The 53,410-nt window shown below is 65.1% G+C and carries 58 protein-coding genes (2 of these 58 running past the window's edge); 23 read left to right on the top strand and 35 right to left on the bottom strand.

The window, feature by feature from the left end; genetic code table 11:
• The 3 genes from AC1DGP_RS05875 to AC1DGP_RS05865 all read left to right on the top strand — a co-directional run.
• On the top strand, positions 1-557 hold the 3' portion of the coding sequence (locus tag AC1DGP_RS05875) for a TetR/AcrR family transcriptional regulator (RefSeq protein WP_441505186.1). Its footprint begins 115 nt before the window's first position; the window shows 557 of its 672 coding nt (coding positions 116-672); its start codon lies beyond the left edge, outside the window; it ends in the stop codon at positions 555-557.
• A gap of 104 nt (positions 558-661) precedes the next feature.
• Positions 662-2,641 carry a methyl-accepting chemotaxis protein gene (locus tag AC1DGP_RS05870; protein ID WP_441505187.1) on the top strand — a complete coding sequence of 660 codons (1,980 nt, stop codon included), beginning with the start codon at positions 662-664 and terminating at the stop codon, positions 2,639-2,641.
• A complete protein-coding gene (locus AC1DGP_RS05865; protein WP_441505188.1) occupies positions 2,638-2,997 on the top strand; it encodes a tRNA-binding protein in 360 nt (119 codons plus the stop codon). The genes AC1DGP_RS05870 and AC1DGP_RS05865 overlap by 4 nt, the downstream gene beginning before the upstream one ends.
• 7 nt (positions 2,998-3,004) lie before the next feature.
• On the opposite strand, the gene AC1DGP_RS05860 is transcribed toward AC1DGP_RS05865, so the two are convergent.
• Both AC1DGP_RS05860 and AC1DGP_RS05855 read right to left on the bottom strand, forming a co-directional pair.
• The gene (locus AC1DGP_RS05860; RefSeq protein WP_476775203.1) at positions 3,005-3,937 is read right to left on the bottom strand and encodes a pyridoxamine 5'-phosphate oxidase family protein; all 933 of its coding nucleotides are present in this window, start codon (positions 3,935-3,937) and stop codon (positions 3,005-3,007) included.
• Positions 3,938-3,943: 6 nt separating this feature from the next.
• Positions 3,944-4,567, bottom strand: coding sequence for a glutathione S-transferase (locus tag AC1DGP_RS05855; protein ID WP_476831823.1), 624 nt, complete (start codon positions 4,565-4,567; stop codon positions 3,944-3,946).
• A 99-nt stretch (positions 4,568-4,666) separates the two neighbouring features.
• Between AC1DGP_RS05855 and AC1DGP_RS05850 the strand changes: the two genes are divergently transcribed.
• The gene (locus AC1DGP_RS05850; RefSeq protein WP_476769485.1) at positions 4,667-5,575 is read left to right on the top strand and encodes a LysR family transcriptional regulator; all 909 of its coding nucleotides are present in this window, start codon (positions 4,667-4,669) and stop codon (positions 5,573-5,575) included.
• Between the two features lie 73 nt (positions 5,576-5,648).
• On the opposite strand, the gene AC1DGP_RS05845 is transcribed toward AC1DGP_RS05850, so the two are convergent.
• The 3 genes from AC1DGP_RS05845 to AC1DGP_RS05835 all read right to left on the bottom strand — a co-directional run bounded on the left by AC1DGP_RS05845 (position 5,649) and on the right by AC1DGP_RS05835 (position 8,459).
• Positions 5,649-6,995 carry an ATP-binding protein gene (locus tag AC1DGP_RS05845; RefSeq protein ID WP_441489652.1) on the bottom strand — a complete coding sequence of 449 codons (1,347 nt, stop codon included), beginning with the start codon at positions 6,993-6,995 and terminating at the stop codon, positions 5,649-5,651.
• 106 nt (positions 6,996-7,101) lie between these two features.
• Positions 7,102-7,830 carry a response regulator gene (locus AC1DGP_RS05840; RefSeq protein ID WP_069879638.1) on the bottom strand — a complete coding sequence of 243 codons (729 nt, stop codon included), beginning with the start codon at positions 7,828-7,830 and terminating at the stop codon, positions 7,102-7,104.
• 110 nt (positions 7,831-7,940) lie between these two features.
• Positions 7,941-8,459: a MarR family winged helix-turn-helix transcriptional regulator gene (locus AC1DGP_RS05835; RefSeq protein ID WP_069879639.1), complete on the bottom strand. Its 519-nt coding sequence runs from the start codon at positions 8,457-8,459 to the stop codon at positions 7,941-7,943.
• Between the two features lie 172 nt (positions 8,460-8,631).
• Between AC1DGP_RS05835 and AC1DGP_RS05830 the strand changes: the two genes are divergently transcribed.
• Positions 8,632-9,519 (top strand): branched-chain amino acid aminotransferase, encoded by an 888-nt coding sequence (locus AC1DGP_RS05830; protein WP_441505194.1) that lies wholly within the window; start codon positions 8,632-8,634, stop codon positions 9,517-9,519.
• A 40-nt stretch (positions 9,520-9,559) separates the two neighbouring features.
• Here AC1DGP_RS05830 and AC1DGP_RS05825 read toward each other — a convergent pair whose 3' ends face one another.
• The 5 genes from AC1DGP_RS05825 to uvrC form a co-directional block, all read right to left on the bottom strand.
• A complete protein-coding gene (locus AC1DGP_RS05825; protein WP_476775199.1) occupies positions 9,560-10,648 on the bottom strand; it encodes a DUF1176 domain-containing protein in 1,089 nt (362 codons plus the stop codon).
• Positions 10,649-10,652: 4 nt separating this feature from the next.
• Entirely contained in the window at positions 10,653-11,108 is a 456-nt protein-coding gene (locus tag AC1DGP_RS05820; RefSeq protein ID WP_441489493.1) for a molybdenum cofactor biosynthesis protein MoaE, read from the bottom strand.
• A 19-nt stretch (positions 11,109-11,127) separates the two neighbouring features.
• Positions 11,128-11,379 (bottom strand): molybdopterin converting factor subunit 1, encoded by a 252-nt coding sequence (moaD, locus tag AC1DGP_RS05815; RefSeq protein ID WP_113512320.1) that lies wholly within the window; start codon positions 11,377-11,379, stop codon positions 11,128-11,130.
• 26 nt (positions 11,380-11,405) lie between these two features.
• Entirely contained in the window at positions 11,406-12,017 is a 612-nt protein-coding gene (gene pgsA, locus AC1DGP_RS05810; protein ID WP_043232683.1) for a CDP-diacylglycerol--glycerol-3-phosphate 3-phosphatidyltransferase, read from the bottom strand.
• A gap of 66 nt (positions 12,018-12,083) precedes the next feature.
• A complete protein-coding gene (gene uvrC / locus AC1DGP_RS05805) occupies positions 12,084-14,105 on the bottom strand; it encodes an excinuclease ABC subunit UvrC (protein WP_476831822.1) in 2,022 nt (673 codons plus the stop codon).
• 154 nt (positions 14,106-14,259) lie between these two features.
• Between uvrC and AC1DGP_RS05800 the strand changes: the two genes are divergently transcribed.
• From AC1DGP_RS05800 to AC1DGP_RS05780, 5 genes are all read left to right on the top strand, one after another.
• Positions 14,260-15,276: an NADP-dependent oxidoreductase gene (locus AC1DGP_RS05800; RefSeq protein ID WP_476775197.1), complete on the top strand. Its 1,017-nt coding sequence runs from the start codon at positions 14,260-14,262 to the stop codon at positions 15,274-15,276.
• A 188-nt stretch (positions 15,277-15,464) separates the two neighbouring features.
• Complete coding sequence (lgt, locus tag AC1DGP_RS05795; protein WP_441505198.1) at positions 15,465-16,304, top strand: prolipoprotein diacylglyceryl transferase; 840 nt, start codon at positions 15,465-15,467, stop codon at positions 16,302-16,304.
• Positions 16,301-17,395 (top strand): class I SAM-dependent methyltransferase, encoded by a 1,095-nt coding sequence (locus AC1DGP_RS05790; RefSeq protein WP_476775196.1) that lies wholly within the window; start codon positions 16,301-16,303, stop codon positions 17,393-17,395. The genes lgt and AC1DGP_RS05790 overlap by 4 nt, the downstream gene beginning before the upstream one ends.
• A gap of 20 nt (positions 17,396-17,415) precedes the next feature.
• A complete protein-coding gene (gene pgeF / locus AC1DGP_RS05785) occupies positions 17,416-18,189 on the top strand; it encodes a peptidoglycan editing factor PgeF (RefSeq protein WP_441505200.1) in 774 nt (257 codons plus the stop codon).
• Between the two features lie 90 nt (positions 18,190-18,279).
• Positions 18,280-18,567, top strand: a complete 288-nt coding sequence (locus AC1DGP_RS05780; RefSeq protein WP_069879647.1) for a hypothetical protein — start codon at positions 18,280-18,282, stop codon at positions 18,565-18,567.
• Positions 18,568-18,676: 109 nt separating this feature from the next.
• Here AC1DGP_RS05780 and AC1DGP_RS05775 read toward each other — a convergent pair whose 3' ends face one another.
• Both AC1DGP_RS05775 and AC1DGP_RS05770 read right to left on the bottom strand, forming a co-directional pair.
• Positions 18,677-19,423 (bottom strand): SDR family oxidoreductase, encoded by a 747-nt coding sequence (locus AC1DGP_RS05775; protein WP_441505202.1) that lies wholly within the window; start codon positions 19,421-19,423, stop codon positions 18,677-18,679.
• Positions 19,416-20,204, bottom strand: a complete 789-nt coding sequence (locus tag AC1DGP_RS05770) for a glycosyltransferase family 2 protein (RefSeq protein ID WP_476831821.1) — start codon at positions 20,202-20,204, stop codon at positions 19,416-19,418. Before AC1DGP_RS05770 ends, AC1DGP_RS05775 begins: the two co-directional genes overlap by 8 nt.
• 375 nt (positions 20,205-20,579) lie before the next feature.
• Between AC1DGP_RS05770 and AC1DGP_RS05765 the strand changes: the two genes are divergently transcribed.
• Positions 20,580-21,275, top strand: coding sequence for an outer membrane protein (locus AC1DGP_RS05765; RefSeq protein WP_441489485.1), 696 nt, complete (start codon positions 20,580-20,582; stop codon positions 21,273-21,275).
• A 184-nt stretch (positions 21,276-21,459) separates the two neighbouring features.
• Here the strand turns inward: AC1DGP_RS05765 and AC1DGP_RS05760 are convergent, their stop codons facing one another.
• The 6 genes from AC1DGP_RS05760 to AC1DGP_RS05735 all read right to left on the bottom strand — a co-directional run bounded on the left by AC1DGP_RS05760 (position 21,460) and on the right by AC1DGP_RS05735 (position 26,466).
• Positions 21,460-22,062 (bottom strand): glutathione S-transferase, encoded by a 603-nt coding sequence (locus AC1DGP_RS05760; RefSeq protein WP_476775194.1) that lies wholly within the window; start codon positions 22,060-22,062, stop codon positions 21,460-21,462.
• 29 nt (positions 22,063-22,091) lie between these two features.
• A complete protein-coding gene (locus AC1DGP_RS05755) occupies positions 22,092-22,943 on the bottom strand; it encodes a 23S rRNA (adenine(2030)-N(6))-methyltransferase RlmJ (RefSeq protein ID WP_476831820.1) in 852 nt (283 codons plus the stop codon).
• A 31-nt stretch (positions 22,944-22,974) separates the two neighbouring features.
• The gene (locus AC1DGP_RS05750; protein WP_476775192.1) at positions 22,975-23,619 is read right to left on the bottom strand and encodes a ribonuclease T2 family protein; all 645 of its coding nucleotides are present in this window, start codon (positions 23,617-23,619) and stop codon (positions 22,975-22,977) included.
• A 36-nt stretch (positions 23,620-23,655) separates the two neighbouring features.
• Positions 23,656-24,129, bottom strand: a complete 474-nt coding sequence (locus AC1DGP_RS05745) for a hypothetical protein (protein ID WP_476831819.1) — start codon at positions 24,127-24,129, stop codon at positions 23,656-23,658.
• A 146-nt stretch (positions 24,130-24,275) separates the two neighbouring features.
• Positions 24,276-25,406, bottom strand: a complete 1,131-nt coding sequence (locus tag AC1DGP_RS05740; protein WP_476775191.1) for an iron-containing alcohol dehydrogenase — start codon at positions 25,404-25,406, stop codon at positions 24,276-24,278.
• Between the two features lie 172 nt (positions 25,407-25,578).
• Positions 25,579-26,466, bottom strand: a complete 888-nt coding sequence (locus tag AC1DGP_RS05735) for a DMT family transporter (protein ID WP_441505209.1) — start codon at positions 26,464-26,466, stop codon at positions 25,579-25,581.
• Between the two features lie 155 nt (positions 26,467-26,621).
• Here AC1DGP_RS05735 and AC1DGP_RS05730 point away from each other — a divergent pair, with 155 nt between their 5' ends.
• Together AC1DGP_RS05730 and AC1DGP_RS05725 are read left to right on the top strand one after the other, a co-directional pair.
• Complete coding sequence (locus AC1DGP_RS05730; RefSeq protein ID WP_476775190.1) at positions 26,622-26,948, top strand: ArsR/SmtB family transcription factor; 327 nt, start codon at positions 26,622-26,624, stop codon at positions 26,946-26,948.
• Positions 26,941-27,483: an SRPBCC family protein gene (locus AC1DGP_RS05725; RefSeq protein ID WP_441505210.1), complete on the top strand. Its 543-nt coding sequence runs from the start codon at positions 26,941-26,943 to the stop codon at positions 27,481-27,483. The genes AC1DGP_RS05730 and AC1DGP_RS05725 overlap by 8 nt, the downstream gene beginning before the upstream one ends.
• A gap of 313 nt (positions 27,484-27,796) precedes the next feature.
• On the opposite strand, the gene AC1DGP_RS05720 is transcribed toward AC1DGP_RS05725, so the two are convergent.
• Positions 27,797-28,447, bottom strand: a complete 651-nt coding sequence (locus tag AC1DGP_RS05720) for a TetR/AcrR family transcriptional regulator (protein ID WP_476775189.1) — start codon at positions 28,445-28,447, stop codon at positions 27,797-27,799.
• 79 nt (positions 28,448-28,526) lie between these two features.
• Here AC1DGP_RS05720 and AC1DGP_RS05715 point away from each other — a divergent pair, with 79 nt between their 5' ends.
• Positions 28,527-29,147 (top strand): NAD(P)H-dependent oxidoreductase, encoded by a 621-nt coding sequence (locus AC1DGP_RS05715; RefSeq protein ID WP_476775188.1) that lies wholly within the window; start codon positions 28,527-28,529, stop codon positions 29,145-29,147.
• 98 nt (positions 29,148-29,245) lie between these two features.
• On the opposite strand, the gene AC1DGP_RS05710 is transcribed toward AC1DGP_RS05715, so the two are convergent.
• The 4 genes from AC1DGP_RS05710 to AC1DGP_RS05695 all read right to left on the bottom strand — a co-directional run bounded on the left by AC1DGP_RS05710 (position 29,246) and on the right by AC1DGP_RS05695 (position 32,790).
• A complete protein-coding gene (locus AC1DGP_RS05710; protein WP_441489475.1) occupies positions 29,246-29,803 on the bottom strand; it encodes a winged helix DNA-binding protein in 558 nt (185 codons plus the stop codon).
• A 96-nt stretch (positions 29,804-29,899) separates the two neighbouring features.
• Positions 29,900-30,895 (bottom strand): TRAP transporter substrate-binding protein, encoded by a 996-nt coding sequence (locus AC1DGP_RS05705; RefSeq protein WP_476775187.1) that lies wholly within the window; start codon positions 30,893-30,895, stop codon positions 29,900-29,902.
• A 35-nt stretch (positions 30,896-30,930) separates the two neighbouring features.
• Complete coding sequence (locus AC1DGP_RS05700) at positions 30,931-32,238, bottom strand: TRAP transporter large permease (protein ID WP_069879665.1); 1,308 nt, start codon at positions 32,236-32,238, stop codon at positions 30,931-30,933.
• 3 nt (positions 32,239-32,241) lie between these two features.
• The gene (locus AC1DGP_RS05695) at positions 32,242-32,790 is read right to left on the bottom strand and encodes a TRAP transporter small permease (RefSeq protein ID WP_476775186.1); all 549 of its coding nucleotides are present in this window, start codon (positions 32,788-32,790) and stop codon (positions 32,242-32,244) included.
• Between the two features lie 240 nt (positions 32,791-33,030).
• Between AC1DGP_RS05695 and AC1DGP_RS05690 the strand changes: the two genes are divergently transcribed.
• Together AC1DGP_RS05690 and AC1DGP_RS05685 are read left to right on the top strand one after the other, a co-directional pair.
• Positions 33,031-36,630, top strand: coding sequence for a hydantoinase B/oxoprolinase family protein (locus AC1DGP_RS05690; RefSeq protein ID WP_476775185.1), 3,600 nt, complete (start codon positions 33,031-33,033; stop codon positions 36,628-36,630).
• 33 nt (positions 36,631-36,663) lie between these two features.
• A complete protein-coding gene (locus AC1DGP_RS05685; RefSeq protein WP_441505217.1) occupies positions 36,664-37,359 on the top strand; it encodes an SDR family oxidoreductase in 696 nt (231 codons plus the stop codon).
• A gap of 16 nt (positions 37,360-37,375) precedes the next feature.
• Here the strand turns inward: AC1DGP_RS05685 and AC1DGP_RS05680 are convergent, their stop codons facing one another.
• A complete protein-coding gene (locus AC1DGP_RS05680) occupies positions 37,376-37,990 on the bottom strand; it encodes a LysE family translocator (RefSeq protein WP_476775184.1) in 615 nt (204 codons plus the stop codon).
• A gap of 91 nt (positions 37,991-38,081) precedes the next feature.
• Here AC1DGP_RS05680 and AC1DGP_RS05675 point away from each other — a divergent pair, with 91 nt between their 5' ends.
• The gene (locus tag AC1DGP_RS05675) at positions 38,082-38,666 is read left to right on the top strand and encodes a GNAT family N-acetyltransferase (RefSeq protein WP_476775183.1); all 585 of its coding nucleotides are present in this window, start codon (positions 38,082-38,084) and stop codon (positions 38,664-38,666) included.
• A gap of 6 nt (positions 38,667-38,672) precedes the next feature.
• Here the strand turns inward: AC1DGP_RS05675 and AC1DGP_RS05670 are convergent, their stop codons facing one another.
• The gene (locus AC1DGP_RS05670; RefSeq protein WP_476831818.1) at positions 38,673-39,533 is read right to left on the bottom strand and encodes an alpha/beta fold hydrolase; all 861 of its coding nucleotides are present in this window, start codon (positions 39,531-39,533) and stop codon (positions 38,673-38,675) included.
• 92 nt (positions 39,534-39,625) lie between these two features.
• Between AC1DGP_RS05670 and dapB the strand changes: the two genes are divergently transcribed.
• The 3 genes from dapB (at position 39,626) to AC1DGP_RS05655 (ending at position 43,440) form a co-directional block, all read left to right on the top strand.
• Positions 39,626-40,429 carry a 4-hydroxy-tetrahydrodipicolinate reductase gene (gene dapB / locus AC1DGP_RS05665; protein ID WP_476775181.1) on the top strand — a complete coding sequence of 268 codons (804 nt, stop codon included), beginning with the start codon at positions 39,626-39,628 and terminating at the stop codon, positions 40,427-40,429.
• Between the two features lie 195 nt (positions 40,430-40,624).
• Positions 40,625-42,268, top strand: a complete 1,644-nt coding sequence (locus tag AC1DGP_RS05660; RefSeq protein ID WP_476775180.1) for a methyl-accepting chemotaxis protein — start codon at positions 40,625-40,627, stop codon at positions 42,266-42,268.
• A gap of 80 nt (positions 42,269-42,348) precedes the next feature.
• Complete coding sequence (locus AC1DGP_RS05655) at positions 42,349-43,440, top strand: ATP-dependent DNA helicase (RefSeq protein WP_441489465.1); 1,092 nt, start codon at positions 42,349-42,351, stop codon at positions 43,438-43,440.
• An 18-nt stretch (positions 43,441-43,458) separates the two neighbouring features.
• Here AC1DGP_RS05655 and AC1DGP_RS05650 read toward each other — a convergent pair whose 3' ends face one another.
• Both AC1DGP_RS05650 and AC1DGP_RS05645 read right to left on the bottom strand, forming a co-directional pair.
• Positions 43,459-44,235: an anti-sigma factor gene (locus AC1DGP_RS05650; RefSeq protein ID WP_476775178.1), complete on the bottom strand. Its 777-nt coding sequence runs from the start codon at positions 44,233-44,235 to the stop codon at positions 43,459-43,461.
• Positions 44,232-44,795 (bottom strand): sigma-70 family RNA polymerase sigma factor, encoded by a 564-nt coding sequence (locus AC1DGP_RS05645; RefSeq protein ID WP_441489463.1) that lies wholly within the window; start codon positions 44,793-44,795, stop codon positions 44,232-44,234. Before AC1DGP_RS05645 ends, AC1DGP_RS05650 begins: the two co-directional genes overlap by 4 nt.
• A 201-nt stretch (positions 44,796-44,996) precedes the next feature.
• On the opposite strand from AC1DGP_RS05645, the gene AC1DGP_RS05640 reads away from it, so the two are divergent.
• The 3 genes from AC1DGP_RS05640 (at position 44,997) to AC1DGP_RS05630 (ending at position 48,655) form a co-directional block, all read left to right on the top strand.
• Complete coding sequence (locus AC1DGP_RS05640; RefSeq protein ID WP_441489462.1) at positions 44,997-45,800, top strand: DUF4394 domain-containing protein; 804 nt, start codon at positions 44,997-44,999, stop codon at positions 45,798-45,800.
• A 156-nt stretch (positions 45,801-45,956) separates the two neighbouring features.
• Entirely contained in the window at positions 45,957-47,387 is a 1,431-nt protein-coding gene (locus AC1DGP_RS05635; protein ID WP_476831817.1) for a DUF1800 domain-containing protein, read from the top strand.
• Positions 47,388-47,392: 5 nt separating this feature from the next.
• The gene (locus AC1DGP_RS05630) at positions 47,393-48,655 is read left to right on the top strand and encodes a DUF1501 domain-containing protein (RefSeq protein ID WP_476769948.1); all 1,263 of its coding nucleotides are present in this window, start codon (positions 47,393-47,395) and stop codon (positions 48,653-48,655) included.
• A 6-nt stretch (positions 48,656-48,661) separates the two neighbouring features.
• Here AC1DGP_RS05630 and leuD read toward each other — a convergent pair whose 3' ends face one another.
• The 8 genes from leuD to AC1DGP_RS05590 form a co-directional block, all read right to left on the bottom strand.
• Complete coding sequence (leuD, locus tag AC1DGP_RS05625) at positions 48,662-49,264, bottom strand: 3-isopropylmalate dehydratase small subunit (RefSeq protein ID WP_043233564.1); 603 nt, start codon at positions 49,262-49,264, stop codon at positions 48,662-48,664.
• 59 nt (positions 49,265-49,323) lie between these two features.
• Complete coding sequence (locus AC1DGP_RS05620) at positions 49,324-49,956, bottom strand: LysE family translocator (RefSeq protein ID WP_476775176.1); 633 nt, start codon at positions 49,954-49,956, stop codon at positions 49,324-49,326.
• 3 nt (positions 49,957-49,959) lie between these two features.
• A complete protein-coding gene (locus AC1DGP_RS05615) occupies positions 49,960-50,433 on the bottom strand; it encodes a metallopeptidase family protein (RefSeq protein ID WP_441489458.1) in 474 nt (157 codons plus the stop codon).
• A complete protein-coding gene (locus AC1DGP_RS05610) occupies positions 50,433-50,678 on the bottom strand; it encodes a hypothetical protein (RefSeq protein WP_113512190.1) in 246 nt (81 codons plus the stop codon). Before AC1DGP_RS05610 ends, AC1DGP_RS05615 begins: the two co-directional genes overlap by 1 nt.
• Before the next feature lie 22 nt (positions 50,679-50,700).
• Positions 50,701-52,119 (bottom strand): 3-isopropylmalate dehydratase large subunit, encoded by a 1,419-nt coding sequence (leuC, locus tag AC1DGP_RS05605; protein WP_441489457.1) that lies wholly within the window; start codon positions 52,117-52,119, stop codon positions 50,701-50,703.
• Between the two features lie 93 nt (positions 52,120-52,212).
• Complete coding sequence (locus AC1DGP_RS05600) at positions 52,213-52,389, bottom strand: hypothetical protein (RefSeq protein WP_162531536.1); 177 nt, start codon at positions 52,387-52,389, stop codon at positions 52,213-52,215.
• A gap of 115 nt (positions 52,390-52,504) precedes the next feature.
• A complete protein-coding gene (rplS, locus tag AC1DGP_RS05595) occupies positions 52,505-52,900 on the bottom strand; it encodes a 50S ribosomal protein L19 (RefSeq protein ID WP_043233560.1) in 396 nt (131 codons plus the stop codon).
• Positions 52,901-53,027: 127 nt separating this feature from the next.
• On the bottom strand, positions 53,028-53,410 hold the 3' portion of the coding sequence (locus tag AC1DGP_RS05590; RefSeq protein WP_476775174.1) for a hypothetical protein. It continues 4 nt past the right edge of the window; 383 of the gene's 387 nt are visible here — the last part of the coding sequence; the start codon falls outside the window, past its right edge; it ends in the stop codon at positions 53,028-53,030.

The raw sequence follows: 53,410 nt of genomic DNA, 5'->3' as shown, positions 1-53,410 counted from the left end.
AGCTCGCCATTCTCGGCGGGCTGACCCGTATCGTCGACGATGCGGTGCTCGCCGGCCAGTCCGATGACCTCGCAGACGAATCCTACCGCGAGCGGATGTTCGACCTGGTCATGCGCCGCCTCGATGCTCTTGCCCCTTACAAGGCCGGCCTGCGGCGCGTGATGCCGGCGCTGCGGCGCGATCCCCTGGCTCTCGCGGCTCTCAATCGCGGTGCGGTCAATTCCTGGCGCTACATGCTCGCCTCGGCGGGGATCCCGACGGAGGACGCGCTGGGAGGGGTGCGCGTGCAGGGCGCGGTGCTGCTGATGGCACGTGTCGCCGATGTCTGGCTCGACGATGACGAGCCCGAACTCTCCCGGACCATGGCCCGTCTCGATCGCGAACTGAAGACTGCGAGCTGGGTGATGTCGCGGGCCGAGGATATCCATCGGCTCACGGCTCCGTTGCGCGGACTCGCCCGTGCCTTCTGCGGAGCCCGTCCGCGGGTTCGCCGCCGGGAGCGTGGCGAGGATGGCCGCCGGGGCGAGGATAACGAGGATTTCGCTCCGGCCATCTAGCATCGCCGCGCGCCAGCAAAATGAGGCGAAAACGGGGCAGAATTAACAAGGCCTTAGTTGTTGCCCGGGGAGTGTGAAGAATCACACCTCGCGAGGCTTACTCGATGCCGTTTCTGAAGAAGCTTGCTGCCTTGTCCATCGGCCGTTCGTTCGGTCTCATCGCCATTCTCGCGGCCGTCCTCGCCATCGGTGGGGTGAGCTTCACGCTCGTCCAGGCCCGCAGCGAGATGATCGCCCTCAAGCGCGCCGAGATGAAGAACGCCGTCGAGGCGGCTGCATCGACGGTCAACAGCTATCTGGCGCGGGCTGATAAGGGTGAACTGAAGGAAGCCGAGGCGAAGAAGATGGCGCTCGATGCCATTTCCGCAGCGCGCTTCGACAACGGAAACTACTATTTCGTCGTCAATTTCGACGGCATCAGCGTTCTGCATGCCAATAAGAAGATCGAGACGACGGACATGATGCCGTTGAAGGATGCGACCGGAAAGTTCTTCGTCAAGGAGATGGTCGAACTCGCCAAGGCAAAGGGCACCGGATTTCTTGACTATTTCTGGCTGAGGACGGGCGACAAGGAGCCTTCTCTCAAGATTTCCTATGTCGTCTCCGTTCCGAAATGGAACTGGGTCGTCGGTTCCGGGCTGCATGTCGACGATGTCGACGCGGCCTTCCGTGGCATGATGCTCGACGTGGCCAAGGTCCTGGTTCCGCTTGGTCTGCTCATGCTTGGTCTGGTCGTGTTCCTGAGCCGCCGCTCGTCGAGCATGCTGACCTCGCTCGCGGATACGATGAACGAACTTGCGACCGGCAAGCTGCAAAACCCGATCGCGCATCAGGAGCGTGGAGACGAGATCGGCAGCATGGCGCGTGCTCTCGTCGTCTTCCGCGATGCGGCTCTGGCGAAGGAGGAGATCGAGGCCGACAAGCAGCGCGTCGAGGCGCAGGCGAGCGCGCATCGCGATGCCGCCGACCTGGATCGTCGCCGCAACGAAACCGAGCGGGCCCAGAGTTCCGCCCAGCAGGAAACGGTTGTCCGTGCGCTCGGGGCGGGTCTTGAACATCTCGCCGAGGGGGACCTGACCTACCGGATCGCGGATGTCTTTGCCGCCGACTACGTCAAGCTCAAGGACGACTTCAATGGCGCGATCGCCCGGCTGCAGGAGACGATGCGCCAGATTGCGACCAACACCGAAAGCATGAAGGCAGGCTCGGGCGAGATCAGCCAGGCGGCCGATGACCTCGCCAGCCGGACCGAGCAGCAGGCCTCATCGGTGGAGGAGACGGCAACCGCGCTCGACGAACTCACCGCCACCGTACGGCAGACCGCCGAAAGTGCGCGCCTCGCAAGCCAGGCGACCACTCAGGTCAAGACGGAGGCCGAGCAGTCGACCCAGATCGTGCGCGACGCAGTGTCGGCCATGGGCGGCATCGAGAAGTCTGCGGACGAGATCTCGCAGATCGTGGGTGTCATCGACGAGATTGCCTTCCAGACCAATCTGCTGGCACTGAATGCCAGCGTCGAGGCGGCGCGCGCGGGCGATGCCGGCAAGGGTTTTGCCGTCGTCGCGTCCGAGGTCCGGGCACTGGCGCAGCGTTCTGCCGAAGCGGCCAAGGAGATCAAGGGACTGATCACCGCTTCGACCGTCGAGGTCGACAAGGGCGTCGCACTGGTCGGCCAGACCGGCAATGCCCTGCAGCGGATGGCCGGCGAGATCACCCGCGTCACCGCGCTGGTTGCCGAGATTGCGTCGGCAGCCCAGGAGCAGGCTGCTGGACTCCAGGAGGTCAACAGCGCCGTCAACGAGATGGACCAGGCGACGCAGCAGAATGCCGCCATGGCGGAAGAGTCGACGGCCGCGGCGCATGCGCTGTCGCAGGAGGCTGATCGCCTCGCGGCTCAGGTCGCGCGCTTCAGGCTTGGCGGAGACGTTGCCGGCTTGCAGGATATGGCACGCAAGATGGCGAGCGTCGTCCCGCCCGCTCCTCGCGCAGCCGCCCCGAGCCGCAAGCCTGCCGCCCAGCACAGGGCGGCGCCCGTCCGCAAACTCGAGCCGAGCGCACATGATCGCGCCTGGGAGGAATTTTGAGTACGACGTCCGAACCGCCGGAGACGATCAGCTTCGACGATTTCCTCAAGGTCGACATTCGTGTCGGCACCATCGTCGAGGCACTGCCCTATCCCGAGGCACGCAAGCCGGCGTTCAAGCTGGTGATCGATTTCGGCGGTGAGATTGGTCTCAAGAAATCGTCGGCGCAGATCACCACGCACTATCGCTGCGAGGATCTTCCGGGCCGGCAGGTCCTCGCGGTGGTCAATTTCCCGCCGCGCCAGATCGGAAAATTCATGTCAGAGGTCCTGACGCTCGGCATGCCTGACGGTAACGGCGAGGTGGTGCTGATCGGGCCCAGCCTCGCTGTCCCTAATGGTGGCCGGCTCTTCTGACGAGGGCTCAGGCAGCGGATCGGTCTCGCTGCCACGTCCCGGTTTCCAGTGTGGTCGGCGCCGGTTCGGCTGCCGACCAGTTGAAGGGCAGTGCGCGCTTGCGCCGCCAGGCGCGTGCGATGCGAAAGCGCCAGAGCCGCTGCGAGCCGCTTAAGGTTCCGAGCTCCGGGCCGCTCCAGACGATCTCCGTTTCGCCCTGAAGCTGAATGATGTCGCCCATCGCGAAGTCGGGAATGAGCAGCGCGGCGCGCGGCTCCAGCAGCAGATTGCCGAGTGTGTTGAAGTAGCTGTTGCCGGTGAAATCCGGGATCGTCAGGACGTCGCCGTCGATCCGGACAAAGCCCGGCCGGCCGCCGCGATGCGAAATGTCGACACTCGTGGCTGATCCGCCCTGCGGCCCGGACGAACTGGCGATGAACAGGGTATCCACGGCTCCGATCACGGTCCGGGCAGCCGCGTCCAAACGGGTCAGTGGCTCCGCCACCTCCGGCGAGCGGGCAATAGCTGTCGGGACGCGGGTCTGGATGTACTTCGCACAGTTCCCGAAGCTCTGTGAGACCTCGAACGACAGACCGTCGGGATCGCGTGCGGCAATGATGCCGTTGGCGCGGTTACGTCGCCTCGTCGTGAAGTCGAGGCCAAGCAGACCGACGGGACGGTCCGTTTCCAGCGCTGCGGCCGCCGGATCGGCTGCCGAGGGCAGCGCAGCGATGCGCAGGCGGGTTGGTGCGGGGCTTTGCACGAAGCCGGCTTCTCCGCTCAGCACGGTTGCGATCGGCCAGCCATCGCGACCGAGCCCGCCGATGAAGAGATAGGGCAGGAGCGGGAAGAAGGTCCTGTGCTGATCCGGCATGAGGCTGCGGATGCCGGCTCCGCGCGAGAACTGGCCTGCGCGGGCCTGCGCTTCGCGTTCACCTCGATGGAAGGGGGACACGTCCATGGCGCATCATCCCTTGGCGGGAAGCGGGGAGGGCGGAATCGGCTTGAAGAAGGGCAGAGCCTCGATCCGCGCGGTCCAGGCTCTCACTGCCGGGTAGGGCTCGAGCGAGATGCCGCCTTCCGGAGCGTGCGCCACATATGAATAGCAGGCAAGGTCGGCCAGTGTCGGCTGTTCCGCCGCGAGGAAGGCGCGCTCCGCCAGGTGACTTTCCATGAAGGTGAGCAGCCGCGAGGAGATCTGTTCGGCGCGGGCGGCATCGTCCTTCAGTCCAAACTGGGTGATCAATCGCGCAGTCGAGGGACCATGCATGACCTCTCCGGCGGCGATCGAGAGCCAGCGCTGGACCTGGGCCGCGGCGAGCGGCTCGCTTGGCAGCCAGGCGCTGTCCGGAGCATAGCGCTTCACCAGATAGACCATGATCGCGTTGCTGTCGGCCAGCGTCAGCGCCCCGTCCTGAAGCACCGGGATCTGGCCGAGCGGATTGAGCGCGAGAAAGGCTTCGCTCCTGCGCACATCAGCCGGAGCCGAAGCGAAGCGATAATCGAGTCCGAGAGCCAGCAGCAGCAGCTCGACGCGATGGCCATGGCCAGAGAGCGGCGTGCTGTGAAGGGTGATGCCGGTTTGTGACATGGGGTGACCTCCCGAGATGAGGTCGCAGTCTGTTTGTTTCAGTTCCTGAGCGAAACACGCTATCTTTGAAAGTCAGAATTCCATGGATAGGAACATTGATTGGACCGCCTCGACGAATTGGCGATCTTCGTCGCCATCCTTGATACCGGCAGCCTCGCGGGTGCGGGCCGGCAGCTGCGCCGTTCGCGCCCGGCGGTGACGCGGGCTCTTGCCGGGCTCGAGGAACGCGTCGGCGCACGCTTGATTGCCCGTACCACGCGCCAACTCACTCCGACGGATGCCGGGCGTGCGCTCGCGACCTCCGCGAGGCGGATGCTGGCCGACTACGAGGCGTCGATGTCGGGTGTCTCCGCGGCCCCGGTTCGTGGCCTGCTGCGCGTCACTGCCCCGTTGGCCTTCGGCCGGCGCCATGTCACGCCCTTGGTGACGGAGTTCCTGGACCTGCATCCCGAGGTACAGGTCGAGCTCGTTCTGGCCGACCGCAATCTCGACATGATCGATGAAGGGCTCGACGTCGCAATCCGGATCGGTCCATTGCCGGATTCGCGGCTGGTCATACGCAAAGTCGGCGAGGTCAGACGCCTCCTGGTCGCGGCTCCATCCTATCTCGCAAGCCGTGGCATGCCGTCGCGCCCCTCGGACCTGCTGCAGCATGACACCATTGCCAGCGTGGCAGCAGGGCAGGGCATGCTCTGGCGTTTTGGCGGATCGGCACGCGGGTCGAGCGTGGCCGTCGCGCCCCGGTTCATCGTCAACGAGATTGAATCGGGCCTGATTGCGGCCCGCGCCGGTCGCGGGCTGGCACGGCCGCTGTCCTACCAGGTGGCAGACGACATTGCCGCGGGAACATTGGTGCGGCTGCTGCGCGATTTCGAGCCGGCCCCGCTGCCTGTGCATCTCGTTGTTCCGAGCGGGCAGCATCTGGCGGCGAAGGTAAGGGCCTTCCTTGATCAGGCGGCCGCGTATTTCCAGCGCCTCGGCGCGATCCGGCCCGAAGGCGTGTCGTGAGGTCCAGCAAAGCCCGCGATGGCCGAGACGACAGCGCTTCCCCGCGGGTCCGCGGGGCGTGATGTCGCGCAGATCAGACCGGAAGTCGGACGGTGGCGCGCAGGCCGCCCAGCGGCGAGTCCGCCAGGATGATGTCGCCGCCATGGGCCCGGGCGATGTCTCGGGCAATGGCAAGACCGAGGCCTGTGCCGCCGCTGTCGACATTGCGGGCCTCATCCAGCCGGAAGAACGGACGGAAAACATCCTCCCGCAAGCCGGCGGGGATGCCTGGGCCGTCATCGTCGATCATCACGATCAGATAGCGGGCGTCGTGGGTAGCACGAATGGCGATGCGATCGCCGAAGCGCGCTGCGTTGGAGACGAGATTCGTCAGCAGGCGGCGGATCGCGTCCGGTCGAATCACGACCAGCGGGTCGCCGACGACTTCGAGCTCGGTCTGATGGCCTTGCCGTTCGGCATTGACCTTCAGATCTTCCAGAAGGGCGCGGATATCGGTCTCGACCGCAGCCTCGCCGACGTCGCCGCGGGCGAAGGCGAGATAGTCCTCGAGCATACGGCTCATCTCGTCGACATCCTTCTCCAGCGCGTCGATCTCCGAGGAGCGTTCGAGAAGTGCGAGTGAAAGCTTGAAGCGAGTCAGGATCGTGCGCAGGTCGTGGCTGACGCCGTTGAGCATGGTCGTGCGCTCGCCGACCGAGCGTTCCACGCGGCGCTTCATTTCTATGAAGGCGTTGCCGGCACGCCGGACCTCGCGCGCGCCGCGCGGCCGGAAATCGGAGTCGCGTCCCTTGCCAAATGCCTCCGCAGCGTCGGCCAGGCGCAGGATCGGCCTGATCTGGTTACGCAGGAACAGCACGGCGATGGTCAGCAGGATCAGCGATGTGCCGATCATCCAGATCAGGAAGATATGGCTGTTCGAGGCATAGGCCTGACTGCGCCGCGTCAGTACCCGCATCACGTTCGGCCCGAGCTTCACCCTGATCTCGATCAGGCTGGAGCGGCCGACCGTATCGAGCCAGAAGGGCCGTGCGACCTGCTGGCTCAGTTCCGTCGAGAGCGCACTGTCGAGCAGCGAGAAGAACGGGCGGGGGCCCGGTGGCGGCAGATCGGCGTCCGGGATGATGTCGACATCCAGGCCGAGGCGCTCCAGTGCGATGCGACTGAGCACGCTTGCCTGCGCATCCTGCGGATAGCTCTCATAGACGTCAATCAGCGCCGCGATGTCGGCCGAGACGGCCGAGGACAGGCGTTGCGTCACCGTCTGCCAGTGCCGCTCCATGAAGACATAGGCGATGACCGACTGCAGCAGCACGACCGGCGCAATGACGATGACGAGGGCGCGCGGATAGAGGCCCTTCGGCATGTAGCGACCGATCATCCGCAGCGGCCGGCCGCCGAGCTTGAGCACGGGCCTGAGCATGCGTGCGAGCCCGACCCGCACATGTCCCATCGCGGCCCCGACCCGCCGAAGGCCGAGGCCGACTGCCTGAGCCAAGCGCATGCCACGCGCGCCGACTTGCATCGATTCAGCCCCGATCCGTGACCAGCCGGTAGCCGACACCCCGAACGGTCTGGAGATAGAGCGGGTCTGCCGGGTCGCGCTCGATCTTGCGGCGCAGCCGGTTGATCTGGACGTCGATGGTGCGGTCATTGGCCGCCGAGCCCTGCGCCGCGAGCTGTTCGCGCGGGACATGCTCACCCGCGCGCTCGGCCAGGGCCGTCAGGATCTCGCGCTCGCGCTCGGTGAGCCGGATCGTTTCCTCGCCATGGCGCAATTCGCCGCGGGCGAGACCATAGATGAAGGGGCCGAAGCGGACGAAATCAGGGTGGCTGCCCGATTGCGGGGCATCCACGACGATGGTTCGCTTGAGGATGTTGCCAAGCCTCAGGATGAGCTCGCGCGGCTCGAAAGGCTTGGTGAGATAGTCATCGACGCCGATTTCCAGCCCATTGATGCGGTCGGCGCTGTCGGCACGCGCGGTCAGCATCAGGATCGGGGCGTTGGAACCTCCGCGGAAACGACGGGCAAAGTCGAAGCCGTTCTCGCCGGGCATCATGATGTCGAGCACGATGGCGTCGAACACGAGATGGGCAAGGCGCGAATCGGCCTCGGCCGCATTGGCGGCCGTGGTGACACGGTAGCCGTGATCGCCGAGAAAGCGCGCCAGCAGGTCGCGCAGGCGGCGGTCGTCGTCGACCACGAGGATATGCGGGGCCTCGTCTGGGACCGGCTTCAGGGCCTTGGCTGCGGTCATCGGGCTTGGTCCTCTTCGTAGCCGGAGCGCGATCCCCGCCGCCGGGAGACCAGGATCCCCCGGTTTGGCGACGGTGCCATGTCCGGCTTGGATGCTCTTCGCCGCGCAGCTCACACCGGCGTAGCGAGAAAGCCCAGTACCTTCTTGCGTTCGGCGGGATCGATCAACCCCGCGAGATAGCGCGCCACCTGCTCGCCTGCCTCGGGGCCGACGGCGCTGAGCGCCGCATTGATCCGTTTGCCCTGGAGACGCGCCAGCCTCACGGCCAGCTCCTTGCCGGTATCCGTCGGATAGAGGTTGCGCTGGCGCTTGTCCTGCGTGCCCATGCGGGACTCGACGAAGCCGGTCTCGACAAGCTCCTTCAGCACGCGGTTAAGGCTCTGCTTGGTGATCTGCAGGATGTCGAGCAGTTCGGCGATCGTCAGGCCCGGGCGCCTCTGCACGAAATGCAGCACGCGGTGATGCGCCCGGCCGAAGTCGTAATCCGCCAGGATGCGGTCGGGGTCGCTGACGAAATCGCGATAGGCGAAGAAGAAGAGCTCGATCAGGTCGTAGGGTACGTCCTCGGCGGGCGCGGGCCGGGGCGCATCGGTCGATCGGACTTGCGTGTCAGTCACGAGGCGCTCCATATTTTACGTCAGCCATGTTGACATATCTCAGACGGAAGATTACCGGTCAAGCATCCGGGGCGACTGATTATGTCGCTTTCGGTTGCTGCAGCGCAGTAATTGTTCAGTGCTTGCGCGCCCTACGCCCTTGTGGCCCAGTTCGGCGCATGAAGACTCGCAGAGGAGTTGCCCCATGTCTGTCATTCCTTTCGACCAGCGCGACGGCGTGATCTGGTTCGACGGCAAGCTCGTGCCGTGGAAGGACGCCAAGGTGCACGTACTGACCCACGGGTTGCATTACGGCTCCTGTGTCTTCGAGGGCGAACGCTCCTATGACGGCGTCATCTACAAGTGCACCGAGCATTCGCAGCGCTTCCACAAGTCGGCCGAGATCATGGATTTCGCGATCCCCTATTCGGTCGCCGAGATCGACGCAGCCAAATATCTCTGCCTCAAGGAGAACGGCCTCAAGGATGCCTATCTCCGCCCGGTCGCCTGGCGCGGCTCGGAGATGATGGCTGTGTCCGGCATGAACAACAGCATCCATACCGCGATCGCGGTCTGGGAGTGGCCGAGCATGTTCGACATGGCCCAGAAACTGAAGGGCGTGCGTCTCGACGTTGCCGATTATCGCCGTCCCGACCCGGCCTGCGCGCCGGTCCATGCCAAGGCTGCCGGACTCTACATGATCTGCTCGCTCTCCAAGCACAAGGCGGAGCGGGCCGGCTATGCCGACGCGATGATGCTCGACTGGGAAGGCAATGTCGCCGAATGCACCGGCGCCAATATCTTCTTCATAAGGGATGGCGTGGTTCACACCCCGACCGCCGACAGGTTCCTGAATGGCATTACCCGCCAGTCCGTGATCGATCTGTGCCGGGCACGCGGTTTCGAAGTGGTCGAGCGGCGCATCCGCCCGGAGGAGCTCGAGGGCTTCTCGGAATGCTTTATCACCGGCTCGGCCGCCGAGGTGACGCTGGTCTCCGAAATCGGGCCCTACAAGTTCATCACCGGCAATATGGGCAAGGTGATCATGGAAGATTATTCCGCTGCGGTGAGGCCAGCCTCCAAGGCAGCGTGAGCGATCGAACAAAGGCCCGGTCGAGAGACCGGGCCTTTTGCTATTTGGCGAGCTTCACGTCGCTTCGATAGAGCGTCGGCCAGTCCTCCGGATCCACGCCGCGGCATTCCGGCATCTCGCTCAAGGCGGTCAGAACGAAGCCCGAGCCGGTCCAGGCATAGTTGCCGGCACTGCCGCAATCCCCGATGCCGCGCGCCTTGCCGAAGAAGCCGACCTGTCCGGTCGCTGGGTCGAAGCTGGCATTGATCAGGAGATTGTCGCTGTTGGCGCCGGGCTGAGGGAAAGCGACCTTCCTGGCCTTCGCGACATCAGTGCCGGTCACGCTCCAGAAGCCGGTCGTGACATTGTAGGGGCCGCGCGAGCAGAGCAGGCCAACCAGCTTCGTGGAGGCGTCAAGCGACCAGACGCTGTCGGAATCCGAGTCCGCGTCGCCGCCGTCGTCGCAAAGGTCGGGGTCGCGCTGCTTGAGGTACTTGCGCAGCGCAACCACCATGGCGTTCGTCGCCTTGGCGTCGGGCGCAGGAAACCCGGCAGTCGCCCGCGCGGCGATTACAGGCAGGGCCGGCGCCGCAGGCACGGTTGTGGCCGGGCCCTTGCGGATCAGTGCACTCGTGCCGCCAAGCCTGCCCTGTTGTTCGTCGATCCAGAGCATGGCGGCGACCGAACCCGCGAGCGAGATGTCATAGCTCTTGCCGGCAAGTTTGGCCGTCAGCCGGGTCGCCTTTCGCGCTGCGGCGATGAGGGCCTCGGTATCGGCGTCGGACAGCAGAAGGGTTGCGCTGTCCTCACCGTCGCGACGGGCGGGCAGGCTCTTGCCTGCGGCGGGGAAGGGGGCGCCATCCAGAAGCAATTGTACGGAGAGCGGCGCCTTGAGCTGCTCGCCTCTGAGACGGAGGGAGAGCGAGGCTGCACCGGCCGGTCCGGCCGAGCGCTCGAGCTTCAGGAAGCCGATATCGCTCGCTGCTTCCGCGGGCAGCGACAAGGCCGTGCAGCCCTTGAGATTGTCGCATCCGGCGATCCAGTCACGGAAGGTCTTGATGCCGGTTTCGGCGGCTTGGGCGTGGCCCAGGCCGAGCAGAGTGGCTACGCCGACTGCGGAGATCAGCGGGCTCTTCTGTTGGCCAGACATTCATTCAGTTCCAGCGTGCTGCGGCGGTATCATCGTCGGCCTTGGCTTCGACCCATCCGCCGATGGTGCCGTCGCTCAGGTGCTCGCGCTTCCAGAAGGGAGCCCGGGTCTTGAGATAGTCCATCAGGAATTCGGCTGCCTCGAAGGCGGCGCGGCGATGGCGTGATGCGGCGACCACCAGCACGATCTGTCCGCCCGGCCTGATCAGCCCGTAACGATGGATGGCGACCAGACCATTGAGCGGCCAGCGCTCGACTGCCTCCGCTGCCACGCGCCCGATCTCGGCCTCGGCCATGCCGGGATAATGCTCGAGCTCGAGCGCTGCCAGTTGGCCACCTTCATCGCGACAAAGCCCGGCGAAGGTGACGACGGCGCCGATATCGGTCCGGTCGCGGGTCAGCGCCGCGACCTCGGCGTTGAGGTCGAAATCCTCGCGCTGGATGCGGACGACCGGAGTCATGGCGTGGGCCCGGCTTGCCTCAGCCGCCCGTCATCGGCGGGAAGAAGGCGATCTCCCTGGCGCCTGCGAGGGAGGCTTCCGGCTTGACATGGACATGGTCGATGGCGGCGCGCACGATCGCGGCATTCTCGAAGGCCATCTCGTAGCCTTCGTCGCGCCCTCTCAGCCAATCCACCAAGTCAGCCACGGTCCGTGCCTCGTGGGGCACCTCCACAGTTTCTTCCGCAACGCCGATGCGTTCGCGGACCCAGGCGAAATAGACGAGCTTCAGGGTTCGGGTCTCGGCCAGACTGTCGATCATGATGCGCGCTCATCCTCATCCACCAGATGGCGGATTCCGGAGTTAAGATAATCCCACCCGGTATAGATGGTCAGGATTGCCGCCAGCCACAGCATGACGATGCCGATCTGCGTATTATACGGCAGAACCTTGTCGCCGGCGGGGCCGGCAACGAGGAAGCCGAGCGCCAGGAGTTGCGCCGTAGTCTTCCATTTCGCCACCTTGCTGACGGGAACGCTGACCTGCAGCTCGGCCAGGAACTCGCGCAAGCCCGATACCAGGATCTCGCGGCAGAGGATGACGATGGCCGCCCAGAGCGACCAGCCATAGATCGTGCCGTCTGCGACAAGCATCAGCAGCAGGGCACAGACCAGAAGCTTGTCGGCGATCGGATCGAGCATCCGGCCGATCGCCGAATGCTGGCTCCACGCCCGGGCGATCCACCCGTCGAGATAATCCGTCACAGCCGCCGCGACATAGATCGCCAACGCGATCCAGCGCATCCAGTCGTCGCGCGGCCAGAATAGCAGCGCCACCAGCGCCGGAATCGCTGCGATCCGGCCGTAGGTCAGCAAATTTGGCAGGGACCAAGGGCCCCGCCGCCTGATGGCATCTGGAAGAATCGTCACGGGAAACACCAAAGCAGCGCGCTTGTGACAGCGTCAACACGCAATCCCGCGAGGCATGTCCGAGCCCTACGCATCGTGAAAGAAATCGTGCACCGCCTTGGCGGTGGCGGCATTGACGCCGGGCGTGCGCATCAGGTCGTCGAGCTTGGCGCGCTGGATCGCCTTGACCGTGCCGAAATGCAGCAGAAGCGCCCGCTTTCGCGAAGGGCCAATGCCCGCAATCTCGTCGAGCGGGTTCTTGGTGATGTCGCGCTTGCGTCTGGCGCGATGCGTGCCGATGGCGAAACGATGCGCCTCGTCGCGCAGGCGCTGGATGAAATAGAGGCCGGGGTCGCGCGGTGGCAGCTTGAACGGCTCCTTGCCGGCCATGAAGAACGTCTCGCGCATGGCGTTGCGGTCGGCGCCCTTGGCAATGGCCACAAGTGGAATATCGGTGACACCACATTCGGCCATGATCAGGCGCGCGGCCTCGAACTGGCCCTTGCCACCATCGACGATGACGAGATCGGGGCGCGAGGGAAAGGCGGTTTCGTCCTGAGCCGCGGGGGGCGGGGCAGGAGATTCGGCCGCTGCGAGATCGACGGCGTCGCCGCCCTCCGCTGCCACGCTCTCCTTCGCCAATCGCGAGAACCGCCGCTTCAGCACCTCCCGCATCATGCCGAAATCGTCGCCGGCGATGGTGTCGGAGGAGATGTTGAAGGTGCGGTAATGGCTCTTCATGAAACCGTCCGGGCCGGCGACGATCATGCCGCCGACCGCATTCGTCCCCATGATGTGGGAGTTGTCGTAGACTTCGACGCGGCGCGGCGGCCTTGGCAGCCCGAAGGCTTCGCCGAGCGCGACAAGCAGACTCTGCTGCCCGGCATTGTCGGCGAGCTTGCGGGAGAGTGCCTCATGCGCGTTCTTCCGGGCGTGGGCGACGAGATCGAATTTCTCGCCACGCTTGGGCGCCGCGATCTCGACCTTGCGGCCGGCGCGAGCCGAGAGCGCTTCGCCGATCAGTTCGATCTCCTCGACCTCATGCGAGAGCAGCACGAGGCGTGGCGGCGGCTTGTCGTCGTAAAACTGGGTGACGACGGAGGCCAGGACTTCGGCGGGCGTGAGGCTTTTGTCGGCGCGAGGGAAGAGCGCCCGATTGCCCCAGTTCTGGTGGTTGCGGAAGAAGAAGATCTCGACGCAGAAATGCCCGGCCTGCTCATCGATGGCGAACACATCCGCCTCCTCGACGCCCTGGGTGTTGATGTCCTGGCCGGCCTGGACCGCAGAGAGCGCCGCCAGCCGGTCGCGGTAGCGCGCCGCCTGCTCGAACTCGAGAGCCTCCGCTGCCGCCTGCATCCGCTCCGACAGCGTCCGCTTCACGGTCGAGGAGCGGCCTGACAGGAAATCGCGCGCCTGATCAGCCAGTGCCTGGTAATCGGCATGCGAGATTTCGCCCGTGCAAGGCGCGGCACAGCGCTTGATCTGGAAGAGCAGGCAGGGCCGCGTGCGGTTCTCGTAATAGCTGTCGGAGCAGGAGCGCAGCAGGAACGCCTTCTGCAGTGCGTCGATGGTGCGCTTCACCGCCTGGACCGATGCGAACGGCCCAAAATAATCGCCCTTGCGTTGGCGCGAGCCGCGATGCTTGGCGATCTGCGGGGCAGGGTGGTCGCCCGTCAGCAGGATATAGGGAAAGGATTTGTCGTCGCGAAGCAGGACATTGTAGCGCGGCCTGAGCTGCTTGATCAGGTTGGATTCGAGCAGCAGCGCCTCGGTTTCCGTCCCCGTGGTGACGAATTCCATGTTCGCCGTCTCGGAGATCATCCGGGCGACGGCGTTGGTATGGGCAAGCCCGCGCGCATAGGCCGTGACGCGATTCTTCAGACTCTTGGCCTTGCCGACATAGAGCACCTCGCCGGCCCGATCGAACATACGGTAGACGCCGGGCTTGTTCGGCAGGTGCTTGGCGAACCCGGCGATGACCTCGATGCCGTGCTTCAGTTCGGAGGGGGCTGTCTCGCCGGCATCGACGGTTGCGTCGGGGAGCGGGAGGCTGTCCTCCTCGTCCTCGATCTCGTCTTCCGGCAGGTCGTCGGTGCGCTGGCGATTCATGAGCCCGATGTAAGATGCCCGAGGCGTTTCGTCATGTCAGGAGCGTGCTCCGCCCTGTGGCAAAATGCACGGGTGAGGTGGTGCTCCCGGAGCAACGTTGCTCCCATATGAATTGACCAATCCAAACGACGCGCTCGAGGGAGGACGAAACCCCATGCCCCAACAGGATAATCTCAGGATCGTTCTGGCCGCTCGCCCGGTCGGCCGGCCCCGCCCCAGCGATTTCAGGCTCGAGCACGCTGCGGTTCCGGAGGCTTCCGACGGCCAGGTGGTTCTGCGCATCCTCTATCTCTCGCTCGACCCCTATATGCGGGGGCGCATGAGCGATGAGAAATCCTATTCCGCTCCGGTGGCGATCGGTCAGGTGATGGAAGGCGGCACCGTTGCGGAGGTTCTGGAGAGCCGCCACCCCGACTTCAGGCCAGGCGATATCGTGCTTTCACATTCCGGCTGGCAGTCCTACGCGGTGGCCGACGGGGCCCATCTGCGCAAGATCGATCCGGCCGCCGCGCCAATCACGACCGCGCTGGGCGTGCTCGGGATGCCAGGCTTCACCGCTTATGCCGGCCTGTTGACGATCGGCCAACCCAAGGCGGGGGAGACCGTGGTCGTGGCAGCCGCCAGCGGGCCTGTGGGATCGGCGGTGGGGCAGATCGCGCGGATCAAGGGCGCGCGCGCCGTCGGGATCGCGGGTGGCGAGACGAAATGCGCCTTCATCCGCGAGACCTTCGGATTCGATGCCGTCGTCGATCACAGCGCTCCCGATTTCGCCGACCAACTGGCGGCGGCCTGTCCGAATGGCATCGACGTCTATTTCGAGAATGTCGGCGGCAAGGTCTGGGATGCGGTGTTTCCGCTGCTGAACGGCTTTGCCCGGATTCCTGTCTGCGGGCTGATTGCGCAGTATAACAGCACGGGCGATTTCGAGGGCCCGGACCGGCTGCCCATCGTCATGCGCCAGGTCCTGACCAAGAGTCTGACGATCCGTGGTTTCATCCAGCGTGAGTTCGTCGCGCAGCGCCCGGCCTTCGAACGGGAGGCGTCCGGCTGGATCGCCGGAGGCGCCTTGAAATACAAGGAGGACATCGTGGAGGGCCTCGCCCAGGCGCCTGAGGCGTTCATCGGCCTGCTCGACGGGAAGAATTTCGGCAAGCTCATCATCAAGGTCTGAGCAGGGCAGGCGGGGTGCATACCGGCGCCCTTTTTGCTTGACCACTTCGCCTCCAGCCGGCCATGTCGCGGCAGGTTTTCCTTCGCGCAGTCCTCCCGAGCGTCCCTTGGGTCGCCCGGGATGACGCGTGATGGGCGGTGCGCAACCGCCTGAGCGAGACTGCGACTTCCGCCACCGGACCTTTGCCCATGCCCGTATTCGCCATCCCCTTCCCGGTGATCGACCCGGTCGCGCTGCAACTCGGACCGCTGTCGGTCAAATGGTATGGCCTCGCCTATGTCGTGGGGCTGATCGGCGGCTGGTGGTATGCACGCCGGCTGGTCTCGTCTCCTGCGCTCTGGGGGAGCTCGAAGCACCCCGCGGCAGAAGAGCTCGACGACATGCTGCTCTGGGTGGCGCTCGGCGTGGTGCTCGGCGGGCGCATCGGCTTCGTGCTGTTCTACGACCTTGAGCGCTATCTCGCCCGGCCGCAGGATATCATCGCGATCTGGCAGGGCGGCATGTCCTTCCATGGTGGGTTGCTGGGGGCGGCGACGGCGCTGTTCCTGTTTGCGCGCCGGCGCGGGCACCCGGCGCTGAGCGTCTTCGATCTCGCCGCCGCCGTCGTTCCGATCGGGCTTTTCCTCGGGCGCATCGCCAATTTCATCAATGCCGAGCTCTGGGGCCGGCCGGCACCGGGATTGCCCTTCGCCATGGTCTTTCCCAATGCCGGGCCGTTGCCGCGCCATCCGAGCCAGCTCTATGAGGCGCTGGGGGAGGGGATCCTGCTCTTCATCCTGCTCGCGCTCGTCGTTCGGGCTGGCGGCTTCAAGCGACCCGGCCTCGTCGCGGGTGTCTTCGGCATGGGTTATGCGGTCGCGCGCATCGTCTGCGAGTTTTTCCGCGAGCCCGATCCGCAGCTCGGCTTCCTGTTCGGCGGAAGTGTCGATGCGCTGAGCGGGGGCATCACCATGGGCATGCTGTTGTCCGTGCCGCTCTTCTTCGCCGGGCTCTATCTGGCGCTGCGCGCCAGACGGGCTAGCGCGTGAATGCGCTCAAGGCGGAGATCATCCGCCTGATCCAGGACGAGGGCCCGCTCAGCGTCTCGCGCTATATGGCGCTCTGCCTCGGCCATCCCCGTCACGGCTACTACATGACCCGCGACCCTTTCGGTGCCGAGGGAGACTTCACGACGGCGCCCGAGATCAGCCAGATGTTCGGGGAACTGATCGGGCTGTGGGCTGGTGCGGTCTGGCGGATGATGGGCGAGCCTGCAAGCTTGCGCCTCGTCGAGCTTGGACCGGGGCGTGGCACGTTGATGGCCGATGTGCTGCGGGCCGCGCGGATCGTTCCGGGTTTCCGCGAGGCGGTTTCCGTGCATCTCGTCGAGATGAGCCCCGTGCTGCGGCAAGCCCAGGCTCGGACCTTGGCCTCCGCGACCGAGCCGGTCTGGCACGACAGCATCGGGACTGCGCTGGAGGGGCCGACGATCCTCCTCGCCAACGAGTTCCTCGACGCGCTGCCGCTCGATCAATTCGTGCGCGTCGGAGATGGCTGGCGCGAACGTCTGGTCGGAATCAATGCCGCAAGCCAGCTGGCATTCGGGCTCGCCCATGCGCCGGAGCCTGCACTTGGGATTGCCGCCCCTGAGGGAAGCATCTTCGAACAGCCGACCGCAGCGCTTGATGTCGTGACGACGGTGGGCGGCCATCTCGCCGAGCAAGGCGGCGCTGCGCTGTTCATCGACTACGGTTCCGGGCGTTCAGGCTTCGGAGATACGCTTCAGGCGGTCCATCGGCATCGAATGGTTGATCCGCTTGCCGATACCGGTGAGGCCGACCTCACGGTTCATGTCGATTTCGAACGGATGGCGCAGGCTGCGTGGCGGGCCGGGGCTGCGGCGCATGGACCGGCGACGCAGCGCGATTTCCTGCTGGCGCTCGGGCTGGCGGAACGTGCGCAGGCGCTCTGCGGCAGAGCACGGCCGGAGCAGGCGGAGGCGATCCAGGCGGCTTTCGCACGGCTCACCGCCATTGGCGCGACCGAGATGGGTGAATTGTTCAAGGTTCTGGCATTATCGGATTCACGACTGCCGCTGCTGCCCGGATTTGACCTTCATCAGATGCCAGAGCAGGGCTGACGCCTGAGCCGGAACCCGCCATGTTCATCACTTCGCCCGATCTTTCCGCCGAACACGGCATTGCGCATGCCTTCTTCACCCGCGAGGGCGGTGTATCCTCGGGCATCTACGCCTCGCTCAATGGCGGGCTCGGCTCGGACGACGACAAGGCGCATGTTACCGAGAACCGGGCGCGGATGGCGGCTCACCTCGAGGTCGAGCCCACGCATCTTGTCGGTGTGCACCAGGTCCATTCCGCGGATGCCGCACTCGTCACCGGCCCGTGGCTCGGGGAGAAGCCGAAGGCCGATGCCATGGTGACCACGGCTCACGGCGTGGCGCTCGGCGTTTCCACCGCTGATTGTGGACCCATCCTCTTCGCCGATAGCGAGGCGGGCGTCATCGGCGCCGCCCATTCCGGCTGGAAGGGGGCATTCACGGGGATTGTCGGCGCGACTGTGACCGCGATGGAAAAGCTCGGCGCGCGTCGCGAACGCATCCTGGCGGTGCTTGGGCCAACGATCAGCGCCAAGGCTTATGAGGTTGGGCCGGAATTCATCGAGCGCTTCAAGTCGGAGAATGCGACCTATGCGCGCTTCTTCCACGCCTCGGAGCATCCTGCGCGCGCCATGTTCGATTTGCCTGCCTTCATCGCTTTCAAGGCACAGGAGGCCGGCATCGGCCGCTTCATCGACCTCGGCCTGTGCACCTATGGCGATGAACAGCGCTTCTTCAGCTATCGCCGCACGACGCATCGGCAGGAGCCGGATTACGGCCGGCTGATCTCGGCGATCACGTTGACGCGACCGAAATAGGCCGGCTTTCGGCCGGTTCAATCTCAGGTTGCTTCGAGAAACGGGCGGAGTCATCCTCCCAAGGCCATGCATCATGGCTTTGGGGGTCTCATGGAACAGCTTCTGATCAACCTCGTCGCAGGCGCGCTGGGTGGCAATGCTGCGGGTAAAGCCTCGTCCAGCTTCGATCTCGGAACTCTCGGAAACACCATCGCCGGTCTGGTCGGCGGCGGCGTTCTTGGCCAGTTGGTACCCATCGTGTTGCCAGCCATCACGGCGGCGGCGGCGGGCGGCAATCTCAGTGTCGGCGGTATCCTGTCGAACCTGATCGCTGGCGGCGCTGGCGGAGCTATCCTGACCGCTATCATCGGCGCGATCAAGAACAAGGCCGCAGCCTGAGCGTTACAGTGGCGACGTCGCGCGCCTCGCCCGGCGTCGCCATCTTGCGTGATTGACGAGCCCGGCTGCCTGTCGGCTCAACGTCTTGCAGATGACGTGGGGTGGGGCGTCAGGTCACGATATCAGGGGTTCGCCAGGCCAGGTGCTGGCCGTTGTCGACGGCGATCATTTGCCCGGTGACCGATCGGGCGCGGGCGAGATAGAGCACCGCCCCGGCGATATCCGCCGCGTCGACCTTCCTTTGCAGCAGCGATCCCGCGGCCTCGCGCGCGAGCAAGGCCTCGCCGTCCTGCGGATTCGGAAAGGTCGGCCCTGGCCCGACGGCGTTCACGCGAATCCGCGGCGCAAGCGCCTGCGCCATCGTGGTCGTTGCCGTGAGAAGCGCCGATTTGGTCAAGGTATAGGAGTAATACTCCGGGGTCGGCTTCCAGACCCGCTGATCGATAATGTTGACGATGCAGCCTTCTCGATCCGCGGGAAGATGATTGGCCATCGCGCCGGAGAGCACAGAGGGCGCGCGCAGATTGGTCGAGAACTGCCGGTTCCAGGTCGGCACGTCGATCGTGCGGATGTCATCGACCAGAAAGCTGGAGGCGCTGTTGACCAGCAGGGTCACCGGCCCAAGCGCTGCTTCGGCGGCCGGAATGATGGTGTCGACCGACGCGGGATCGGCCAGGTCGGCAGCGACGGTGATTGCCTTGCCGCCCCGACCGCGCACGTCCGCTGCGAGCGCTTCGGCCTCGACGTGCGATGTGCGGTAGTGGATCGCAACCGCGTAGCCCGCATCCGCAAGGTGCTCGACGATGGCGCGTCCAATCCGGCGTGCTCCACCGGTGACGAGCGCAACCTCAGCCATTGCGTGCATCTTTATCGGAGTGACGCTTGAGGCGCCGTTCCCAATGTTTGGCTGCGCGCAAATAGCGGTAGAAAGCGTAGTTCATCGCGGTCATGAAGCCATAGACGCCGCGCAGGGCGTGACGCCGGCCAATATAGGCCTTGACGAAATTGGCCGGGAACTCGGCGACCAGCCGGAAGACCGAAAGGGTCTCGCCGCGCTTGTCGAGATCGTCGGCCTGTGCGTCGCTGTAGTTATTCAATTTCGCMATCTGCTCGCCGAGAGAACGCACGGAGTAATGATGAACCGTGCCCTTCAGCCTGCCGATGCGGGCATCCGAAGAGAGATCGACACGGTCGTGAACCGGCGAAGGCGAGTAGCGTCCCTTGTCCTTTCGGTAGAGCCGAACCGGCGACAAGGCGTAGGTGAAACGATGCGGCGCGCGCTCGCCAGGGAATATCTCGGCGATGCGCGTCCTGTAGGCATCCGCGGGCGGATCGCCATGAGCGAAGAGCGCTGCAATCTCGACGGCCATCTCCCTGGGCACGACTTCGTCGGCATCCAGGTTGAGGAGCCAGTTATAGCGGCACTGGTCTTCTCCGAAGCGCTTTTGCTGCCCGTAACCCGGCCACGGATTGAAGATCACGCGGGCGCCGCATTGCTCGGCGATTGTCTGCGTGCCATCGGTCGAGCCTGAATCGATCACGACGATGTCATCGCTCAGCTCTCGCACGGCGGCGATGGTGCGGCCGATTCTGTCGGCTTCATCCCGAGCAATAATGAATATAGAAAGCGGCGGCACCGGCCTGGTCCATTCCGTGGAGTGTGCTGCAAGGCTTAAGCACGCGAGCCCGGAACGAGCAAGCGAAGGACCGGGACAGATTGTGGCCGCATTTTGTCTGGAACCTTAGGATATGTCGCGCGTTCCCTGCTTGCTTCCACTATATGGTCAACGCGTTGTTAGTATTCGGTTTACCATTCACAGTGGCTTAATAATAATTAACGCGTGTTGAACAATTGGTCTTAGTCATCCCCATTCGTGCCGCATTTCTGCCGCGGTCTGCAATGTACCTGTGCTTTAGCCGCAACAGACATCGACGCCGGCGCGGGCTATAAAGGCGTCATCGACATCACCGCCGGGCCACGCCGGCACCAGCGACGACTAAAGGAGTCTAAAATGAAGAAGTACCTGCTTACGAGCGTCGCGGCCCTCGGCCTCGTCGTTGCCGGCGCCGCCTCCGCTGCCGACCTGCCGTCCCGCAAGGGCCCGGTTGCCGCCCCGATCTATCTGCCGCCAGTGTTTACCTGGACCGGCTTCTACGTCGGCGTCAACGCTGGCTATGCTTGGGGTCAGATCGACTCGACCACGGGCGCTTTCACCAACAACCTCGGCAACTTCAGCGATCCCGATGGCTTCACCGGTGGTGGCCAGATCGGCTACAACTACCAGATCGGCCAGTGGGTCCTCGGCGCTGAAGCCGATTTCCAGGGCGCTGACCTGAAGTCGACGTCCGTCAACCTGGCTAACAACCTCCGCGCCTCGACCGAGGTCAACTGGTTCGGCACCGTTCGTGGCCGCGTCGGTTACTCCTTCGACCGGTTCCTGCCGTATGTCACCGGCGGTTTCGCTTACGGCAGCGTGAAGAACAAGGTCTCCAACGGCGTGTTCGCTGGCAGCAACGACAACACCCAGTACGGCTGGACCGTCGGTGCTGGTCTTGAGTACGCCTTCACCAACAACCTGACGGCGAAGCTCGAGTATCTCTACGTCGACCTCGACAAGGAGTCGTTCAACGTTCCCGGCGGCACCTTCACCTCGAACGTCGAGACCAAGTTCTCGGTCGTCCGCGCTGGCCTGAACTACAAGTTCTAGTCCGATCCCCTCACGGGGCTCAGAATGAACCCGGTGGCTTCGGCCACCGGGTTTTTTGTTGTGCGAGACAAGATCATCGGACCGGATATCGTATCCAGTCCGATGATCTAACCCTTTGTCTTTGCATCGGCTTTCCTGAAAACCGCAATCCACCTTTCGGGCCGATGCTTTAGCTCGGAGCCGGTCAGCCCTTGAATCGGGTGGTTTCGAAGGAGGGCACCTTCGCCGCGAAATCGTCGAGCCAGGCGACCAGCTTGGGGTGAGCTGCCCGCCACGTTCCGTCGAAACGCAGATCGAGATAGCCCAACGCGCAGGCCAGTGCGATTTCACCGATGCGGGGTTTGCCAGACCAGGCTGGCGGCGCTGCCTCAAGTGTAGCGAGCGCCCGCGCGACCTTGCCGGCCTGATTCTCGACCCAGGCGGCATTACGCATCTCGGGCGTCCTGAACCGGCCTTCATAGACCTGAAGCAGGGCCGCATCACAGATGCCGTCTGCCAGCGCTTGCAGGCGCAACTGCGCAAAGCGCGCTTCGCCTGACGGAATCAGGCCGCCACCGGCGAGATGGTCGAGATACTCGGCGATGACGCGGGAATCGAACAGTGCCGAGCCGTCCTCGAGCACCAGCGCCGGAATCTTGCCGAGCGGGTTCTGGGCGCGCAACGTGTCCTTGGGATCGGTGGTATCCGCCGCGACGATCTCGATGCGGCCCAGGAGATCGAGCTCATGGGCGGCAATTTTGACCTTGCGGCCGAAGGGGGAGGCTGGGGAGGTGCGCAAGGTCAGCATCGGTCATATTCCGGTCAGTTCTGGAGATGTCAGCCGTCCGGGCGGATCGGCTCGCAACGGTAGCGCGGCCGGGGGCCTTGCGCGAGGCGTTCGCACAATGACGGCAACAGGAGGAGAGCTTCCTCCGCCAGTTTCCAGGGCGGATTAACCACAAGCAGACCGGTGGCCCCGAGACCTCCCGCGGCTTCGGGGCGGTCGACATCGATCTCGAGCCTGAGCAGGCGACCGATGCCGGCATCCTCGATCGCATTCACGAGGCCGTCGGCGGCCCGGCGCTCCTTGACCGGGTACCAGAGCGCGTAAATGCCGGTCGGCCATTTGCGGTGCGCGGCGATAAACTCGGCCGCCATCGTCGTGAATTCGTCCTTCTCCTCGAAGGGCGGGTCGATCAGCACGAGTCCGCGTCGTTCCTTCGGCGGGACATTGGCGCGCAGCGCCGTCCAGCCGTCCATCGCCAGCGCCTTGCAGCGCGAATCGCGACCGAGCGTCGCGGCGAGCTTCTTGTAAGTGGTTGGATGCAGTTCGGCGGCGATAAGCCGGTCCTCCGCCCGCATGGCGTGTCGGCAGAGCCAGGGCGAGCCGGGATAGTTGCCGGCGCCATGGCTTTCCCGTGCGACCGCGACAGCTTCGCGCCATGGTGCCAGCAACGCCTCCACGCTGGAGGCGAGCGGCGACTGGTCGAGCCGAGCCACGCCGTCCTTCCATTCATGCGTGCGCAGCGCTTCCTCGGAGCCGAGATCGTAACGGCCGGCACCGGCATGGGTGTCGATGACGCGATAGGGCGTATCCTTGGCGCCGAGATGGGTCAGGATGCGCATCAGCACGACATGCTTGAGGATGTCGGCGAAATTTCCGGCGTGGAAGCTGTGATGATAATTCATGAAGCGGTCTTAGCCGCCTCGCAGCGCTCTGTCAGCGTTGAGCCTTCACGGTGATGTCGCGCGTGCGGCAGCCGGAGCGGTCGACCTCCTGGCAGGTGCGGAAATTGCGCAGGTCCTTGCTGAAGCAGATCCGGACCTCCTGCAGCACGCCGCGTTTGCAGGCGATCGACATCATGTCGCTGCGCAGGCCCGGATTAGCAGCGGCGAAGGCGCGCTCGAGATCGATCGCGCTCCAGTTCTGATCGCGATCCGCCTTCTGCAGCGGCGGAGGAATCGCGACCTTCTGGCGGGCGCGCCGGACATCCGAAAAATAGTCGTTCGGGCTCGAGCCCGAACAGGTGCCGTGCTTGCGCCATTCATACCGGGCGAGCCCCTCGGACGGGAACAGGCCGTCGGCCTGGTCGAGGGCGATGCGAGACGGCGTGCGGCCGGCCGGTCCGCAATCGGTGGGGTAGCCGCGCTCGTTCTGCGGCCAGAGGCCATGCACGACGAAGCCGAGATTGGCGCCGCTCTCGCATTGCTCGCGGGCGCGCCCGCGTCCACCGTCCAGTTCGCAGAAGCCCGGCGACCATGACAGGGCGAGAACGTAGAAGTCGAAATCACCGGGAACGCCGCCGCGGCCATATTGCCCCTGCGCTTGCGCGTCTGGGGCCATAAGGCCAAACAGCGTCAGCATCGACAACCAGGCGCGCGGCAGTCTCACAGCCGGAGGTTACTTTTCGGGGCCGGGCCGGGCCATCTGGCAATTGGGCGCGTAGGAAAGACCTCGATCGAGGCCGTTGACGCACCAGTTGACGTTCCAGGTCAAGCCGAACAGGCCGAGATTCTCGCGCACGGAGTAGTCGATGCGGTGCAGCGAGCCGTCATTCAACGCGATCCGCCCCGTGCAGAAGCGGCGCGGGATGAAATCGTCGCCCCAGGGTCGGAAGCGGATGGGTCGGATGCGATCATAGGCGACCGCCTGCAGCGGCCCCCAGAATTTGGCCTCTCGCGAATTGAACCAGCTTGTGATCTCGCTGAGGACGGCGGGATCCTCGCAGGCCGGCAGGTTGCCATACATCGGAATGATGCGTGCCTCGGCCCGATCCGCCGGGTCGACATAGCGGCGGCTCGTGGCCTCGACGCTGATGGTCGCAGCAAGGCAAGTCGCTGTGACGAGGGTGGTTTTCAGCAGGGCGCGGCGCATAGGGGCAAGCCTCGTGCAGGCTGGGTGAATCTGATGCCGCACGATGACGTTCGGACGGGGGAGGGTCAAGGTGATTGGCGCCAGTGGAGGGCAACCGGACCGAGACTGTGTCATTTTCGATCCGGCTGCGTAGAGCGCGTTGCTGCTCAGAAGGAGGCCTCCAGCATCGCGACATAATCGGCGGCAGCCGCCGCGCGCGGGTTGCTTGCGGTAGAGTGATCCTTCACCGCAGCTTCGGCTATGGCCGGGACGACACTGCGCGGGACGCCCATTCGCGTGAGGGAGGCCGGCATGCCGAGGCGCTGGCTCAGGTCGGCGATCCAGTTGGCGAGGTCGGTGTCGGGAGCGAGATCGAGCGCGCGGCGGATCTCCACGTATTTCAGGCCGCATTCCGGCTCGTTGAAGCGCAGCACCGCCGGCAGCAACACGGCGTTCAGCGTGCCGTGGTGAAGCGAGATATCCTTGAGGCCACCAAGCGGGTGGGAGAGAGCATGCACCGCGCCGAGGCCCTTCTGGAAGGTCAGGCCGCCCTGAAGGGCCGCCATCATCATCTCCTTGCGGGCTTCGCGATCGGATCCATCGGTCACGGCCCGCTCGATATGTGCGACTGCGCGCTTCAGCCCGTCGAGTGCGATCGCCTCGGCGGGCGGGTTCTCGCGCGGGCTGAGATAGGTCTCGATGCAATGGGTGATCGCATCCATGCCGGTTGCGGCGGTAAGCCAGGCAGGCAGGGCGAGCGTGAGCTCGGGGTCGCAGATCGCGAGCCTTGGAATCAGATGTGGCGAGATGAAGCCGAGCTTGCGCCCATCCTTCAGGGTGATCAGCGCGGCGCGCCCTACCTCGCTGCCGGTGCCCGAGGTGGTGGGGATCGCGATCACCGGCGCGACGGCTGCGGTCACTTTCGGAATGCCGCCGAGGATCGCCGCATAGGTTTCGAGTGGTCCATCATGACCTGCGAGCAGCGCCACGCCCTTGGCGAGATCGATTGGCGAGCCGCCGCCAATGGCGACAAGCCCGTCGCATCCGTTTTCGCGATACAGCGCCAGTGCTGCGAGCACGGCCTCTTCTGTCGGGTTGGTCGGCGTGGCATCGAAGATCGGGGCGGCCTGCAAGGCTGGAGAATGCGCCTGAACCGTGCCGACGAGACCGACAGCGACGACGCCCTTGTCCGCAATGATCAGTGGCTTGCGCATGCCCAGCGCGGTGAGATCGGCATCGATGCCGGCGACCTCGCCGAAGCCGAAACGGGTCGTGGTGAGATAGGTGATCAGGGCCATGGGCGTCCTCGTGGGGCTGGCCTCGTCTCGTCTAGCGGCTCGGCCTTATTGAGATGAGCTCTTGGTGTGGCATGGCCGCCGCCAGGCGTCGACTGCAGAGCCCGCGCGGGGAGGGCGAGGCGAATGCATGAGAATGTCCGGGCCTGCCTCGTCAGCGGGAGCGCGGCGCGCCTCAGGGCGGGTCGAGCATCTCAGTGGTCTTTCCCGCCCGCCGTTCGAGCACCATCAGGGCGAGGCCGGCAACCACGATGAGGCCCGAGCCGATCAGCATCGAGAGCGACGGCCAGTCGCCAAAGATGAACCAGCCGAAGATCAGGGCCCAGACGATCAGCGTATACTGGTAGGGCACGACGACAGAGGCCTCCGCCAGCTTGAGCGAGCGTGTGACGCAGAGATGTGCGGCCATGGCGACGATACCGAGCAAGCCGAGCAGCCCGATATGGGCGAGGCTCGGCGTCGTCCAGCCGAAGGGCAGCAGGATCAGCCCCATGACAAAGGCGCCCAGCGTTTGCCAGGCCACGAGCGTCACATCCGGCGTGCCGCGCAATTGGCGGCCCATGATCATCATGGCCGCGAAGGAGACGCTGCCGACGAGCGCGATGATGGCCGGAAGGGTCAGGCTCTGGCCGGACGGGTTCAATGCAACGGCGACACCGATGAAGCCGACGACGACGGCGAGCCAGCGCCCGGCATCGACGCGTTCTCCGAGCAGCAGCGCAGCCAGGATCACCGCCCAGACTGGAGCGGCGAGCCAGAGTGTCATGGTGTCGGCCAAAGGCAGGTAGGATACCGCCCAGTAAAACAGCGCGACTTCGCAGGAGCCAAGCGTCACGCGCAGCACCTGCAGCCACGGCCGCTCCGGGCGCAATGTGCGACCAATGCCCTGCTTCACCACGAACGGGGCGATCACGATCAGCGCCGCGACGCTGCGCAGCAGCACCACCTGGCCGACCGTATAGGTTGCGACCAGCCATTTCCCCAGCACGTCATTCACGGAGAACAGCAGGATGCCGAGCAGCATCATGGTGATGCCGGTCAAGGTGGCGTTTTTGGTGGGCATGGTGGTCTGCAGGAATGCCTATCGTGTGGGCGTTTCCTGTCGCCTTTCGCGCTCCGCGAGGCAAGTGGTGCCACGCGCAGGGGTTGTGCGCCCAGGGCAGAGGGGGCATTAATTTAATTATTGACTTAATTAAGCGGTTAGCTAATTAACGATGCATGGACCGCTTCATCGCTCTCGCCGACCCGACGCGCCGCCGCATCATCGAGATGCTCGGTGAAGGTGCCCTGGCGGCCGGTGAGATCACAGCGCGGTTCAGCATCAGCGCACCGGCGATCTCCCAGCATCTGAAGGTGCTGAAGGAGGCTGGCCTCGTCAGGGTCGAAGTCAGCGGCCAGCGCCGCATCTACCGGCTCGATCCTGACGGGCTCGATGCATTCGATCTGTGGGTCAAGAAGGTCCGCGGCTTCTGGGGCTCGCGACTCGACATATTGGGGCAGAAACTGGCGCAAGCCGACAGTCATGAGGGAGAGACGGATGAGTGAGTATGGCACTGTTCTTGAAAGTGGCGCGGTGCGGTTCGAGCGGCTCCTGCCGGGGCCGGTCGAACGCGTCTGGGCCTATCTGGCGGAGTCCGGCAAGCGCGGCACCTGGTTGGCCTCTGGTGATTTCGACCTGCGCGTCGGCGGTGAGACGAAGCTTCTGTTCAAGCATTCGGAGATCACCGATGAGCCGCCGCCCGAGCGCTATCGCGAGGTGAATGACAAGGGATTTCTCGCGACCGGGACGATCACCCGCTGCGAGCCGCCACATGCGCTTGCCTTCACCTGGGACGGGGACGGCAATCCCCTCTCGGAGGTCACCTTCGAGCTCAGTCCAAGGGATGGCAAGGTGCTGCTGGTGCTGACCCATCGCAAGCTCGCCGACAAGGCTGCGATGACGAATGTCTCCGGCGGCTGGCACATGCATCTCGGCCTGCTCGAGGACCAGCTTGCGGGGCAGACGCCGCGTGGCTTCTGGTCCCGGCAGGCGAAGCTCGAGAGTGAGTACGCCGCACTCTTTGCGAGCCTGCCGGAGTAGGGCGGGGGCCTCATGCCGCCGGCGTGCCGGGCGCGGGCCGCTCTCGAGGCGGCGCGGCCCGCGCCCGGCAAGGACGCTGGCCGCGCCCGATCCGCTTCGCGGTGTGTGTCGGCGTACATTGCGAGCTTGATCGAGGTCCAGCGACCGTACTCGTCGCAAAGCGCGTTCGGCCTGCGGCTCGACGATGGCCGGTCAGATCGACGGACTGCCGGTTGCCGGCTATCTCAGCCTATCCGGCGCCCCCAACCGTCTTGGCGGCCAGCTCCAGGTCAGGCTCAGTTTCTGAGACGCGGCGGTCCGTCGTAGCGCGGTTTCACATGCCTCCGGCGCCCGAAGGAGAACCGCCGCGCGCGCTTCTGGCAACCATTGCGACGATCGTCTCGAAGAGCTCGTTCTGAGCCTGCGCGGCCGTGATGTCTCCCGCCGCGGCGGCAGAAGACAGGGCCTCGGCTGAACCGAGCAGCGCCCAGAGGCCCGCTGGAGCAATCGTACCGGAGCCGGCGAAGGGCGCGAGCGCGGCTCGGCACTTCCCCATGAAGATCGCTTCGTAATCGCGCTTGAGCTTTGCGAGCTCGGGCGCGCCGGCAAGCGCCGCGATCACACCAGGGATCTCACGGCCCTGGAGGAGCACGCAGTCGACATAGGATGACGCGATGACCGCTGCCCTGCCTGCCAAGGTCGGTTCGCTCGCGTCGAGCGCGGCATCCATGAGTGCTGTCTGGCGCGCGTCGAACTCCTGGTAAAGCGCTGCCAGCAGCCCGCTGCGTGTGCCGAAATGGTCGTAGACGACGGGTTTTGTCACCCCTGACCGCTCGGCTAGCCGCCCCAGCGTCAGTGCCTCCGTTCCCTCCTCCCGGATCAGCCGCCACGCGACATCCAGAAGCTGGCGATAGCGGTCTTCCCTCGCCAGGCGGCGACGCGGCGGCAGAGCTGGTGGGTGATCGTTCGGTCCGGCACTTGACATGTTTATATACCAAAAGTAACTTACTAAAAGTATATATCACTCGGGTTCCCCCCGCAATCACTCAGCCGGAGTTCTTGAAATGCACGCGCTCATTGTCGTCGCCCATCCTGATCGTGCGTCGCTCAGTCATGGCGTCGCTGCGCATGTCGGGGAGGGAGTGTCCCTGTCCGGGCCGGGCAATTCCTTCGAAATCGCCGATCTCGCGGTCGAAGGTTTCGACCCACGCTTCACCGAGGCCGATCTCGCAGTTCACCGTCGCGAGGCGCAGCCGCCGGCCGACATTATCGCCGAGCAGGTGCGGATCGATCGCGCCGATGCCCTTGTCCTGATCTATCCCGTCTATTGGTGGTCGATGCCGGCGCTTCTCAAGGGCTGGATCGATCGCGTCTTCGCCAATGGATGGGCCTATGACGAAGGCCCGGATACACCGATGGTAAAGAAGCTCGGCCATCTCCCGGTCCATCTGGTCGCCATCGGTGGCGCCAGCCTGCGAACCTATGCCCGACACGGCTATTTCGGCGCGATGAAGACCCAGATCGACGACGGAATCTTCGATTATTGCGGCGCCCCTGTCGTGACGTCCGAGCTCCTGCTTGGTTCGGGGCAGGATGATCCGGCCAAGCATCTGGCGGCGGCGCGCGCCATTGGCGGCACTCTCTTCAAAGCCTTCAGACCTACCGCGGCACAAGTGGCTGCGTGACGGCGTAGCAGGCTGCTGCCTGGCGATGATCTCCACCATTCCAGGGGCGTTCGCGGCTATTTCCCCCGACGAAATCCGACATGAGGCTCGGCACGCGCCTACAAGCTGGCCGCGGCCCGCGCGGCCTGGTCGTACTGGCCTGACAGCGAGCGCATGGTCGCTGCGATCTCCGAGAGGCGCACCGGATCCATGCCGAGCGCCAGCACTGATTTGACCAGGAGCTGCTCGCGGATCTGGGCGTAGCGCCGGCAGGCATCCTCGCCCGCCGGGGTGATTGCGACGGTCTTTTCCTTGCCCTTGCGCCCGCTCTTGATCAGCTTGAGCCGCTCGAGCTTCTTGAGTGCGTAGTTCACGACATAGGTGTCCTCGATATTGAGGACGAGGCAGATATCGGCGAGGCGCTTCGGCTTGCCGCGGTGGTTGACGTTGTGCAGCACCAGCACATCCACCGGCGTGAGATCCGGAATGCCGGCCGAGGTCATGGCGCGGAGCATCCAGCGCTGGAAGGCGTGCACCGTCATGCTGAGCGCGAACTCGAACTCGGAGAGCGCCGGCATCGCGCCCGAGGCCAGGTGGCCGGACGAGACGATCGGGCCGAGCAGCGCGTCGGCCAGCTCAGCCGGTGGTTTCGGGGGCGGGGGTGCCGATGTGGACATCGTCTCTGGCGCTCTCATGCAAGGCAGCCGTCGTGGCGCCGGACGTGCGAACGGCCGCACGAAGCGGCCGTTCGTGAGGGATCGGGCCGGTCGGGCTTACATCTTCTTGTAGGCGTCGATCACGGCCTGGCCGTCGGCGCCGGCCTTCTTCAGCCAGTCGGAGGTCAGGGTTTCGCCGGCCTTCTTGAAGCCTGCGGCGAGTTCCGTGCTCGGCGCCTGCACCTTCATGCCCTTGGACTTGAGCTGGTCAAGATACCAGCCGGTCTTGGCCTCCCAGGCCTTCCAGCCGCGCTCCTCGGCTGCGGCAGCCGATTTGAGCAGCGCATCCTGCGTCGGCTTGTCGAGGGCGTCGAAGGCTGCCTTGTTGACGAAGGTCGCATCCTTCGGGATCCAGGCCTGCACATCATAGAAATGCGTCAGCGATTCCCAGACCTTGGAGTCGAAGCCCGTGCCGCCAGACGACATGAAGGAGTTGACCACGCCGGTGGCGAGCGCCTGCGGCAGTTCCGCCGCCTGGATCGTCACCGACTGCATACCGAGCATTTCGCCAAGGCGGGCCGTACCGACGTTGTAGGAGCGCCATTTCAGCCCCTTCATGTCGTCCGTCGAGTTCAGGTCCTTCTTGGCGTAGACGCCCTGCGGCGCCCAGGGGACCATGAAGAGCAGCTTGATGCCCTGGCTCGCGAGCTTCTTCTCGATCGCCGGCTTCGAGGCCGCGTAGAGCTTTTTCGATTCCGGGAAACTGGTCGCCAGGAACGGTACGACGTCGATGCCGAAGATCGGATCTTCGTTCTCGTGGATCGACATCAGTACTTCGCCCATCTGGGCCTGGCCGGTCTGCACGGCGCGCTTGATCTCGGGCGCCTTGAACAGCGCGGCATTGGCATGGACCGTGATCGTCAGCTTGCCGCCGGTCGCCGCCTCGACATCCTTGGCGAAGGCGACGAGGTTTTCCGTGTGCGGGTTGTCTGTCGGGTAGGCGTTCGGGAGGTTCCATTTGGTCTGTGCCGAGACCGCTGTCGCGCAGAGCGCCAGAGCGCCGGCTGCGACACCGGCCGCAAGAAAGCCCTTAATGAAGTCGCTTCGTTTCATGATGGTGTCTCCGTTCCCTTGTTGTTGACGCTGCATCATCCCGGAAAGGCCAGTTGCGGCAGGATCATCACGATTTGCGGGAAGATCGTAATGATCGCGACCGCCACGACCAGTAGAAAAAAGAAGGGTAGGGCGGCGAGCGCCACCGTATTGGAATCCTTGCCCGACATGGTCTGCAGCACGAAGAGGTTGAAGCCGACCGGAGGCGAGACCTCGGCCATCTCGACGATGAGCACGAGGAAGATGCCGAACCAGACCAGGTCGAAGCCAGCCTGCTTGATCATCGGAATGACGATGGCCGTGGTCAGGACGATCATCGAGATGCCATCGAGCGCCGCGCCAAGCACGATGTACATCACCGTCAACGCTGCGATCAGCGCGTAGGGCGAGAGATGCAGGCTGTCGACCCATTCCGCAAGGGCGGCCGGGATGCCGGTATAGGCCATCGAGGTCGACATGAAGGAGGCGCCGGCCAGGATCAGCATAATCATGCAGGTGATGCGGGTGGTGCCCATCACGCTGGCCCAGAAGGCTTCGCGGGTCAGAGACCCCGACCACCAGGCGACGCCGAAGGAGCCGAGAACGCCCCAGGCCGCACATTCGGTTGCTGTCGCCCAACCCATCAGCAGCGAGACGAAGACGAGCGCAATCAGCAGCATGCAGGGGATGAGATTGGCCGATTCCCGCAGCTTCTCGCGCAGGGGCATGCTCGGCTCCGGCGGCGGCGCCTTGTCCGGGTTCAGCATGTGCCAGACGATGATGTAGCCGGAGTAGAGCGCCATCACGAGCAGGCCCGGCAGGAAGCCGGCGAGGAAGACCTGGATGATCGAGACATTGGCCGCGACGGCATAGACGACCATGGTGATCGAGGGCGGGATCAGGATGCCCAGCGTGCCGGCGCCGGCGAGCGAGCCGAGGCTGACCGTCTCGTCATAGCCCCGCTTCTTCAGCTCCGGCAGGGCGATCTTGGCGACGGTGGCGCAGGTCGCGGCCGAGGAACCGGAGACCGAGCCGAAGATGCCGCAGGCCAGGACGTTGACATGCATCAGACGGCCAGGGAGCCAATTGAGCCACGGGGCGAGGCCGCGGAACATCTCTTCCGAAAGTTTCGTACGGTAAAGGATTTCGCCCATCCAGATGAAGAGCGGCAAGGCGGCAAGCGTCCAGGAAGCGCTGTTGCCCCAGATCGTCGTCGCGAGCACCGAGCCGGCGGGGATGCCGCCGCCGACGAATTGCATCGCGACCCAGCCGCAGGCCATCAGCGAGATGGCGATCCAGACGCCGCCGGCGAGGAAGACGGCCAGCAGGATGAGCAGCAGTCCAGAAATCTCGATCATCGCCATGGTTCAGACCCCGCTCTGCATCGCGCGCTCGACGACTTCTTCGTCGCTTTGCGGGGGCGGCTTCTCATAGCGGGGCTCGTTGCCACGCAGGACGACGTGAACGAACTCATCGACGAAGGCGATGAAGAGGATGACCAATCCGCCGGAGAAGCCGAGTTGCGGAATCCAGAGCGGCATCGGCACGACGCCGCCGGCAACATCGTTGAACTCATAGGATTGCCAGGTCATCACCACAGCGTGCCAGGCAAAAAAGCCGGTGAAGCCGAGACCAAGCACGAGCGAGAAGACCTCGAAGGCCCAGCGCGTGCGCCCCTTGAAACGATCGATCAGCAAGCCGACCCGGATCATCTCGCCAGATTTGAAGGTATGGGCGAGGCCGAGAAAAGCGAGTGCTGCCATGCTCCATGACGCGAAATCATCGCCGGCGGGGATGTTGAAGCCGACCTCACGCCCGATGGAGAGGCCCATCATCAGGACGAAGATGGCGACCAGGAAGAAACCCGCTGCGTAACCTGCAAAGAGATAGAGCTTGTCGAGGGCCGTGCGGATCATCGAGCGCCCCACGCCATAGGTGTCGGCCGCAGCGGGGCCGCCGCGCGGGACTGCCGGCGCGTGCCGAGTCCGATTGCCAGGGTCGATCCTGTCATCGCATCCTCCCTCGACCGGCCCGGCCCCTCAGCCATGTTCCGGTCACAATTGCGATCGTAGCCGCCGAATCCGCCTTGTCAATATTTCATCGACGATTTATCGATGAATTGTCGAAACGAATTCACGCCACGCTGGGAGAGTGTCATGACGGCGAGCCATTGGGATTTCTGGATCGACCGCGGCGGCACCTTCACCGACGTGATCGGCCGCGATCCGGCAGGCAAGCTTCACGCCAGGAAGCTGCTCTCGGAGAATCCGGGTGCCTATCGCGATGCAGCCGTCCAGGGCATTCGCGACCATCTCGGCCTCAAGGCCGGCGAGCTCATCCCTGCCGGACGCATCGGCGAGGTGCGCATGGGCACCACGGTTGCGACGAACGCCCTGCTCGAGCGCAAAGGTGACCGCACGCTGCTCGTCACCACGAAGGGTTTCCGCGATGCGCTGCGCATCGGCTACCAGGCGCGGCCCGACATCTTCGCCAAGGAGATCATCAAGCCCGAGCAGCTCTACGAGGCGGTGGTCGAGATCGCGGAACGCGTGCTGGCCGATGGCGCGGTCGAACGGGCTCCGGACGAGGCCGCGATCCGCACGGCCCTGCAGGAACAGTACGATGCCGGTTTCCGCGCCGTGGCGATCGCCTTCATGCACGCCTATCGCTATCCCCAACATGAGCAGGTGGCAGCGCGCATCGCCCGAGAGATCGGCTTTCCGCAGGTGTCGGTCAGCCACGAGGTCTCGCCGCTGATCAAGCTGGTCGGGCGTGGCGATACGGCTGTGGTCGATGCCTATCTCTCGCCGATTCTCGGGCGCTATGTCGCGCAGGTTTCCGAAGAGCTCGACATCGGGCGCACCGGCGCACGGCTGATGTTCATGATGTCGTCCGGTGGCCTCACCGCGGCAGAGCTGTTCCAGGGCAAGGATGCGATCCTGTCCGGCCCCGCCGGGGGCGTCGTCGGCCTGGCCGAGACCGGGCGTTCGGCCGGGTTCGACAAGGTGATCGGCTTCGACATGGGTGGCACCTCCACCGATGTCGCGCATTTCGATGGCGAGTATGAGCGCGCTTTCGAGACCGAGGTCGCCGGCGTGCGGATGCGCGCGCCGATGATGCTGATCCATACGGTTGCGGCTGGTGGCGGCTCGATCCTGCATTTCGACGGTGCGCGCTTCCGCGTCGGCCCGGATTCGGCCGGCGCCAATCCGGGGCCGGCCGCCTATCGACGCGGAGGCCCGCTCGCGGTCACCGACGCGAACGTCATGGTCGGCAAGCTGATCCCGACCTATTTCCCGGCGATCTTTGGCGAGCAGCATGATCAACCGCTCGATGTGGACGCGGTCCGCGCCAAATTCGCGAAGCTCGCGGCCGAGGTCGGCGACGGCCGCAGCGCCGAAGAGGTCGCTGACGGGTTTATCCAGATCGCTGTTGCGAACATGGCGGAGGCGATCAAGAAGATCTCCGTTCAGCGCGGTTACGACATCACCCGCTATGCCTTGAACTCCTTTGGCGGTGCGGGCGGACAGCACGCCTGCCTCGTCGCCGATGCGCTCGGCATCAAGACCGTGCTGCTGCACCCGTTCTCCGGCCTGCTCTCGGCCTATGGCATGGGGCTCGCCGAAATCCGCTCGACGCGGACGGCCGCACTCGACGTACCGCTCGATGCCGAGGTCAAGGCTGCGATTGCGGAGGTGGCCGAGCGGCTCAGCGCCGAGACGCGTTCCGAATTGATCGGACAAGGGGTGCCAGATGGCGAGATCGCCATCCATATCCGAGCCCATATCCGCTATGCCGGCACCGATACGGCGATCGCGATTGCGTCCGGCAGCCGGGCCGAGATGCAGGAAGCTTTCCAGGTCGCGCATAAGGCGCGCTTCGGCTTCATGGACGAGACCAAGGCCTTGGTCGTCGAGGCGGTCGAGGTCGAGGCCGTTGGCGGGGGCGCCAGGTTCGAGGAGGCGGCGGCAGGCGAGCGGGCCGGTGAACCGGCGGTTGCCGAACGCACGCGCCTGTTCTCGAAGGGGCAGTGGCACGAAGCCGCGATCGTGCGGCGCGAAGCGATGGCTCCGGGGCAGAGCGTCGCGGGACCCGCCATCATCATCGAAGCGAACCAGACCGTCGTCGTTGAGGATGGCTGGACTGCGAAGCTGACGGCCAAGGACCATCTCGTCCTGCATCGCAGCAAGGCGCTGGTGCAGAATGCCGCGATCGGCACCAAGGCCGATCCCGTCATGCTCGAGATCTTCAACAACCTGTTCATGTCGATCGCCGAGCAGATGGGCGTGACGCTGCAGAACACCGCCTATTCCGTGAACATCAAGGAGCGGCTCGACTTCTCCTGCGCCGTGTTCGACTCGACCGCGAGCCTCGTCGCCAACGCGCCGCATATGCCGGTGCATCTCGGCTCGATGGACAAGTCGGTCGAGACGGTGATCAGGAACAACCCCGTCATCCGGCCGGGCGACGTCTACTGCCTCAATGCGCCCTATAATGGCGGCACGCATCTGCCCGACATCACGGTCTGCACCCCGGTCTTCGATGCCGAGGACCGGAATATCCTGTTCTGGGTGGCGAGCCGCGGCCACCATGCCGATGTCGGTGGCGTGGCGCCCGGCTCGATGTCGCCGCTGGCGACGCATATCGAGGAAGAGGGCGTCTATATCGACAATTTCAAGATCGTCGATCAGGGCCGCTTCTGCGAGGAGGAGCTGGTCAAGCTGCTGACTGGCGCTCGCTATCCCGTCCGCAACGTCGTGCAGAACGTCAACGACCTCAAGGCGCAGATCGCCGCCAATGAGAAGGGTGTGGCGGAGCTGAAGAAGATGATCCGCTCCTTCGGCCTCGATGTGGTCCAGGCCTATATGGGCCATGTCCAGGACAATGCAGCCGAGAGCGTCGCACGGCTGCTCGCCAAGCTGCATGATTGCGAGTTCACCTATCCGATGGATCAGGGCTGCGCGATCAAGGTGAAGATCACGATCGATCGTTCGAGGCGCGAGGCGACGGTCGATTTCACCGGCACCTCGCCGCAGCGCGAGGACAATTTCAACGCGCCTGCGCCGGTGACCCGTGCGGCGGTGCTCTATGTCTTCCGCGTCATGGTCGATGACGCGATTCCCATGAACGCGGGCTGCCTGCGACCGATCAGGATCGTCGTGCCGGAAGGCTCGATGCTGGCGCCGCACTACCCGGCCGCCGTCGTTGCCGGCAATGTCGAGGTCAGCCAGGCTGTCACCAATACGCTGTTCGGTGCGCTCGAGGCGATGTCGGCCTCGCAGGGGACGATGAACAACCTGACCTTCGGCAATGATCAGTATCAGTACTACGAGACGATCTGCTCCGGCTCGCCGGCGGGGCCGGGATTCAATGGAACCTCCGGCGTGCATGTCCACATGACCAATTCGCGCCTGACCGATCCGGAGATCCTGGAGACGCGTTTCCCCGTCGTGCTTGAGGATTTCCATATTCGTCCGGGCTCGGGCGGCAAGGGAGAATGGAATGCCGGCGATGGCACGAGCCGCACGATCCGCTTCCGCGAGCGGATGGACTGCGCGATCCTCGCCTCGCATCGCCGCGTGCGCCCCTTCGGCGTCAAGGGCGGTGAAGCGGGGCAGCTCGGCAAGACGATCGTGCGCCGGCTTTCCGGCGCCGTCGAGGAACTGAAGCCGAGCGACCAGACGCTGCTCGAGGCGGGCGAGGCCGTGACCGTGATCACGCCGACGGCAGGAGGCTATGGAAAAGCGAAGGGCTGACGCTTAGGTCCTGTCTCCACACGGGAGATGGATATGCCTCAGACCTGGATGATCACCGGCGCCAATCGCGGCATCGGCCTTGCTCTTGCTACCGCCCTGGTGGCGCGTGGCGACCATGTCATCGCCGCCGCGCGCGATCCGGCAAGTCCCGGCCTTGCGGCGCTGGTCGCCAAGCATGGCGGGCTCGTCACGCCGGTCACCCTCGATGTGACGTCCGATGCGAGCGTCGCCGCTGCCAAGGCTGCGCTCGCCGACCGACCGATCGATGTCCTGGTCAACAATGCAGGCGTCTACGGCCCGCGCGACAAGCAGGGCGCGCTCGACATGGATTTTGACGCCTGGCGCGACGTGTTCGAGGTCAATGTCTATGCGCCGCTGCGCGTGGCGCAGGCATTCCTGCCCAATGTCGAGGCCTCGCAAGGGCGCAAGATCGCGACGATCAGCAGCCGCATGGGCTCAATCGCCGGCAATCCCTCGGGAGCGCTCGCCTATCGCTCTTCGAAATCGGCCGTGAACATGGCCATGGTCGTGTTCGGCAACGCCGTGCGCGAGCGCGGCGTCAGCATCCTGCTGTTCCATCCGGGCTGGGTGCAGACCGACATGGGCGGTGGCGGAGCCGACATTCCGCCGACAGAAAGCGCCGCCGGCCTGATCGCAACGATCGACCGGTCCGGCATCTCCGACACCAACAGCTTCCGGACCTGGAAGGGCGAAGCGATCGCCTGGTGAGGCCTGAGGCGGCGGATCAACTGGCGCGCGACGAGCCCAGCCAGAGGCCGCCGCCAATCAGGAAGCCGCCGCTGACGCGCGAGAGCAGGCGCACGCGCTTCTGCGACAGCAGCCGTCCCGCCCGCCCCGAAAGCAGCGCATAGCCGCTGTCGCTGACCGCGGCGAAGAGCATCGCGGTCAGCCCCATGATCGCGATCTGCGTGACGTGATCGCGGGCGGGGTCGAGAAATTGCGGGAAGAAGGCACCAAAGAAGGGCAGTGTCTTCGGATTACTGAGCGCGACCAGGACGCCTTGCAGGAAGAACCCGCCGCGCGGTGCTCGGGCCTGCATGGCGCCATCCTCGACGCCGCCGGCCCGGACCATCTTCCAGCCGAGCCAGATCAGATAGGCGGCGCCGGCGAGCCGCACCCAGTCGAACCAGTGGCCCATCGCCGCGATGACCGAGCTCAGGCCGATGCCGACGATCGCGATCATGATCGCGAGGCCGAGCTGGGTTCCTGCCGCATTCAGGAGCCCGGCGCGGGCACCATGCTTCAGGCTGTTGGCGATGATCAGTGTTACGGTCGGGCCCGGCACGATGACGATGACGAAGCAGGCAACGAGATAAGCGGCAAAAAGCTCGAAGGACATGGCGGCAGTCTCCATCTCGATTGCTGAGTCATCTCAGCCTGGGGCCGATGAGTCGAGCCCCCTCGTGCCGCTGGCGAAAGGGACCAGGAGAATGTCGGCCTTTGCCTTCACTGTTCTGCCGCTGGCGCCCGAGCGCTGGCCGGATCTCGAGGATCTCTTCGGTCCGAAGGGGCCCTGCTATGGCTGCTGGTGCAACCATTTCCGCATGCCCCAGAAGCAGCGCCTGCCGCTATTGGGGGAGGGGGCCCGGCAATTGTTCGAGCAACGGGTTCGCGAGGGGCCGCCCCCTGGCGTCCTGGCCCATGATCACGAGACCTGTGTCGGCTGGCTCCAGGTCGGCCCTCGGCGCGACATTCCCGAATGGAACAATCCGCGGCGCGCCTCGACGCCGCTGCCGGATGCACCGGCCGACGATGAGCGCGTCTGGGCGGCGTCCTGTTTCTTCGTCCGCAAGGCGTGGCGGGGCAGGGGCGTCACGGCGGCGCTGCTCGACGGCGCGATCATTTTCGCGCGCGAGAACGGGGCCCGCCTGCTCGAGGCTGCCCCCATGGACCATGAATTCAAGCGTAGCAGCGAGGGCCTTTATGTCGGCCCCGAGCGGGTCTTCCTGCGAGCCGGCTTCGTCGAGGTCGCGCGGCAGAAGGAGGGGCGGCCGCTGATGCGGCTCGCACTCTGAGTGATATCACGCTTCATCGAGAATGAACTCGCGGATCGTCGCGAACGCGGCCTCTGGGTCGTCGCCGACGATGCCGTGGCCGCAACCAGCGAAACGCTTGAAACGAACCGATTCGGGCGGAAGGCACGCTGCAATCGTCTCGCTGAAGGCAATCGGCGTGATGGGGTCTTCCTCGCCGCCCATAACGAGGACTGGGCAATTCACGGCTCCTAGCGCAGCGCGAAAGTCGAAGCGGCCCTGTTCGTTGTGCGGCCCATTGAACCAGACGCCTGTCTCGTTGCGCGAGATGAGCCTTTGTATCCAATCGGTCGAGCCGATTCGCGGTCGCGCTGCGTAGAGCGGAAAGCAAATCTCAGTATAGGGCGCACGTGTCTCAGGCGCTGGCGCCGACCAGTAGTTCCGGGCCGCCTGACTGGCTCTTGGACCACCGACCCGTTCGAAGGCTGCGTAGACCGCCGGGAAATCGAACTTGGCGGCCGTGGAAATCAGGATCAGCTTGGCGGCGTGCCCGGGATGGCGCGTCGCATAGGCCTGCGCGACAAAGCCACCGAATGACGTGCCGAGGATGATCGGTCTTTCGATGCCGAGTGTGTCGCAGAGCACCTTCAGGTCATCGGCCCACTGGTCCAATGTCCAACTCTCACGCGGGCCGTCTTCGCTGCGGCCGCAGCCGCGATGATCGTAATAGACGATCTGGGCGATATCGCTCAGTCCGGAGAACCCGGCTTTGTAGATGCTGTGGTCGGCGCCTGGGCCGCCATGAAGCAGGATCAGCGTCGGCTTTTCCCGCATGGCCGGGCCATCGGGCGCGAGCCCCGCACCTTCGATGTCGACATAGAGGCGCACTCCGTTGACAGTGACACGCATCGGTTCGATTCCCCCAGCCGCATCCAGGCCTCGAACTGTAAGGGGCGGATGATCGAACTCAATTGTTTCCAGCCTTATGTTGGGAGTTTCCGATGATCCGCATCACGCTTGCCGGCTGCTCCGGCTGGGTCGGCAAGGCGCTTGTCGCTGCAATCGACTCCGCGTCCGACCTTGAGCTTGTTGCGGGTGTCTCGCGCAAGGCAGCAGGCAGCGATCTCGGCGAGGCGGCCGGGCAGCCAGCCAATGGCAAACCGATCTTTGCGACCGTGGGGGAGGCGCTCGCCGTGCCGTCGGATGTCCTGATCGACTATACCAAGCCCGACAGCGTGAAGGGCAATGTGCTGGCGGCCGTTGCGGCGGGGCGCCATGTCGTCGTCGGCGCGTCTGGCATGACCGGCGAGGATTATGCGGAGATCGAGGCCGCTGCGTTCAAGGCCGGCGTCGGCGTGCTTGCCGCGGGCAATTTCTCGATCACCGCGACGCTGCTGCGCCGCTTTGCCCGCGAAGCGGTGAAATATGTGCCGGATGTCGAGATCATCGACTACGCCTCTGCGTCRAAGCCGGACACGCCGTCCGGAACCGGGCGCGAACTCGCCGAGACGCTTGGTGCCGAGCGTATGGCCGGAACCGCGAAGCCCGTTGCGGAGCTCGGCGGCGCCCGCGAGACGCGCGGCGCCGCAATTGGTGCGCCGCATGCGGTACAGGTCCATTCGCTGCGGATGCCGGGCTTCGTCCTTTCCTGCGAGGCGGTCTTCGGCCTCCCGGACGAGCGGCTGGTGATCCGGCATGATGCCGGCACCTCTGCTGCGCCTTATGTCGGCGGTACCTTGCTGGCGGCGCGGCGGGTTGCGGACCAGATCGGGCTTCGGCGTGGCCTGGACAGCCTGATGGCCTGATCCACTGGCGTTGCCGGTTGTCTTTCGCACGCGAGGCGGCTTCGACAGCTCGGTCCGTATCCGGCTAACTTGTTGATTTTTATTGCGTTCCTCCTGTCGTGTTAACCTAACGTTCGTTCGCATCTGCGAAGGGAAGGGCGGCGACGACAAGGGGGCAACGCGATGCGGCAATTGGGGCTGACTGCGAAGATCACCATGCTGTTTGCGCTCATGGGGATTGCCGCTGGCCTCGGGTTGTTCAGCGCGGTTCGGGGCTTTGACGCGGTCCGCGAAATCGATCGCGATGCTTTCTCGAGCATGGCCTTGGTCAACCGCGCGGCGCTGCTCTCGAATCGCGTGGCGCAGGCCTCGCTGCTCAGCCGCTTCGATGACGCGGCCACGCCGCGTGCGATCGAGACCGCGCTCGATTCCCTTGATGGAGCTGTGGAGCTGGTCGATGCCGCACGAGCCAGTCTGATCTCTTCGTTGCCGGGCGAATTCCGCGACGCCAATCCGACCTTGGATGCCCGGATCAGGACGTTCATTTCATTCCAGCGCGACATCGTCACGATGGGGCGCGAGGTCTCGGCAAAGGCCGCGCTCATCGAGGCCTCGGCCGAGGCGGCGCGCGAGAATGTCCGCCAGATCATCCTCGTCACGTCGAAGCTCGCCGATGGCCTGGACAGGCGTGCGCAGCTCGGCGCTGCAGAGGCTGCGGGGCTAGCCCACGCGCTGCGCCTGCGGGTGATCGCGACGGCGGTTGGTCTCCCGCTCGCCTGCGCGCTGCTGGCGATGTACCTGCTCAGGACCCAGCTCACCCGCCCCCTGCGCGATCTGATGGCCGCTATCGCCACCGCGACGGCGACCTCTGCCGTCATCGCGGTGCCGCATGTCCGGCGTCGCGACGAGATTGGCCAGCTTGCCCGCACCGTGCGGGCGCTGAGCGAAGTGCGGGCGACCCTGGTCACCCGCGATGCCGAGGCCCACCGGGCTCTGTTCCACCAGAACCAGCGAACCGAGGAGCTCGGCCGCATCGCCGAGGAATTCGAACACCGGATTGGTGCCGTGCTTCACGATATCGCCGGGTTGAGCGAAGCTCTGCGCACCGCACAACAGGATTCTGCGGTGCGGGCACAGCAGGTCTCGCAGAGCACGGGCACTGCCGCTTCCGCCGTCGACGGGGCGGGGTTGGAGGCACGGCGCATCACCGAGGCAGCCCTGCGCCTGGAGCAGGTGATCGGCCAGATCAATGCCGAAGTGCACCGGGTTTCACAAACGGCGACGGTGGCGACGCAGGATGCCGCTGGCACCTCCGGCCTTGTCCTGCGTCTGACCGAGAATGCGGGGCAAATCCGCGATGTCGTCGACATCATCGAGACGATCGCTCGGCAAACCAATCTGCTTGCGCTGAACGCAACGATCGAGGCGGCGCGCGCCGGCGTGCATGGCCGGGGGTTTGCCGTCGTCGCGAGCGAGGTCAAGGCGCTGGCGGGCCAGACGGCCGACGCGACAGCGCAGATCGTGCGGCGCATTGCAGCGGTCAACGCGGTCCTGTCGCAGGCGGCGCAGGCGGTTTCAGGCATCGTCGCCAGCGTCGGTGCCGTCGAACAGGCCAGCACCGAGATTTCGACCATGGTCGCCTCGCATTCCGAATTGATGGGCTCGCTCGGGGACACGGTCGCGCGTATTTCTGGTGTGACGGAAACGGCTGCGGGCGCAATGGCGGAGATCGCCGAGGCGAATGCGCAGACTGTCGAACAGGCTGGCAGGGGCGCGTTCGGGGCCCGCGACCTCGACGAGCGCATCGCAGCGCTGCAGGGCGAGGCGGAGGAATTCGTCAGGCGCCTGCGCGCCGCCTGATCCCGTTCTGTTCTTGCGCTTGCATTGCGCGAGCGACTCGCGCCTTTGTGCGGCATGATCGCATATCGGATTCCTTCGCGATGAGCTGGTCGCCGCAACAGGATGCCGCGCTGAGCGCGGTCGCACGCTGGCTGCAGGCTGGCGAGCCTCAGGTTTTTCGCCTGTTCGGCTATGCCGGCACGGGCAAGACGACGCTCGCGCGCCATATTGCCGAGGGTGTCGATGGCACAGTCCTCTTCGCCGCCTTCACCGGCAAGGCGGCGCTGGTGCTGCGCAACAAGGGCTGCGATGGCGCCCAGACCATCCATTCATTGATCTACCGCTCGCGTGGCGTCGATGAGGAAAGCCCGACCTTCGTGCTCAACCGCGAGAGCAACGCGGCCAAGGCCGGGCTGATCATCATCGACGAGTGCTCGATGGTCGACGAGGAGTTGGGCAAGGATCTGCTCTCCTTCGGTACGCCGGTCCTTGTGCTGGGGGACCCGGCGCAGTTGCCCCCGGTCAAGGGCGGCGGGTATTTCACCGAGACCGAGCCGGACGTGATGCTGACCGAGGTCCATCGCCAGGCTGCGGACAATCCCATCGTCAGGATGTCGATGATCGTCCGCGAGGGAGGGCGCCTCGATGTCGGCGACTACGGCGAGAGCCGGGTCATTCGCCGCGATGCGGTCAATTCCGAGCTGGTGTTGGGTGCCGATCAGGTCCTGGTCGGCATGAACAAGACGCGCCGGCTCTACAATGCGCGCATCCGGCAGCTCATGGGGCGCGATTCCACCGTGCCGGTCGCGGGTGAGAAGCTCGTCTGCCTGCGCAACGACAAGAGCAAGGGCCTGCTCAATGGCGGCTCCTGGATCGTGCAGGAACTCAAGACCTCGAAGAAGGGCCTGATCACGATGCGAGTCACGCCGGAGGACGATACCGGTGGAAAGCCGGTCAAGGTCTCCGTGATGCCCAATTTCTTCGACGGCACCGAGGAGGAGGTGCCGTGGGAGCTGCGCAAGCACACCGATGAATTCACCTTCGGCTACGCCCTGACGGTCCACAAGGCGCAGGGCTCGCAATGGGATGACATCGTCCTCTTCGACGAGGCCTTTGCCTTTCGCGAGCACCGGGCGCGCTGGCTCTATACCGGGCTGACGCGTGCGGCCGAGACGATCACGGTGGTGGTGTAGCGGCAGACCCCCTGGGATTCACAGGGCCTGCGCCGTAGTCCCCTTGGCAATGATGGGGCCGGTCGGCCTCCCTGTCGGCGAGCCTGTCGCGGGTTCCAGGGTGATCTCGAAGAGCTGATCCTTGCCAAGCGGCAGTTGGTCCAGCCTGAGATGGGTCGAGCGGGCACGCTCGATCAGCCCCACCGAACGCGGGCCCACCGCGCGGTCCCACAGTGTCCAGATTTCGAGGGCCTTGCCTTCGGGAACATGGATTGCCTGCAGCGGCACCATCTCCACCCTGCCGTCGGCGAAGGTGTTGACGACCGCTGCAGCGACGCTGGCTTCGGTCATCAGCACGGCGACCATCACGGGCTGGCGCCTGGCCCGATCGAGGGCGTTCAGGAGACCTGCAGCGAGAACGATTATCGCCAGCGCTCCGGCGAGCGCTGCGCCGCGCCAGACGAAGAGGCTGTTCCACCAATCGGCCAGGCGGCTGGTTGCGGCCGCGGCGGGGCGCGACGCCTGAGCCGGTGCTGCACTGCTCATGCCTGCGGGAGCCGCCTGCTGCGCGGCGGCCGCCAGCTCGGTCTCGATCCGGCTCCATAGCGCGGCTGGCGGCTCGATGGGCGCGGCGGTGGCATCGATGGCCGCGAAGTGAACGCGCCAGCGCTCGACCGCTGCAGCGAGATCAGGATCGGTCTCGAGCTGCTGGTCGAAGGCCGTGAGGTCGGCCCCCTCGATCAGGCCAAGCACATATTCGCCCGCCAGCGCGGTGCGCTCCTCCGGGCCGAGAGATCTGGTGGAGGAGGGGCTCATCCGAGGCACTCCTTGAGCGAGATCAGGGAGCGGCGAATCCAGGATTTGACGGTGCCGATCGGCATTTTGAGGCGACCGGCGATCTCGCCATGGGTCAACCCCTGGACGAAGGCAAGCAGCACGATGCCGCGCCGCTGCGGTGGCAGCGTCTCCAGGCAGGCGCGGAGTGCCTTGGCGTCGGACAGTTTCGACATCACCGTCTCAGGATCGTCCTCTTCGCTCGCGGTTTCCTCGGCGACAGGCATATCGGTGGTTTCCGTGCGCTTCTCATCCCGCAGGATCGAGAGCGAGCGGTTGCGCAGGATCGCGTAGATCCAGGTCAAGCCGGCACCGCGCTGCGGATCGAACCGCGTCGCATGTCGCCAGATCAGGACGAAGGTATCCTGCACTGCCTCCTCGGCCAGCGCGCGCCGCTTGAGCAGACGCTGGGCCACGCCGATCATACGCGCGGCCTCGGCGTCGTAGATGCGCTTGAGCGCAAGTTTATCTCCGGAGGCACAGTCGCGCAGCGCGGTTTCGATGTCCGTAGCCTTTGGCGGCACTACGGCGTTCATCGCCATCCCTGTCTCCTCCTCGGCGCAGCGCCTCAGCCTTGCGCGAATAGATGAATACGCGGCTCGGCCAGCTTCGGATGCGTCTCAGTTTTTTGTTTTTTCCGTCGCATCCGCTCCTGTGCCGCAAGCTTACCCAGATTGGGTGCCGCGCCAGGTCAGGCGGCGAACAGCCCTCGAAACAATGCGGCAGACGATTGGGAGGATAACATGCAGATTGCACGCGCCACACGCCTCGCGCTGATTGCTTCCACGATCCTGGGGGCTTCCTTCGCCGCGACCTTGGCAGCCCCCGCCGGAACCCTCGCCGCCCTGACGGGCGACGACACGCTGACAATGATCGATACGGCGACGCAGAAGGCCGGCAAGTCCATCAAGGTCACCGGCATGACCGGCAAGATCGCCGGCATCGATATTCGCCCCGCCGACGGAATGCTCTACGCGCTGTCGACCGACGGCACGATCTTCACGGTCGATATGACGAGCGGGAAAGCGACGATGAAGTCGAAGATGGATACCACGCTTGCCGCCGGCATGATGGCGACGGTCGATTTCAACCCGGCCGCCGACCGGTTGCGGGTCATCGGCGCCGACGGCACAAACCTTCGCGTCAATGTCGAGGACGGCAAGACCACGGTCGACGGCAAGTTGAAATTCGCCGAGACCGACATGCACAAGGGCGAGACGCCGATGGTCGTTGCCGGCGCCTATTCCAACTCGGTGAAGGGCACCAAGGAGACGGCGCTCTACGATATCGACGCCAAGATCGGCGGGTTGCTGAAACAGGCGCCGCCGAATGACGGCGTGCTGGGCGCTGTCGGCAAGCTCGGCGTCACAGGGAAGGCGATCGCCTTCGATATCGAGACCGATGCGTCAGGCGCCAATACCGGCTGGCTGCTGGCGGACGGCACCCTGCATAAAGTCGATCTGGCAACGGGCAAGGCTTCGATGGTGGGCAAGGTCACCGGGCTGAACGGGCCGGTGCGCGACGTCGCGGCGCTGCCGGCGATGTAGGCAAACGGGACCGAAACCGCCTCGGAGGGGCCGCCACGCCGCAGGGCGTGGCGGTCTTTCGATGTTCTATCTCGGCGCACCGCATCGGGGTATGCGATTTTTGCCATAGTTGGCCCGGATGCTCGGTTTTGCCTGCTCAAGGCGAGGGAGCCGTCGATGGCGCGCGATTCGCGGTTGAATATTCTCGGTTTGCAGCGCTTCGGCTTGGGGCTCCGACCTGGCGATCTCACGGCGATCGGCGGCGACGCCCGGGACCTCTTTCTCGATGAGGTCAAGCGCAGGAGCGTTCCCGTTCCGATTGGCCTCGAGCTCGTCGGGCAGGCGCAGATCGGATCGGCGTTCTATGCCTTCCAGGATAAGGAGAAGGCCGAGCGAGAGGCCCCGCGCCCGGCCATGCAGGCGGCGATGATGCCTGCCCCGGGCGGGATGAACGAAGGGCAGGGAGCGTCGGCGCCGCCAGCACCATCCGAGCCTCCTTTGCCGCAAAGGATCTATCGCGACGAGGTGGCAGCGCGGATGCGTGCCGGGCTGGAACCGCTCGCCGGTTTTGGCGAGCGGCTGGCGCAGTTCTGGTCGAGCCATTTCTGCATCTCCGTCTCGCAAGGCAACTTCGTGCGGGTGTTGGCGGGAGCCTACGAGCGTGAGGCGATACGCCCCTATGTCTTTGGCCGGTTCGAAGACATGCTCCTGGCCGTCGAGAGCCATCCGGCCATGCTGATCTATCTCGATAATCAGCAATCGATCGGGCCGAACTCTCCGGCAGGCAAGCGCCGCGGCCGCGGGCTCAACGAGAACCTCGCCCGCGAGATCATGGAACTGCATACGCTGGGCGTCTCCGGCGGCTATTCGCAAGGCGATGTGACGAGTCTGGCTCGCATCATCACGGGCTGGACAGTTGCTGGCCGCGACGGCCGGCTCGGCTTCCCCGGCGCCTTTGCCTTCAATGCCGGCGTGCATGAGCCTGGCGTTCATCCGCTGCTCGGCAAGGATTACGAGGAGGCTGGGGCGGAGCAGGGCAGGCTCGCACTGCTCGACCTCGCGCATCATCCCGCGACAGCCCGGCATGTCGCGTTGAAGCTCGCGCGGCATTTCGTGGCGGACGATCCCCCGCCGGCGCTCGTTTCCCAGCTGGTGGAAACCTGGCGCCGTACGGAGGGCGATCTCGCCGCGGTATCGGCCGCGCTCATTCAGTCGAACGACGCATGGGGGGCGGAGGCCGCGAAGCTGCGCCAGCCGCAGGAGCTTTTGCTGGCGATGCTGCGGGCGCTTGGACGCAAGCCGGAGTTCGGTCCCATCGCAGGAGCGCTCGCGACGATGGGCCAACCACTCTGGCAGCCCTCGGGACCGAATGGCTTTCCCGGAAACAACGATGCGTGGGCGACACCGGAAGGCATCAAGACGCGGATCGACGTGGCGGCAGCGTGGGGGCGTCAGGCGGCTGGTACCGCCAGCGACCCACGGGCCCTGCTCGAGGCGGTGCTGGGCCCGCTCGCTTCAGCCGAGACCAAACAGGCGGTGGCCCGCGCCGAGAGCAAGCCGCAGGCGATCGCGCTCTTGCTGATGTCGCCCGAATTCCAGCGGAGGTGAGCCAGATGTCAGACGCGATCCGCGACGATGACGACGATTGCGAGGCGATGACACCATCACGCCGGTCCGTGCTGGGGGCGGCAAGCGCGCTCTTCGCCTGGTCATTCATGCCGAAATTCGCCCATGCGGCGGCCGGCAGTCGGGATGCGCGCTTCATCACCGTGGTGCTGCGCGGCGCACTCGACGGCCTCGCCGCCGTTCCGCCGATCGGCGACCCGAACTATGCCGATCTGCGTCAGGATATCGCGCTGCAGCGCGATGGATCGGATGCGGCGTTGCCGCTCGATGGCTTCTTCCACCTCCACCCCGCCATGCCCAACCTCGCCCGGCTCTACGGCCAGGGGCATGCCGCGATCGTGCATGCGGCAGCGACGGGCTATCGCGAGCGCTCGCATTTCGATGGGCAGGATGTGCTGGAAAGCGGTCAGCAAGGCCCGGGACGCGTCGATAGCGGCTGGCTCAACCGCATGATCGCGGCGCTGCCGGCCGGTGAGACGATCGCGCGTCACGGGGTACTCGGGGTCGGTGTGGTGCCACCATTGATCGTCAGGGGCCAGGCCCCGGTGCTGGGCTGGGCGCCGCCGGTGATGCCGCGCGCCGGAGATGATCTGATCCAGCGACTGGGCGACCTTTACGGGCAGCGCGACCCCATGCTGGCAAACGTGCTTGCTCGGGCGATCGAGACCGAGACGATCGTGCTCGGCCAGGGCATGGGCGGCGACAGGATGCGATCACGCGGCGGCCCGGGCAATCCCCAGGGCATGATCCAGATCGCTGAGGGAGCGGCGCGGCTCGTTGGTGCCGATGACGGTCCTCGTATTGCGGCGCTGGCCTTCGAGGGCTGGGATACCCACGCCAACGAGGGCGGCGCCAAGGGGCGGCTCGCCGGGCTGCTCGGCGGGCTCGATGGTGCGTTCAATGCGTTCGAGACCGGGCTGAAGCGGGTCTGGAAGGACACGGTTGTGATGGTCGTCACGGAGTTCGGTCGAACCGCCAGGGTCAACGGCACGGTCGGAACCGATCACGGTACCGGTACTGTCGCGTTCCTGGTCGGCGGCGCGGTCAGGGGCGGTCGTGTGATCGCGGACTGGCCGGGGCTGAAACCGGAGCAGCTCTGGGAGCAGCGCGACCTGAAGCCGACCACGGATATCCGGGCGGTCGCAAAGGGTGTCGTGACCGATCTGTTCGGCCTGTCGGGACCGGTTCTGGCCGAGAAGGTATTTCCCGGCACCGGCGATATTGCGCCGATGCCGGGCTTGGTCGTCTGATCCCGATCAGGCCCAGGCGCGCTTGGCGAGCTTGGCCTCGAAGGCGTCGATCTTCGGCGCCTTCTCCATGGTCAGGCCGATATCGTCGAGCCCGTTCAGCAGGCAGTGCTTGCGGAAGGGGTCGATGTCGAACGTCACCGTGCCGCCATCCGGACCCTTGATTTCCTGCTTTGCGAGATCGACCGTCAGCGTCGCGTTGGAGCCGCGATCGGCGTCGTCGAAGAGCTTCTCAAGGTCTTCGGGCGAGACCACGATCGGCAGGATGCCGTTCTTGAAGCAGTTATTGTAGAAGATGTCGGCAAACGAGGTCGAGATCACGCAGCGGATGCCGAAGTCGAGCAGGGCCCAGGGAGCATGCTCGCGCGACGAGCCGCAGCCGAAATTGTCCCCGGCAACCAGGATCTCCGACTTGCGGTAGGCCGGCTGGTTCAGCACGAAATCGGGGTTCTCAGCGCCATCCTCGTTGTAGCGCATCTCCGCGAACAGCGCGGTGCCCAGCCCGGTGCGCTTGATCGTCTTCAGGTACTGCTTGGGGATGATCATGTCGGTGTCGACATTGATCACCTTCAGCGGCGCCGGGGTGGAGGTCAGGGTGGTGAAGGGCTGCATGGCGAGGGCTCCAACAGGTCTTTCTGGCTAGGATATCGTGACGTGGCCGACAACGCGCTTCACAGCTGCGCGGTCAGGAGTTTGAAGCTGGCGAAGGTGAAGAAGGCGGCAAGGCAGGCCTCGGCACGACGGCGGATCTTGCGATAGCCCGCGATCATGGAGGGGGTCGAAAACAGCAGGGCATATCCCTGATTGATCAGAAGCGAGATCAGCAGGCAGCCGATGATGATGGCATGCACCACAGCCACGGGTGTTTCCGGGCGCAGGCCGAGCGCGATGATCGCGGTCCAGCTCAAGATCGCCTTCGGGTTGGTCAGGTGCATGAGATAGCCGCGCAAATAGATGCGATGCCCCGAAACCGTGGCTTTCGGCGGGGGCATGTCCACTCGCATCGCTGAACGCGCCGATCGCCAGGCGAGATAGAGCAGATAGACGCCGCCGACGATCTTGATGGCATAGAGCGCACCGGGATGGGCCACGATCACGGCCGAGACGCCGATGGCGGCCAGGATGCCCCAGGTCAGGGAGCCGGTCGTGACGCCGAGTGCGAGCGTCATTCCGGCGCGCCGACCACGCTCCATCGACGTCGCCATCACGGCAAGATTGCTCGGGCCCGGGCTGGCAACTGCAAGGAAGAACGCGGAATAGACCAGGGCCAGGCTCGGCAGATGCCGGATCAGATCGTCCATCATCGTCTATCGCTCCGCCCCGGCCTCGATCGCTTCCATGTCTTCGTCCGAAAAGCCGAAATGATGGCCGATCTCATGGACCAGGACATGGGTGACGATGGCGCCCAGGCCCTCGTCATGTTCGGACCAGTAGTCGAGGATCGGACGGCGATAGAGATGGATCATGTTGGGCATCTGGCCCGTTTGCGGGCCCGAGCCCTGCTGTGGCAGGCCGACACCGGTGAAGAGGCCGAGGATGTCGAAGGGGCTCTCGATCTCGAGTTCCTTCAGCACATCGTCCTCGGGGAACTCGGTGACGTTGATGATCAGGTCCGCGCAGAGCGCGCGGAACTCGTCCGGCAGGCGGTCATAGGCGGTCTGCGCGAGGCTTTCGAAATCAGCGGCGCTGGGCGCCTTGACCTCGTCCCAGGCAACAGCGGACGACACCTCGGCGGATGCCGAGGCGCTGGCGGATGCTTTGATCGAAGGCACGGTTCCCATCACCAGATCTTGAGCTGATGCCCCAGCCACCAGGCGAGCAGCACGACACCGACCAGCGACAGCGCGCGACCGATGCGTCTGCCCCAGAGTTCGACAGTGTCGCCTTCAGGTGCGTCGCGGCCGGAGAAGTGATCGGCGGCGCGGCCCATGGAGGAGCTCAGCAGCCCCTCCTCGTCGCGCTTGACGCGCTCCAGCACTGCCTTGGCTTCGGCTGCCCGGGCGGCTTCGCGGGGATCGCCGGTCATGACCTGTGTCCCCGCTCGCGCATCAGCCCATCTGCCTCACATCGACGAAATGACCGACGAGCGCAGCGGCTGCGGCCATTTGCGGCGAGACCAGATGAGTGCGGCCCTTGAAGCCCTGACGACCCTCGAAATTGCGGTTCGAGGTCGAGGCGGCGCGCTGGCCGGGCTTGAGCTGGTCGGGGTTCATGCCGAGGCACATCGAGCAGCCGGGCTCGCGCCATTCGAAGCCGGCGGCGAGGAAGATCTTGTCGAGACCTTCTTCCTCGGCCTGCTGCTTCACCAGGCCGGAGCCGGGGACGATCATGGCATAGTCGAGCGAGCCGGCGATCGTCTTACCCTCGACGATCTTGGCGACGGCGCGCAGATCCTCGATGCGGCCATTGGTGCAGGAACCGATCCAGATCACGTCGAGCGGGATCTCGGTCATCCTGGTGCCGGGCTTCAGGCCCATATAGTCGAGCGCGCGCCATTTCGACGAACGCTTGGTCTCATCGGCGATGTCATCCGGGTTCGGCACGCTTCCCGCGACCGAGATCACGTCCTCGGGGCTGGTGCCCCAGGAGACGATCGGCGGCAGGTTGGCGGCATCGAGCTTGACGATACGGTCGAAATGCGCGCCCTCGTCGGTGCGCAACGTCTCCCAGTAGCGCAGGGCCTCATCCCAGGCCGCACCCTTCGGGGCCTTAGGCCGGCCGTTGAGATAGGCGAAGGCCTTCTCGTCCGGCGCGATCATGCCGGCACGTGCTCCGCCTTCGATCGACATGTTGCAGACCGTCATGCGGCCTTCCATCGAGAGGGAGCGAATGGCCTCGCCGGCATATTCGATGACCGAGCCGGTGCCGCCCGCCGTCCCGATCTCGCCGATGATGGCGAGGGTGACGTCCTTGGCGGTGACGCCCTTGGCCAGAGCGCCGTCCACCTGGACGAGCATGTTCTTGGCCTTCTTCTGGATCAGCGTCTGAGTGGCGAGCACATGCTCGACCTCCGATGTGCCGATGCCATGTGCCAGCGCGCCGAAGGCGCCATGGGTCGAGGTGTGGCTGTCGCCGCAGACGATCGTGGTGCCGGGCAGGGTGAAGCCCTGTTCGGGGCCGACGATGTGGACGATGCCCTGGCGGATATCGAGCTCGTTGAAATACTCGACGCCAAAGTCCTTGGCGTTCCTGGCCAGAGCCTCGACCTGGATGCGGCTCTCCTCCTCGGCGATGCCGGCCTTGCGGTCGGTCGTCGGGATATTGTGGTCGACGACGGCCAGCGTCTTCTCAGGCGCGCGCACCTTGCGGCCGGTCATGCGCAAGCCTTCGAAAGCCTGCGGGCTCGTGACCTCATGCACCAGATGCCGGTCGATATAGAGCAGGCAGGTGCCGTCTTCCTGGCGGTCGACGATGTGGTCGTCGAAAATCTTGTCATAAAGCGTGCGGGGGGCGGTGGACGACGTCATGTCGATAAGCCTCGGTCGTGGAAATCTGTGATGCCGGCGCTCAAGGCCGGCTGGCGCAACGCAAACAGCCTGTCGCCGGCCAACGGGCCGGTCTCAGGCGCGCCTAAGGCCCGCTGCCGCCGAGGTCGTGAAACGACCGAAGAAGCGCCAGGGCAGGCGCGCATGGTCATGCAGCGCCGCAAAATCCTGCGTCGTCGGGATGCGGCGCAGGTTCGCCTCGCGGCGCACGATGCGGCAGCAGTCATCCTCACTGGGCAGGACAGTGTTCATGACGATGTTCTAGCAGTTCCAAACTGTGCCGGCAACGAAGCCGACGCCGGGCCGCCCAACGCAAAACGCGGCCCCGAGGGACCGCGTTCCGGTATTCACTGCAGCGCAGTGGCGCTTACTTGGCAGCCGACTTGTCGCCCTTGGCAGGACGGGCTTCGACGCGCTCGGCGATACGGGCCGACTTGCCGCGACGATCGCGCAGATAATACAGCTTGGCGCGACGGACCTTGCCCTTGCGCACAACCTTGATGGAATCGATGTTCGGCGAATAGAGCGGGAAAACGCGCTCGACACCTTCGCCATAGGAAATCTTGCGGACGGTGAAGGCTTCGTTCAGGCCGCCGCCGTTGCGGGCGATCACGACGCCTTCATAGGCCTGAACGCGGCTACGCTCGCCTTCCTTGACCTTGACGTTGACCTGCACGGTGTCGCCGGGCTGGAAATGCGGGATTTCCTTGCCTGCGCTCAGCTTGGCGATCTGTTCCTGGTCGATCTGCTCGATGATGTTCATGGGTCTCTCCATGGCCGTTGTCGCGTGTGTTCACGCGGGCGTTACGGCTCGCTGTTTTCAGTTGAGTGGCTGGCCATACAGGAGAGGTAGGGCCTTGTCGAGGGGAATGAGGCGCTGGTGTCGCGCGCTATTTCGCTGCCATGCCAGCTTGCCCCTGCCTGAAGACCAGCCAGCCGAACAAAGCCATGTCGGCCAGCACCGTCAAGGCGCCCACGCCGGCAATCGGATCGCCGGTTGCGTTTCCGGAATGAACCAGGGCCACGCCGACGGTCAGGACGAGCGTTCCGAGGATCCAGAACCAGACCTGGATCACCGCGCTTCTGGCGAGGTCCAGGGATGGATGCAGCCGATAGAAGATGCCGAACAGAAACAAGGAGACCCATCCCAAGAGATTGAGATGGGCATGCGCCGGCAACGCCGAATGATCTCGCGAGATTGCCATGACGATGCCCCATATCATGCCAGCGAGGGCGATGAGGACGGCGGCGCGGAAGCTCAGAGTCGATGCTT

This window comes from Allobosea sp. 05T433, assembly GCF_056396065.1.
This window is presented reverse-complemented; position numbering and strand designations above follow the sequence as displayed.

What these genes read in the sequence shown, in the direction of transcription:
- AC1DGP_RS05740 (WP_476775191.1), bottom strand. Translation starts at nt 25,406, where the DNA reads ATGGCCCTGATCACCTATCTCACCACGACCCGTTTCGGCTTCGGCGAG.
- AC1DGP_RS05670 (WP_476831818.1), bottom strand. Translation starts at nt 39,533, where the DNA reads ATGCGTGTCACTGTCAACGGAGTGCGCCTCTATGTCGACATCGAAGGT.
- AC1DGP_RS05775 (WP_441505202.1), bottom strand. Translation starts at nt 19,423, where the DNA reads ATGGCTGAGGTTGCGCTCGTCACCGGTGGAGCACGCCGGATTGGACGC.
- AC1DGP_RS05695 (WP_476775186.1), bottom strand. Translation starts at nt 32,790, where the DNA reads ATGATCCGCACGGCCCTCGACAAGCTCTATCTCTTTGCAGGTTACGCA.
- AC1DGP_RS05720 (WP_476775189.1), bottom strand. Translation starts at nt 28,447, where the DNA reads ATGTCAAGTGCCGGACCGAACGATCACCCACCAGCTCTGCCGCCGCGT.
- AC1DGP_RS05745 (WP_476831819.1), bottom strand. Translation starts at nt 24,129, where the DNA reads ATGCGCCGCGCCCTGCTGAAAACCACCCTCGTCACAGCGACTTGCCTT.
- AC1DGP_RS05750 (WP_476775192.1), bottom strand. Translation starts at nt 23,619, where the DNA reads ATGCTGACGCTGTTTGGCCTTATGGCCCCAGACGCGCAAGCGCAGGGG.
- AC1DGP_RS05870 (WP_441505187.1), top strand. Translation starts at nt 662, where the DNA reads ATGCCGTTTCTGAAGAAGCTTGCTGCCTTGTCCATCGGCCGTTCGTTC.
- AC1DGP_RS05710 (WP_441489475.1), bottom strand. Translation starts at nt 29,803, where the DNA reads ATGTCCACATCGGCACCCCCGCCCCCGAAACCACCGGCTGAGCTGGCC.
- lgt (WP_441505198.1), top strand. Translation starts at nt 15,465, where the DNA reads ATGCCCGTATTCGCCATCCCCTTCCCGGTGATCGACCCGGTCGCGCTG.
- AC1DGP_RS05620 (WP_476775176.1), bottom strand. Translation starts at nt 49,956, where the DNA reads ATGATGGACGATCTGATCCGGCATCTGCCGAGCCTGGCCCTGGTCTAT.
- AC1DGP_RS05830 (WP_441505194.1), top strand. Translation starts at nt 8,632, where the DNA reads ATGTCTGTCATTCCTTTCGACCAGCGCGACGGCGTGATCTGGTTCGAC.
- AC1DGP_RS05630 (WP_476769948.1), top strand. Translation starts at nt 47,393, where the DNA reads ATGTCAGACGCGATCCGCGACGATGACGACGATTGCGAGGCGATGACA.
- AC1DGP_RS05655 (WP_441489465.1), top strand. Translation starts at nt 42,349, where the DNA reads ATGAGCTGGTCGCCGCAACAGGATGCCGCGCTGAGCGCGGTCGCACGC.
- AC1DGP_RS05600 (WP_162531536.1), bottom strand. Translation starts at nt 52,389, where the DNA reads ATGAACACTGTCCTGCCCAGTGAGGATGACTGCTGCCGCATCGTGCGC.
- AC1DGP_RS05660 (WP_476775180.1), top strand. Translation starts at nt 40,625, where the DNA reads ATGCTGTTTGCGCTCATGGGGATTGCCGCTGGCCTCGGGTTGTTCAGC.
- AC1DGP_RS05615 (WP_441489458.1), bottom strand. Translation starts at nt 50,433, where the DNA reads ATGGGAACCGTGCCTTCGATCAAAGCATCCGCCAGCGCCTCGGCATCC.
- AC1DGP_RS05780 (WP_069879647.1), top strand. Translation starts at nt 18,280, where the DNA reads ATGGAACAGCTTCTGATCAACCTCGTCGCAGGCGCGCTGGGTGGCAAT.
- uvrC (WP_476831822.1), bottom strand. Translation starts at nt 14,105, where the DNA reads ATGAATCGCCAGCGCACCGACGACCTGCCGGAAGACGAGATCGAGGAC.
- AC1DGP_RS05685 (WP_441505217.1), top strand. Translation starts at nt 36,664, where the DNA reads ATGCCTCAGACCTGGATGATCACCGGCGCCAATCGCGGCATCGGCCTT.
- AC1DGP_RS05730 (WP_476775190.1), top strand. Translation starts at nt 26,622, where the DNA reads ATGGACCGCTTCATCGCTCTCGCCGACCCGACGCGCCGCCGCATCATC.
- AC1DGP_RS05735 (WP_441505209.1), bottom strand. Translation starts at nt 26,466, where the DNA reads ATGCCCACCAAAAACGCCACCTTGACCGGCATCACCATGATGCTGCTC.
- leuD (WP_043233564.1), bottom strand. Translation starts at nt 49,264, where the DNA reads ATGCAGCCCTTCACCACCCTGACCTCCACCCCGGCGCCGCTGAAGGTG.
- AC1DGP_RS05765 (WP_441489485.1), top strand. Translation starts at nt 20,580, where the DNA reads ATGAAGAAGTACCTGCTTACGAGCGTCGCGGCCCTCGGCCTCGTCGTT.
- AC1DGP_RS05690 (WP_476775185.1), top strand. Translation starts at nt 33,031, where the DNA reads ATGACGGCGAGCCATTGGGATTTCTGGATCGACCGCGGCGGCACCTTC.
- AC1DGP_RS05645 (WP_441489463.1), bottom strand. Translation starts at nt 44,795, where the DNA reads ATGGCGATGAACGCCGTAGTGCCGCCAAAGGCTACGGACATCGAAACC.
- AC1DGP_RS05715 (WP_476775188.1), top strand. Translation starts at nt 28,527, where the DNA reads ATGCACGCGCTCATTGTCGTCGCCCATCCTGATCGTGCGTCGCTCAGT.
- AC1DGP_RS05760 (WP_476775194.1), bottom strand. Translation starts at nt 22,062, where the DNA reads ATGCTGACCTTGCGCACCTCCCCAGCCTCCCCCTTCGGCCGCAAGGTC.
- AC1DGP_RS05635 (WP_476831817.1), top strand. Translation starts at nt 45,957, where the DNA reads ATGGCGCGCGATTCGCGGTTGAATATTCTCGGTTTGCAGCGCTTCGGC.
- AC1DGP_RS05610 (WP_113512190.1), bottom strand. Translation starts at nt 50,678, where the DNA reads ATGACCGGCGATCCCCGCGAAGCCGCCCGGGCAGCCGAAGCCAAGGCA.
- AC1DGP_RS05705 (WP_476775187.1), bottom strand. Translation starts at nt 30,895, where the DNA reads ATGAAACGAAGCGACTTCATTAAGGGCTTTCTTGCGGCCGGTGTCGCA.
- AC1DGP_RS05700 (WP_069879665.1), bottom strand. Translation starts at nt 32,238, where the DNA reads ATGGCGATGATCGAGATTTCTGGACTGCTGCTCATCCTGCTGGCCGTC.
- AC1DGP_RS05835 (WP_069879639.1), bottom strand. Translation starts at nt 8,459, where the DNA reads ATGGAGCGCCTCGTGACTGACACGCAAGTCCGATCGACCGATGCGCCC.
- AC1DGP_RS05855 (WP_476831823.1), bottom strand. Translation starts at nt 4,567, where the DNA reads ATGTCACAAACCGGCATCACCCTTCACAGCACGCCGCTCTCTGGCCAT.
- AC1DGP_RS05640 (WP_441489462.1), top strand. Translation starts at nt 44,997, where the DNA reads ATGCAGATTGCACGCGCCACACGCCTCGCGCTGATTGCTTCCACGATC.
- AC1DGP_RS05845 (WP_441489652.1), bottom strand. Translation starts at nt 6,995, where the DNA reads ATGCTCAGGCCCGTGCTCAAGCTCGGCGGCCGGCCGCTGCGGATGATC.
- AC1DGP_RS05800 (WP_476775197.1), top strand. Translation starts at nt 14,260, where the DNA reads ATGCCCCAACAGGATAATCTCAGGATCGTTCTGGCCGCTCGCCCGGTC.
- AC1DGP_RS05860 (WP_476775203.1), bottom strand. Translation starts at nt 3,937, where the DNA reads ATGGACGTGTCCCCCTTCCATCGAGGTGAACGCGAAGCGCAGGCCCGC.
- AC1DGP_RS05820 (WP_441489493.1), bottom strand. Translation starts at nt 11,108, where the DNA reads ATGACTCCGGTCGTCCGCATCCAGCGCGAGGATTTCGACCTCAACGCC.
- rplS (WP_043233560.1), bottom strand. Translation starts at nt 52,900, where the DNA reads ATGAACATCATCGAGCAGATCGACCAGGAACAGATCGCCAAGCTGAGC.
- pgeF (WP_441505200.1), top strand. Translation starts at nt 17,416, where the DNA reads ATGTTCATCACTTCGCCCGATCTTTCCGCCGAACACGGCATTGCGCAT.
- AC1DGP_RS05755 (WP_476831820.1), bottom strand. Translation starts at nt 22,943, where the DNA reads ATGAATTATCATCACAGCTTCCACGCCGGAAATTTCGCCGACATCCTC.
- AC1DGP_RS05725 (WP_441505210.1), top strand. Translation starts at nt 26,941, where the DNA reads ATGAGTGAGTATGGCACTGTTCTTGAAAGTGGCGCGGTGCGGTTCGAG.
- AC1DGP_RS05825 (WP_476775199.1), bottom strand. Translation starts at nt 10,648, where the DNA reads ATGTCTGGCCAACAGAAGAGCCCGCTGATCTCCGCAGTCGGCGTAGCC.
- leuC (WP_441489457.1), bottom strand. Translation starts at nt 52,119, where the DNA reads ATGACGTCGTCCACCGCCCCCCGCACGCTTTATGACAAGATTTTCGAC.
- AC1DGP_RS05675 (WP_476775183.1), top strand. Translation starts at nt 38,082, where the DNA reads ATGTCGGCCTTTGCCTTCACTGTTCTGCCGCTGGCGCCCGAGCGCTGG.
- AC1DGP_RS05650 (WP_476775178.1), bottom strand. Translation starts at nt 44,235, where the DNA reads ATGAGCCCCTCCTCCACCAGATCTCTCGGCCCGGAGGAGCGCACCGCG.
- AC1DGP_RS05840 (WP_069879638.1), bottom strand. Translation starts at nt 7,830, where the DNA reads ATGACCGCAGCCAAGGCCCTGAAGCCGGTCCCAGACGAGGCCCCGCAT.
- AC1DGP_RS05680 (WP_476775184.1), bottom strand. Translation starts at nt 37,990, where the DNA reads ATGTCCTTCGAGCTTTTTGCCGCTTATCTCGTTGCCTGCTTCGTCATC.